The organism is Streptomyces sp. cf386, from assembly GCF_900103585.1.
In the GTDB taxonomy this organism is placed as follows: Bacteria; Actinomycetota; Actinomycetes; order Streptomycetales; family Streptomycetaceae; genus Streptomyces.
In genome coordinates, this window is the sequence record NZ_FNHV01000010.1 from 195,578 (window position 1) to 252,199 (window position 56,622).

At 71.0% G+C, this 56,622-nt stretch carries 47 protein-coding genes and 2 pseudogenes (2 of these 49 only partly in view); 23 read left to right on the forward strand and 26 right to left on the reverse strand.

The features are described from left to right. Positions 1–161, reverse strand: the 5' portion of a protein-coding gene (locus tag BLU79_RS25955) for a glycoside hydrolase family 3 protein (RefSeq protein WP_093908304.1). The gene continues 1,717 nt to the left of window position 1, outside the view; the window shows 161 of its 1,878 coding nt (coding positions 1–161); the start codon lies at positions 159–161; the stop codon falls past the left edge of the window. A 594-nt stretch (positions 162–755) separates the two neighbouring features. Between BLU79_RS25955 and aroA the strand changes: the two genes are divergently transcribed. Beyond that, a complete protein-coding gene (gene aroA, locus BLU79_RS25960) occupies positions 756–1,997 on the forward strand; it encodes a 3-phosphoshikimate 1-carboxyvinyltransferase (protein WP_093908305.1) in 1,242 nt (413 codons plus the stop codon). A gap of 5 nt (positions 1,998–2,002) precedes the next feature. Here the strand turns inward: aroA and BLU79_RS49225 are convergent. The 3 genes and pseudogenes from BLU79_RS49225 to BLU79_RS25975 all read right to left on the reverse strand — a co-directional run. Next, positions 2,003–2,551, reverse strand: a pseudogene (locus BLU79_RS49225) (DnaJ C-terminal domain-containing protein); the annotation flags it as partial. A gap of 982 nt (positions 2,552–3,533) precedes the next feature. Further along, positions 3,534–3,974 carry a hypothetical protein gene (locus tag BLU79_RS25970; RefSeq protein ID WP_177001177.1) on the reverse strand — a complete coding sequence of 147 codons (441 nt, stop codon included), beginning with the start codon at positions 3,972–3,974 and terminating at the stop codon, positions 3,534–3,536. 211 nt (positions 3,975–4,185) lie between these two features. Beyond that, complete coding sequence (locus tag BLU79_RS25975) at positions 4,186–5,139, reverse strand: LysR family transcriptional regulator (RefSeq protein ID WP_093908307.1); 954 nt, start codon at positions 5,137–5,139, stop codon at positions 4,186–4,188. A gap of 51 nt (positions 5,140–5,190) precedes the next feature. Here BLU79_RS25975 and BLU79_RS25980 point away from each other — a divergent pair, with 51 nt between their 5' ends. Next, on the forward strand, positions 5,191–5,775 hold the full coding sequence (locus BLU79_RS25980; protein WP_093908308.1) for an RBBP9/YdeN family alpha/beta hydrolase: 585 nt from the start codon (positions 5,191–5,193) through the stop codon (positions 5,773–5,775). Here the strand turns inward: BLU79_RS25980 and BLU79_RS25985 are convergent. Next, the gene (locus tag BLU79_RS25985; RefSeq protein WP_093908309.1) at positions 5,756–7,027 is read right to left on the reverse strand and encodes an MFS transporter; all 1,272 of its coding nucleotides are present in this window, start codon (positions 7,025–7,027) and stop codon (positions 5,756–5,758) included. The genes BLU79_RS25980 and BLU79_RS25985 overlap by 20 nt on opposite strands. Positions 7,028–7,149: 122 nt before the next feature. On the opposite strand from BLU79_RS25985, the gene BLU79_RS25990 reads away from it, so the two are divergent. After that, the gene (locus tag BLU79_RS25990) at positions 7,150–7,557 is read left to right on the forward strand and encodes a VOC family protein (protein WP_093908310.1); all 408 of its coding nucleotides are present in this window, start codon (positions 7,150–7,152) and stop codon (positions 7,555–7,557) included. A 49-nt stretch (positions 7,558–7,606) separates the two neighbouring features. Here BLU79_RS25990 and BLU79_RS25995 read toward each other — a convergent pair whose 3' ends face one another. The 3 genes from BLU79_RS25995 to BLU79_RS26005 all read right to left on the reverse strand — a co-directional run bounded on the left by BLU79_RS25995 (position 7,607) and on the right by BLU79_RS26005 (position 10,157). Continuing rightward, on the reverse strand, positions 7,607–8,407 hold the full coding sequence (locus BLU79_RS25995; RefSeq protein WP_093908311.1) for a sugar phosphate isomerase/epimerase family protein: 801 nt from the start codon (positions 8,405–8,407) through the stop codon (positions 7,607–7,609). A gap of 132 nt (positions 8,408–8,539) precedes the next feature. Further along, positions 8,540–9,472, reverse strand: coding sequence for a bifunctional helix-turn-helix transcriptional regulator/GNAT family N-acetyltransferase (locus BLU79_RS26000; RefSeq protein WP_093908312.1), 933 nt, complete (start codon positions 9,470–9,472; stop codon positions 8,540–8,542). Positions 9,473–9,560: 88 nt separating this feature from the next. Further along, positions 9,561–10,157, reverse strand: coding sequence for a dihydrofolate reductase family protein (locus tag BLU79_RS26005; RefSeq protein ID WP_093908313.1), 597 nt, complete (start codon positions 10,155–10,157; stop codon positions 9,561–9,563). 208 nt (positions 10,158–10,365) lie between these two features. Between BLU79_RS26005 and BLU79_RS26010 the strand changes: the two genes are divergently transcribed. Next, complete coding sequence (locus BLU79_RS26010; protein WP_093908314.1) at positions 10,366–10,965, forward strand: DinB family protein; 600 nt, start codon at positions 10,366–10,368, stop codon at positions 10,963–10,965. A gap of 290 nt (positions 10,966–11,255) precedes the next feature. Here BLU79_RS26010 and BLU79_RS26015 read toward each other — a convergent pair whose 3' ends face one another. From BLU79_RS26015 to BLU79_RS26025, 3 genes are read right to left on the reverse strand one after another with little or no spacing between them, the layout of a single operon-like run. Continuing rightward, the gene (locus tag BLU79_RS26015) at positions 11,256–12,056 is read right to left on the reverse strand and encodes a sugar phosphate isomerase/epimerase family protein (protein WP_093908478.1); all 801 of its coding nucleotides are present in this window, start codon (positions 12,054–12,056) and stop codon (positions 11,256–11,258) included. 44 nt (positions 12,057–12,100) lie between these two features. Further along, positions 12,101–13,255 carry a dihydrodipicolinate synthase family protein gene (locus BLU79_RS26020; RefSeq protein WP_093908315.1) on the reverse strand — a complete coding sequence of 385 codons (1,155 nt, stop codon included), beginning with the start codon at positions 13,253–13,255 and terminating at the stop codon, positions 12,101–12,103. Next, positions 13,252–14,409 (reverse strand): Gfo/Idh/MocA family protein, encoded by a 1,158-nt coding sequence (locus BLU79_RS26025; RefSeq protein WP_093908316.1) that lies wholly within the window; start codon positions 14,407–14,409, stop codon positions 13,252–13,254. The genes BLU79_RS26020 and BLU79_RS26025 overlap by 4 nt, the downstream gene beginning before the upstream one ends. A 343-nt stretch (positions 14,410–14,752) precedes the next feature. Here BLU79_RS26025 and BLU79_RS26030 point away from each other — a divergent pair, with 343 nt between their 5' ends. Then, the gene (locus BLU79_RS26030; RefSeq protein ID WP_093908317.1) at positions 14,753–15,799 is read left to right on the forward strand and encodes a LacI family DNA-binding transcriptional regulator; all 1,047 of its coding nucleotides are present in this window, start codon (positions 14,753–14,755) and stop codon (positions 15,797–15,799) included. Between the two features lie 95 nt (positions 15,800–15,894). Here the strand turns inward: BLU79_RS26030 and BLU79_RS26035 are convergent, their stop codons facing one another. The 6 genes from BLU79_RS26035 to BLU79_RS26060 all read right to left on the reverse strand — a co-directional run bounded on the left by BLU79_RS26035 (position 15,895) and on the right by BLU79_RS26060 (position 22,441). After that, complete coding sequence (locus tag BLU79_RS26035) at positions 15,895–16,293, reverse strand: DUF937 domain-containing protein (RefSeq protein WP_093908318.1); 399 nt, start codon at positions 16,291–16,293, stop codon at positions 15,895–15,897. A gap of 260 nt (positions 16,294–16,553) precedes the next feature. Then, positions 16,554–16,943: a D-ribose pyranase gene (gene rbsD, locus BLU79_RS26040; RefSeq protein WP_093908319.1), complete on the reverse strand. Its 390-nt coding sequence runs from the start codon at positions 16,941–16,943 to the stop codon at positions 16,554–16,556. Next, positions 16,940–17,842: a ribokinase gene (locus BLU79_RS26045; RefSeq protein WP_093908320.1), complete on the reverse strand. Its 903-nt coding sequence runs from the start codon at positions 17,840–17,842 to the stop codon at positions 16,940–16,942. The genes rbsD and BLU79_RS26045 overlap by 4 nt, the downstream gene beginning before the upstream one ends. Before the next feature lie 114 nt (positions 17,843–17,956). Then, positions 17,957–19,906 carry an ABC transporter permease/substrate-binding protein gene (locus BLU79_RS26050; protein WP_093908321.1) on the reverse strand — a complete coding sequence of 650 codons (1,950 nt, stop codon included), beginning with the start codon at positions 19,904–19,906 and terminating at the stop codon, positions 17,957–17,959. Beyond that, positions 19,896–21,416 (reverse strand): sugar ABC transporter ATP-binding protein, encoded by a 1,521-nt coding sequence (locus BLU79_RS26055; RefSeq protein WP_093908322.1) that lies wholly within the window; start codon positions 21,414–21,416, stop codon positions 19,896–19,898. The genes BLU79_RS26050 and BLU79_RS26055 overlap by 11 nt, the downstream gene beginning before the upstream one ends. Then, positions 21,413–22,441, reverse strand: coding sequence for a LacI family DNA-binding transcriptional regulator (locus tag BLU79_RS26060; protein ID WP_093908323.1), 1,029 nt, complete (start codon positions 22,439–22,441; stop codon positions 21,413–21,415). Before BLU79_RS26060 ends, BLU79_RS26055 begins: the two co-directional genes overlap by 4 nt. Positions 22,442–22,690: 249 nt before the next feature. Here BLU79_RS26060 and BLU79_RS26065 point away from each other — a divergent pair, with 249 nt between their 5' ends. The 3 genes from BLU79_RS26065 (at position 22,691) to BLU79_RS26075 (ending at position 26,932) form a co-directional block, all read left to right on the forward strand. Next, on the forward strand, positions 22,691–23,056 hold the full coding sequence (locus BLU79_RS26065; RefSeq protein ID WP_093908324.1) for a cupin domain-containing protein: 366 nt from the start codon (positions 22,691–22,693) through the stop codon (positions 23,054–23,056). A gap of 63 nt (positions 23,057–23,119) precedes the next feature. Next, on the forward strand, positions 23,120–25,378 hold the full coding sequence (locus BLU79_RS26070; RefSeq protein WP_093908325.1) for an SF1B family DNA helicase RecD2: 2,259 nt from the start codon (positions 23,120–23,122) through the stop codon (positions 25,376–25,378). A gap of 264 nt (positions 25,379–25,642) precedes the next feature. Further along, entirely contained in the window at positions 25,643–26,932 is a 1,290-nt protein-coding gene (locus BLU79_RS26075) for a citrate synthase (RefSeq protein WP_093908326.1), read from the forward strand. Between the two features lie 607 nt (positions 26,933–27,539). Here BLU79_RS26075 and BLU79_RS26080 read toward each other — a convergent pair. The 3 genes from BLU79_RS26080 to BLU79_RS26090 all read right to left on the reverse strand — a co-directional run bounded on the left by BLU79_RS26080 (position 27,540) and on the right by BLU79_RS26090 (position 30,916). After that, complete coding sequence (locus BLU79_RS26080) at positions 27,540–29,702, reverse strand: heavy metal translocating P-type ATPase (protein WP_256333480.1); 2,163 nt, start codon at positions 29,700–29,702, stop codon at positions 27,540–27,542. Positions 29,703–29,865: 163 nt separating this feature from the next. Continuing rightward, a complete protein-coding gene (locus BLU79_RS26085) occupies positions 29,866–30,105 on the reverse strand; it encodes a heavy-metal-associated domain-containing protein (protein WP_093908479.1) in 240 nt (79 codons plus the stop codon). Between the two features lie 163 nt (positions 30,106–30,268). Next, complete coding sequence (locus BLU79_RS26090; RefSeq protein ID WP_093908328.1) at positions 30,269–30,916, reverse strand: TetR/AcrR family transcriptional regulator; 648 nt, start codon at positions 30,914–30,916, stop codon at positions 30,269–30,271. 194 nt (positions 30,917–31,110) lie between these two features. Between BLU79_RS26090 and BLU79_RS26095 the strand changes: the two genes are divergently transcribed. Next, positions 31,111–33,366 carry an MMPL family transporter gene (locus BLU79_RS26095; RefSeq protein WP_093908329.1) on the forward strand — a complete coding sequence of 752 codons (2,256 nt, stop codon included), beginning with the start codon at positions 31,111–31,113 and terminating at the stop codon, positions 33,364–33,366. Positions 33,367–33,503: 137 nt separating this feature from the next. Continuing rightward, positions 33,504–34,547 (forward strand): zinc-dependent alcohol dehydrogenase family protein, encoded by a 1,044-nt coding sequence (locus tag BLU79_RS26100; protein ID WP_093908330.1) that lies wholly within the window; start codon positions 33,504–33,506, stop codon positions 34,545–34,547. Here the strand turns inward: BLU79_RS26100 and BLU79_RS26105 are convergent. The 4 genes from BLU79_RS26105 to BLU79_RS26120 form a co-directional block, all read right to left on the reverse strand. Beyond that, positions 34,528–35,130: a GNAT family N-acetyltransferase gene (locus tag BLU79_RS26105; RefSeq protein WP_093908331.1), complete on the reverse strand. Its 603-nt coding sequence runs from the start codon at positions 35,128–35,130 to the stop codon at positions 34,528–34,530. The genes BLU79_RS26100 and BLU79_RS26105 overlap by 20 nt on opposite strands. 52 nt (positions 35,131–35,182) lie before the next feature. After that, the gene (locus tag BLU79_RS26110) at positions 35,183–35,383 is read right to left on the reverse strand and encodes a helix-turn-helix transcriptional regulator (protein ID WP_093908480.1); all 201 of its coding nucleotides are present in this window, start codon (positions 35,381–35,383) and stop codon (positions 35,183–35,185) included. A gap of 387 nt (positions 35,384–35,770) precedes the next feature. Continuing rightward, the gene (locus BLU79_RS26115; RefSeq protein ID WP_256333463.1) at positions 35,771–36,706 is read right to left on the reverse strand and encodes a helix-turn-helix domain-containing protein; all 936 of its coding nucleotides are present in this window, start codon (positions 36,704–36,706) and stop codon (positions 35,771–35,773) included. A 104-nt stretch (positions 36,707–36,810) separates the two neighbouring features. Continuing rightward, the gene (locus BLU79_RS26120) at positions 36,811–37,728 is read right to left on the reverse strand and encodes a sugar phosphate isomerase/epimerase family protein (RefSeq protein WP_093908481.1); all 918 of its coding nucleotides are present in this window, start codon (positions 37,726–37,728) and stop codon (positions 36,811–36,813) included. A gap of 124 nt (positions 37,729–37,852) precedes the next feature. Between BLU79_RS26120 and iolC the strand changes: the two genes are divergently transcribed. From iolC to BLU79_RS26165, 9 genes and pseudogenes are all read left to right on the forward strand, one after another. Then, entirely contained in the window at positions 37,853–38,803 is a 951-nt protein-coding gene (gene iolC, locus BLU79_RS26125; protein ID WP_093908333.1) for a 5-dehydro-2-deoxygluconokinase, read from the forward strand. Continuing rightward, positions 38,800–39,681: a Cgl0159 family (beta/alpha)8-fold protein gene (locus BLU79_RS26130; protein WP_093908334.1), complete on the forward strand. Its 882-nt coding sequence runs from the start codon at positions 38,800–38,802 to the stop codon at positions 39,679–39,681. The genes iolC and BLU79_RS26130 overlap by 4 nt, the downstream gene beginning before the upstream one ends. 52 nt (positions 39,682–39,733) lie before the next feature. Continuing rightward, a pseudogene (locus BLU79_RS49235) lies at positions 39,734–39,844 on the forward strand (5-deoxy-glucuronate isomerase); the annotation flags it as partial. Positions 39,845–39,930: 86 nt separating this feature from the next. Further along, positions 39,931–41,814: a 3D-(3,5/4)-trihydroxycyclohexane-1,2-dione acylhydrolase (decyclizing) gene (iolD, locus tag BLU79_RS26140; RefSeq protein WP_093908336.1), complete on the forward strand. Its 1,884-nt coding sequence runs from the start codon at positions 39,931–39,933 to the stop codon at positions 41,812–41,814. Between the two features lie 14 nt (positions 41,815–41,828). Further along, positions 41,829–43,331, forward strand: a complete 1,503-nt coding sequence (gene mmsA / locus BLU79_RS26145) for a CoA-acylating methylmalonate-semialdehyde dehydrogenase (protein WP_093908337.1) — start codon at positions 41,829–41,831, stop codon at positions 43,329–43,331. A 206-nt stretch (positions 43,332–43,537) separates the two neighbouring features. Beyond that, positions 43,538–44,941 carry an APC family permease gene (locus BLU79_RS26150; protein WP_093908338.1) on the forward strand — a complete coding sequence of 468 codons (1,404 nt, stop codon included), beginning with the start codon at positions 43,538–43,540 and terminating at the stop codon, positions 44,939–44,941. Between the two features lie 186 nt (positions 44,942–45,127). Then, entirely contained in the window at positions 45,128–47,785 is a 2,658-nt protein-coding gene (locus tag BLU79_RS26155; protein WP_093908339.1) for a CocE/NonD family hydrolase, read from the forward strand. After that, positions 47,782–48,648: an ABC transporter permease gene (locus BLU79_RS26160; protein ID WP_093908340.1), complete on the forward strand. Its 867-nt coding sequence runs from the start codon at positions 47,782–47,784 to the stop codon at positions 48,646–48,648. The genes BLU79_RS26155 and BLU79_RS26160 overlap by 4 nt, the downstream gene beginning before the upstream one ends. Before the next feature lie 147 nt (positions 48,649–48,795). After that, positions 48,796–50,358: a vWA domain-containing protein gene (locus tag BLU79_RS26165; RefSeq protein WP_093908482.1), complete on the forward strand. Its 1,563-nt coding sequence runs from the start codon at positions 48,796–48,798 to the stop codon at positions 50,356–50,358. Here BLU79_RS26165 and BLU79_RS26170 read toward each other — a convergent pair. Next, entirely contained in the window at positions 50,349–50,969 is a 621-nt protein-coding gene (locus BLU79_RS26170) for a chorismate mutase (RefSeq protein ID WP_371131941.1), read from the reverse strand. The genes BLU79_RS26165 and BLU79_RS26170 overlap by 10 nt on opposite strands. Before the next feature lie 136 nt (positions 50,970–51,105). Between BLU79_RS26170 and BLU79_RS26175 the strand changes: the two genes are divergently transcribed. The 4 genes from BLU79_RS26175 (at position 51,106) to BLU79_RS26190 (ending at position 55,611) form a co-directional block, all read left to right on the forward strand. Further along, complete coding sequence (locus BLU79_RS26175; RefSeq protein ID WP_093908342.1) at positions 51,106–53,040, forward strand: AMP-dependent synthetase/ligase; 1,935 nt, start codon at positions 51,106–51,108, stop codon at positions 53,038–53,040. A 75-nt stretch (positions 53,041–53,115) separates the two neighbouring features. After that, on the forward strand, positions 53,116–53,727 hold the full coding sequence (locus BLU79_RS26180; RefSeq protein ID WP_093908343.1) for a TetR/AcrR family transcriptional regulator: 612 nt from the start codon (positions 53,116–53,118) through the stop codon (positions 53,725–53,727). Then, entirely contained in the window at positions 53,724–54,134 is a 411-nt protein-coding gene (locus tag BLU79_RS26185) for a DUF6069 family protein (protein ID WP_093908344.1), read from the forward strand. Before BLU79_RS26180 ends, BLU79_RS26185 begins: the two co-directional genes overlap by 4 nt. 142 nt (positions 54,135–54,276) lie before the next feature. Beyond that, positions 54,277–55,611, forward strand: a complete 1,335-nt coding sequence (locus BLU79_RS26190) for a glycoside hydrolase family 26 protein (protein ID WP_093908345.1) — start codon at positions 54,277–54,279, stop codon at positions 55,609–55,611. Here BLU79_RS26190 and BLU79_RS26195 read toward each other — a convergent pair. Next, positions 55,608–56,622, reverse strand: partial view of a GNAT family N-acetyltransferase gene (locus tag BLU79_RS26195; RefSeq protein WP_093908346.1) — the 3' portion only. It continues 125 nt past the right edge of the window; the window shows 1,015 of its 1,140 coding nt (coding positions 126–1,140); its start codon lies off the right edge, out of view; it ends in the stop codon at positions 55,608–55,610. The two genes, BLU79_RS26190 and BLU79_RS26195, sit on opposite strands and share 4 nt — an antisense overlap.

The window sequence follows — 56,622 nt, forward strand, 5'->3', positions numbered from 1 at the left end:
TTCCGGTCGTCGGGGGTGGGGGATCCGGCGTGGGCGGGGCCCGCGACGCCCAGGGCGGTGGTGACGCCGGCGGTGGCCGCGAGAACCGTACGTCTCGAAGGTGTTGCGGCGTTTCCCTTGCTTCTTTTGCTTCCCTTGCTTCCCGTGCTGGTGTCGGGCACGTGCGCTCCTTCCGGAGGTGGTGCGCTGAAGGAAACTTCCGAGAAGTCACCAATAACCGGGAAGTTTCTGCCAGTCAAGGGAACGAACCGTAACCAACAAGGGGCCGCCATCGGCGCAGTTGGAGGGGGGCGCGCCGATGACGGCGTGCTGCCGGCCGTGGCACGGCGGAGAGGGTGGTCAGCGATCGCAGCCAGCAGCGAGGGCCGACACCGCGCCACGGTGACTCTCCGGCAGCTTGCGGGTTGGACGGGCGGGGGTGGGGCTGGGTTCCCGGGATGGCCGGAATCCGCGAAGTTGGTGAGGTGGGGGTCTGGGGGGCGGGTGGGCAAGGTGGTGGGCGCCCGGGGCGGGTGGCGGGCGGGGCACCGGCCGGGTGGGGAGGGTAGGGGCGGCGAACGGGCGATGGGTGGGGAGCGGGGAGCGGGGAGCGGGCTGAGTGTCGAACGGGCTTTGGGCGGGGCGTCGAGCAGGTGGCGGGCAGGGCGCTGCACGGGCGGCGGGCTGAGCGTCGAACGCGCGGTGGCGCGGTCCGGGGCGGGTCCATCCCGTGGACGTACCGGCGCCGGAGTCGGTGGCCGGGCGATCATGAGGGCATGCCCGTAGTCGACATCCCCGGTTCCAAGTCCATCACCGCCCGCGCCCTCTTCCTCGCGGCGGCGGCCGACGGTGTCACCACCCTCGTACGGCCGCTCCGCTCCGACGACACGGAGGGCTTCGCCGAAGGGCTGACCCGGCTCGGCTACCGGGTCGGCCGGACCCCGGACACCTGGCAGGTCGACGGCCGCCCGCAGGGCCCCGCGGTCGACGAGGCGGACGTCTACTGCCGCGACGGCGCGACCACGGCCCGCTTCCTGCCGACGCTGGCCGCGGCCGGCCACGGCACGTTCCGCTTCGACGCCTCGCCCCAGATGCGCCGCCGCCCCCTGCTCCCGCTGACCCGCGCCTTGCGCGACCTCGGCGTGGACCTGCGGCACGAGCAGCAGGAGGGCCACCATCCGCTGACGGTCGCGGCGGCCGGAGTCGAGGGCGGGGAGGTGACGCTGGACGCGGGCCAGTCCTCGCAGTACCTGACGGCGCTGCTGCTGCTCGGGCCGCTGACCCGCACGGGCCTGCGGATCACGGTGACCGACCTGGTCTCGGTGCCGTACGTCGAGATCACGATCGCGATGATGCGGGCCTTCGGGGTGGAGGTACGGCGCGAGGGCGACGCCTTCGTCGTCCCGCCCGGCGGCTACCGCGCCACGACATACGCGGTCGAGCCCGACGCGTCGACCGCGAGCTACTTCTTCGCGGCGGCGGCCGTCACCGGCGGCGAGGTGACGGTCCCCGGCCTCGGCGAGGGCGCGCTCCAGGGCGACCTGGGCTTCGTCGACGTACTGCGCCGGATGGGCGCCGAGGTGTCGGTGGGCGCGGAGGCCACGACGGTCCGGGGAACCGGTGAACTGCGGGGCGTCACCGTCAACATGCGGGACATCTCCGACACCATGCCGACGCTCGCGGCGATCGCGCCGTTCGCCTCCGGGCCGGTGCGGATCGAGGACGTGGCGAACACGCGGGTGAAGGAGTGCGACCGGCTGGAGGCGTGCGCGGAGAATCTGCGACGGCTGGGGGCGGACGTGGCGACGGGGCCGGACTGGATCGAGATCCGGCCGGGTGTGGCTGTTGGGGACGGTGCGGAGATCAAGTCGTACGGGGATCACCGCATCGTGATGTCGTTCGCGGTGGCCGGGCTTCGGGTGCCGGGGGTCTCGTTCGACGACCCTGGGTGCGTGCGGAAGACGTTCCCCGGGTTTCATGAGGCGTTCGGACGGTTGCGGGCGGGTTTGCCGGGTTAGTCACTCACCTTGATGTGTACCAGGACGTCGCCTCGGCCGCCGACTCTGAGGTGCGTGGCGCCGAGCTGGGCGAGCCGCAGGGTCCGGCCGTCGGGGGTCCCTGGGGGGATGCGGATGGTCCTCTGGCCGTCCAGAGTCGGCAGAGGGGCCGTTCCGCCCGACTTCGCCGTGGCCGTCGGGACGGTCACGGTGCAGTGCAGGTCGTCGTCCATACGCTGGAAGACCTGGTGCGGGAGTTCCACGACCTCGACGTAAAGATCGCCTGCAGGGCCCCCGCCGGGCCCGACCTCACCCTCGCCGGCAAGCTGGATCCGCATGCCGTTCTTGACGCCGGCCGGGATCCTGACGGAGAGGGTGCGACGGCTGCGGACACGTCCGTCGCCCCTGCACTCACGGCAGTGGAGTCGCCATCCGCGCGTTGCCTCGCCGGAACCGCCGCACGTCGGACACACGACCGCCGTGTCGACCTCGAACTCCCTGACGGCGCCCAGCGCGGTCTCCTCCAGGTCGAGTTCGAGGCGGATCAGGGCATCCTGGCCCCGGCGTGTGCGCGACGTGGCATCGAGCTTCGCTCTCATCACCGCTTCCGCGGCAGTCATCGGGGTCTGGTTCGCGGTCCCCGGCCCGGCGGCGGGACCGTGCCGTGGATCGGGCCCCTCCTGGGGGAGAGTGCGCTGGAGGGGCGGCGTCTGGGGCCGGGGCGGGACAGGGGAGTTCTGCGGGGGCGGCGGCGCCATGCCGGTGCTTTCGGTGGCTGCGGCGCGCCGCTGCGCCCCCACCGCCCGCGCGATCGTGACCTGGTACTCCAATTCCGCCCACATCAGCGGCCGTTGCTTCGTCCCGGCGCGATGCAGGGACTCGTACACGTAGTCGTACAGCTCGGTGACGGTGATCCGGCCGTCCCGGTTGAGGTCGGCCGTGCCCGTGCGCAGCCCCTCGATCAGCGCGCCCGTGAACCGGGAGGGCTGCGGTTCCTGCGACGCGACGTGCTCACCCTCCCAGGCGTACTCGGCCCGGTTGGTCGCGGTGAGGACCGCGCGGCCGTGGCCGCCGAGTTCCTCGCGGACGTGGATCTGGTCGTCGCCCTTCGCACCGGGCAGAAAGGCACCGCTGTAGCAGCAGTCGAGGAGGACGACGACGGTGGCCCGGCAGCGTTCCATTCGGTCGCGAAGGAAGGCGGCGGGGACGGCCGTGGAGGCGGGCAGGGTGCGGTCGGTGTCGCGTGCTGCGAAGTACAGGTGGCCGTCGTGGAGGTCCTTGATGCCGTGGCAGGAGACGTGGACCAGGAGCAGGTCGTGGCGGCTGCGGTCGAGGAAGAAGCGCTCGATCGCCCGCATCACCTGGTGGGCCTGGGCGTCCTTCACCTGCTCGGTACGGAAGCCGCCGATGCTGGGGTCGGCGAGGACGGCGGCGAGGCCCGCGCAGTCCTGCTCGGGGGAGCGCAGGGTGCCGAGCGTGGTGTCGTCGTAGGTGCCGGTGGCGATGAGGAGGGCGTCCCTGCGGCCCGTGCCGAGGGGAAAGTCGGTCATGTGCGGTCTATTCCTGGGCGTCCGGGGCGACCTGTGGCTGCGAGCCGGCGGTCGACTCGTCGTCCGCGTCATTGGACCTCGCGTCCGCAGCTGACCGCACCGCCTCCGCATAAAGATCCAGCAGGTGCTGTTGCTGGTCCTTGGAAGCATGGCCGATTTCGAGGATGCGACCGTCGATGTCCACCGTCACCGTGCGGACGGGACGGTTCTGCATCCAGGTCTCGATCAGGCGCAGCGCGGGCCGCAGGATCACGGGCGCGAGGCTCACGGCGAGGGCGCCGACCGCGATGAGCTCACCCGGCTTGGCGCCCTCGGGCGCTGCCCCGTCGGAGCGGCCCAACCGTACGTCGTCGATGTCCAGTTCGAGAAGCCGCTGCCTCAACTGCGAAGTGAGCGCGTCGAGTTCAGCCTGGTCGACATCGGCATCACCGGACACAACCAGCCGCATACTCCTGACCGTTGCCATCCTGTCCCCCTGTTTCCTGTCCTTCCGCGGCTACCAGTGTGCCGGTCGGGTAGGGCTGCCATAACCGGTTGCGTGAAACCGGCACGCGGCGAACCTGGCGGTGGCGGCGGAGGAAGACCGGGGACCGTCCGCCTTCACCTGGGTGCCGACGGCGTGACGGGTGCCGCGAGCTGAACTGCACAACTGGCGGGAGCTACGAGCCTTGGCGCCTCTCGCCCAACTCTCTTGCTGACGCGGCCAGTTGGTCCCGTACCGTCGTCAGGACCGGATCCCCCTCCGCACCGGTCCGTACGGCCGCGAAGACATTGCGCGACGGAGGTGGTGTGCCCCCCGTCGCCAGCAGGGCGATACGGCGATGCGCGTACAGGGGCTGGACGAGCCGCGGGATCAGCGCCACGCCCTGCCCCGCCTCCACCAGCGCCGCCAGCGCGCCCCAGTCGTTCACCGCGTGCCGGATGTCCGGCGTGAACCCCGCCGCCGCGCACACCGACCGCGCCACCGCGCCGCAACAGCTGCGCGCGTCGCCCACGATCCAGGGCTCCGTGGCCAGCTCCCGCAGGGCGACGCGCTCGCGGTCGGCGAGGGGGTGGCCGGCCGGGACGGCGACCTCCAGGACGTCCGTGCACAGGTCGATCCGGTGGTAGCGCCGGTCCGCGTACGGCGGTGTCGCCGCGAAGTCCACCGCCACGGCGATGTCGACCTGGCCCGCGTCGAGCGCAGTGAACAGGTCCGGCGGCTCGGCCTCCAGGACATCGACGCGGAGATGCGGCATGCGCTCGCCCAAGGCCGTCAGCGCTCCCGGCAGCAGGCCCAGGATCGCGCTGGAGAAGCACCCGATCGTCACCGAGCCGCGCCCGCCCTCCCCGTACGCCGCCAGGTCGGCCCGCGCCCGCTCCAGTTGGGCCGCGATCAGGTCGGCGTGCGCGAGCAGGACCCGGGCCTGTCCGGTGAGGCGTACGCCTCGTCCGTCCCGCTCGGTCAGCGGTACGCCCGCCTCGCGGGCCAGCGCCGTGATCTGCTGTGAGACCGCCGACGGGGTCAGATGCAGCGCCTGGGCCGTGCGGGCCAGGCTGCCGCGGCGCTGGAGTTCGCGCAGCACGGTGAGGCGACGCAGATCGATGGTGAAGCTTTCACTTAACTGTTCCACCAGGAAAGATTAACTGGACCGGTAGGCCGACGATCGGAAACCATCGACGCCATGACCGCGTACCTCATCCTCCACGGCTGGCAGAACCACCGGCCCAAGGACCACTGGCAGCACTGGCTCGCCGACCGTCTCACCGAGCGGGGCCATCAGGTCGCCTATCCGCAGCTGCCCGACCCCGACGAGCCCGAACTGGAGGTCTGGCTGGGCGAGTTGGACCGGCATCTCGGTGGGCTGCACGACGCCGGGCCGGAGCTGGTCGTCGTCGCGCACAGTCTGTCCGCCGTGCTGTGGCTGCACGCCGTGGCGCGGGGGCTGCCGGGGCCGGCCGCCGTGGACCGGGTGCTGCTCGTCGCCCCGCCGTCCGGTGCCGTGCTCGCCCGCCACCCCGAGGTCGCCGAATTCGCCCCGCCGTCCCTGGAGTTCACGCTCCCCGGCCCGACCCGCCTGGTCGCCGGCGACGACGACCCGTACTGCGAGGAGGGAGCCGACACCGTTTACGGCGACCCGCTCGCCCTCCCGACCGATGTCCTCCCCGGCGCCGCTCACCTCGACCTGGATGCCGGGTACGGGCCGTGGCCGGCGGTACTGGACTGGTGCCTGGATCCGGCCGCACGGCTCACGGCACGTCAGGACTAGCCGCGTCCGCCCTATCCACCCCGTCCACCGCATCCGCCCCGCCCCGCAGTTCCGGTGTGCTCGTCCCGACGTAGGCCACCGCCAGTACACACAGCAGCCCACCGGTGACGAGGGCGGTCGCGCCGGACGACCAGCCGGCGATCAGGCCGCCGCGCACGTTGCCGAGGTGCGGGCCTCCCTGGCCGACGATCTGCTCGGCGGCCGTGACCCGGCCCAGCAGGGCGTCGGGAGTACGGGTCTGGACGATCGTGGTGCGCGACACCACCGCCATGCTGTCGGCGGCCCCCGCCACCACCAGCAGCCCGAGCCCGGCCCACGGGTCGGCCATCAGACCGAACAGCGCCAGCGCCACACCCCACGTCGCCGACCCGCACAGCATCACCAGGCCGGGGCGGCCCAGCCGGGTGACCGAACCCGACAGGGCCGTCGCCGTGACACCGCCCACCGCGAGGGCGGAGACGAACAGGCCGAGGGTGCGCGGGTTGCCGCCGAAGCGTTCGGCGTTGATCAGGGGGAAGAGGCTGACCGGCATGGCGAGGACGGTGGCGGCGAGGTCGGTGACCAGCGCGCCGCGCACCACCCGGTGGCCGGCCAGGAAGCGCAGTCCGTCCAGTACGCCGTGCAGCCCGGCCCGGGACGGCTCGCCCTCGGGCGGCAGCGCGGGCAGGCCGAAGGCGCCGTAGAAGGCGAGGCCGAAACTCAGGGCGTCCAGCAGGTAGCAGACGCCGATGCCGAACCAGCCGAGGAACAGCCCGCCCAGCGCCGGACCGAGCAGCATCATCGCCTGGCCGGTGACCTGGTTGAGGGCCAACCCCGCCGCCACCTGCTCCTTCGGCAGCAGCCGCGGCACGAACACGCCCGCCGCCGGGCCGCCGACCGCGCCGAAGCAGGAGCCGGCCGCCACGAGCGCGAGGATCCCGGCGACCGGCACACCTCCGGTGAAGCCCTGCGCTGCGAGCAGCAGCGCACACACCGCCTGTCCCACGGTGGCGACCAGATAGATCCGCCGCCGGTCCCCCCGGTCCACCCAGGCCCCGGCCAGCAGCCCCACCCCCACCATGGGCACCACCTGCGCCAGCCCGACCGCACCACTCCAGATCGCGCTGTGCGTCATCTCCCAGACCTGGTACATGACGGTCACCATGGTCATGAAGCCGCCGAGCACGGACACGGTCCGCCCGATCAGCAGCCGCCGGAAGACGGGGGAGCTGCGCAGCGGCCGTACGTCGATCAGCGCACGGGCGAGGGTCATGAGGGCATGGCGGGGGCTGGGGTGGGGGTGGGCATGAGGGGGGACGCTATACGGCGGTCCGCGCGCGGGCCAGCGAATTATGCTCCGCAGATCTGAGGAAGGTCAGCCGAGGAAGGTCACCTGTGTCCACCGAAGCGCCGGCGGGAACGCTGCACCATCTCGAGATCTGGGTGCCGGACCTGGAACGGGCCGTCGCACCGTGGCAGTGGCTCCTGCACGAGCTGGGCTACACGCCCTTCCAGAGCTGGGAGAACGGGCGCAGCTGGCGCCTCGGCCCCACCTACCTCGTCTTCGAGCAGTCGCCGGCGCTCACCGCGGCCCGCCACGACCGGTGCGCCCCCGGTCTGAACCACCTCGCCTTCCATGTCCGGGACCGGCAGACCGTCGACACCCTCGCGGAACGGGCGGTGGGCAACGGCTGGACGCTGATGTTTCCCGAGCGGCATCCGCATGCGGGCGGGGAGCAGCACTACGCGGCCTACCTGGAGAACAGCGACGGCTTCGAGGTGGAACTCGTGGCTCTCCCCTGACGGCGGAGGGTGCCCGACTTCTGCGGTCTCCGGCCGTCGGCGTGGGGGGCTAGGCCGACTCGTTCAGCAGGCGCGACAGATGGTCCCGCCCCGCGTCGAGCAGCCCTTCGAGCGGGGCGGCGTGCTTGTACCACCGCTTCTCGTACTCCCAGCACAGCCAGCCGTCCCAGCCGTGACGGGAGAGGATCTCCACGCACTCGACGAGGGGCAGTACTCCGGTGCCGAGCGCGATCGGGGTCGTGTCGTCGGCGGAGGCGATGTCCTTGACCTGGACGTAGCCGAGGTACGGGGAGAGGGCCGCGTAACTCTCCGAGGGCTGCTCGCCGCCCAGCCAGGTGTGCATGACGTCCCACAGCGAACCGACATGGCGGTGGCCGACCAGGCCGAGGACGCGGATCGAGTCGGCGGCGGTGCGGTGCGAGTCGTGGGTCTCCAGCAGGATCCGTACGCCCATGTCGGCGGCGTACTCCGCGGCCGTACCCAGCCGCCGCGCGGCGATGGCGTCCGCCGACTGCCGGCTCTGCTCGGGGTCGGCGCCGGGGAAGACGCGGACGAAGGGGGCGCCGAGGTCGTGGGCGAGGTCGACGAGCCTGCGCATCTCCTCGATCACGGGCCCGTCGTCACCGGGCGCGGCGACCCGGACGTACCCCGCCAGGCCCAGCAGCTCGACGCCGGCGGCCTTGAACTCGGCCGCCACCTCGGCCCGTTCAGCGGGCCCGAGGCCCAGGTGGACCGGTTCCTCCGGGTGCGTGCGCAGCTCCACGCCGTGATACCCGTGCGCCGTCGCGAGGCGCAGCACGTCGGGGATGGGGAGACCCGGGACGCCGAGGGTGGAGAACGCCAGTTTCATGCCACCCACCTTGCCAGGGAAACCGGGGGACGCCCATCCGGCGGGGGTGCGTCTGTGCGGCGGTCCCAGGCAGGGATACGGCTGAGCAGGCCCGCGGCGCCCCGCCCCGGACCCTGCCCCGGACCCCGCCCCTCACTCCGTCGTGCCGTGCAGGTCCAGGCGCCAGTCCTGGCCGTTCAGGTCCGTGCCGAAGGAGCGGTGGGGTTTCTCGGCGGTGAGGACGAAGCCGTGGCGCTGGTAGAGGCGGCGGGCGGCGGCCAGGACGTCGTTGGTCCACAGGACCAGGTCGCGGTAGCCGACCCCGCGTGCGAAGTCGACCACCGCGGTGACCAGCCGGTCGCCGATGCCGAGGCCGCGGGCGTCGGGCTCGACCAGCAGCAGGCGCAGCCGGGCCGTGGCGGGGGCCTCGTCCCGGACGCACATCACGCAGCCCACCGGGCGGCCGTCCAGCTCGGCGATCCACACCCGCTCCAGGTGCGGATCGTGGTCCTCGGCGAAGTCGGCGACGATCCTCGCCACCAGCCCCTCGTAGTCGGCGTTGAACCCGTACTCGGCGGCGTACAGCGCGGCGTTTCGCTGCACGATCCAGCCGAGGTCGCCGGGGCCGGGCTCGCGCAGCAGGACGTCCTCGCGGCGGGGTGGGCGGCGGTGGGACAGGATGGTGCGTACGGTCGTCATCGCCTCGGCGAGGCGCGGCCGTTCGGCCGTCGGCACGGTCGACAGCAGCGAGCCGACCGATTCGTTCGCCCGCTCCTCCAGCAGCTTGCCGGTCTCCCGGCCGCGCGCGGTGAGCGTGACGCGCCGGCGCCTCGGATCCTGCCGGGAGGCCGTGCGCTCGATGAGCCCGTCCTGCTCGAACTTGTTCAGGATCCGGCTCAGGTACCCCGCGTCCAGCGAGAGCTCGGCCCGCAGGTCGGCCGCGTCCGTACGCGGGGAGTGCGCGAGTTCGTACAGGACGCGGGACTCGGTGAGGGTGTACGGGGCGTAGAGGTGGCGGCTGTAGTCGAGGGCGCCGATGACGTTCGTGTAGAAGCGGTTGAAGGCGCGGATGTCATGGACGGTCATGGTCGTCGATCCCCGGATGCTTGACTCAGATGTTTGACTCAGTCAGAGATGTCGCCATGTCGAGCCTAGGACGCCCGCGCCTGCACGGCTACCCCTCGGTGGCGGGCCGGTAGACGCACACCTGGGCGCCCGTCTTGGCGGTGGTCGTGGAGACCAGCTCGAACGGCCGCTTCCCGCCATCCGCCGGGAAGACCGACTTCCCGCCACCGAGCAGCACCGGCATCACGATGAGCTGGAGCTCGTCGACCAGGCCCTCCTGGATGAGGGTCCGTACGAGGGTGGGGCTGCCCATCATCGCGAGGTCGCCGCCCGGCGTCTCCCGCAGCTCCCGCACCCGGGCGACGGCCTCGGCACCGGGGATGAGGCTGGTGTTCTCCCAGGTCAGATCGGCATCGGTGAGGGTGCTGGAGACGACGTACTTCTTGATCGAGTTCATCCGGTCGGCGAAGGGGTCCCCGGCCCGCTCCGGCCACGCCCCGGCCATGGTCTGCCAGGTACGCCGCCCGAAGAGCAGCGCCTCGGCGTTCCGCATCCCCGCGTCGAAGGCGCCGCCGAGCACCTCCTCGTCGAAGTACGGGTGCGACCAGCCACCGTGCGCGAAGCCGCCGGCGGTGTCCTCCTGGGGGCCACCGGGCGCCTGCACGACGCCGTCGAGGCTGATGAACTCGGTGATGACGATGCGCATGGGAGGCGCTCCTGTTTCTCGGTGAGGTGAACCGGGTGAGGACGGAGGGGAGACCGGGGCGGGGCCCGGAACTCATCGGTGGGGGAGTCCTATGCGCGGAACGAGGGATTCGGTAGGGGGCAGCTTCCTGCCAGTCCATCAGTCAGCGCACCCGTCACCCACCGAAAACCCCGGTGAACGAAGATCACGCACCTGGCAGAGTGCCCTGATGGCCCTCACCGACCCCAAAACAGACCTCCGCCGTTGCCTCCAGGACGCCCGGGACGCTCTCCTCTGGAAGCTCGACGGCCTCTCCGAGTACGACATCCGCCGCCCCATGACCCCCACCGGCACCAACCTGCTCGGCCTCGTCAAGCACCTGACGGGCGCGGAGGCGCTCTACCTGGGGGAAACCTTCGGCCGCCCCTGCGACGCGCCCCCGCTGTGGATCACCGGCGACGCCTCCGAGCCGAACGCGGACCTGTGGGCGACCGCGGACGAAACACGTGAGCAGATCGTCGAGCAGTACCGCCGGGTGTGCGCACACTCGGACGCGACGATCGAGGCCCTGCCCCTGGACGCGGTCGGCCGTCTCCCCGGGGACGAGCGCATCGACCTCACCCTCCACCGCACCTTGGTCCACATGATCGGCGAGACCCATCGCCACGCGGGCCACGCGGACATCGTGCGCGAACTGGTCGACGGGGCCACCGGACTGCGCACCGGGGACGGCAACATGGCGCCGGGCGACGCGGATTGGTGGGCGAAACACCGGGAGCGGGTGGAACGAGCGGCTCGCGCGGCTGCGGGAATCGAGCGGGACGCCTAGAGAGAGCACGCCAACATCCTGCTGTGGTGCGAAGTTTTTCCGCGGATCAGCAGACCGGAATCAACTGATCGCCAGTCAGCCGACAACAACCCCACCGACTTGGACACGGTCTTGCCGTCCTTGACGCGCAGCAGGCGCCGTCGGCGATGTGCACGGCGGAGAGCGCGGTGACGGTTGATGCACGCTTGTTCACAGGAAACTCCTTGAGTTGGAATCTCTCATCAAACCGAGCCGGACATGGAACTGCCCCGCACGGACGAAAACGCCGATGCGGGACAGATCGCACATAGTCACCGGATGACGTGCTCCACGAACCGGGCCGCAGTCTCCGCGAGCACCTCGCGCCCGTCCCGGGCCCACAGCCCGTCGTTGAACAGCTCGACCTCGATGGCGCCGGTGTACCCCGCCGCCTCCACGTACCCCTTCCACTCCCGCATGTCGATCGCACCGTCCCCGATCTGACCGCGCCCGGTGAGCACGCCCTCGGGCAAGGGGGTCGTCCAGTCGGCGAGCTGGAAGGTGTGGATACGGCCACCGGCCCCCGCCCGGGCGATCTGCTCGGGCGCCGTGTCGTCCCACCAGATGTGGTACGTGTCCACCGTGACGCCGACCTGCTGGGCCGGGAAGCGTTCCGCGAGGTCCAGGGCCTGGGCCAGGGTCGACACCACGCACCGGTCGGAGGCGTACATCGGGTGCAGCGGCTCGATGGCCAGCTTCACTCCGCGCTCCTCGGCGTACGGGCCCAGCTCGCCCAGCGCGTCGGCGATCCGCTCCCGCGCGCCGTGCAGGTCCCGGGAGCCGGCGGGCAGGCCGCCGGACACCAGCACCAGTACGTCCGTGCCCAGCGCCGCCGCCTCGTCGACGGCCCGGCGGTTGTCGTCCAGTGCCTTCGCCCGCTCGTCCGGATCGATCGCGGTGAAGAAGCCGCCGCGGCAGAGCGTGGTGACCGTCAGGCCCGCGTCGCGGACCAGCTTGGCCGTCGCCTCCAGGCCGTACGACTGGACGGGTTCGCGCCACAGGCCGACGTTGCCGATGCCCAACCGGCCGCACTCCTCGGCCAGTTCCGGCATCGACAGCTGCTTGACGGTCATCTGGTTGATGGAGAAACGGGCGAGATCCGTGGTGCTCGTGGTGCTCACTGGGCCACTCCGTACAGCGACAGCAGGTTCTTCATCCGCTCCTCGGCCAGCTTCGGGTCCGGGAACAGGCCCAGTCCGTCGGCGAGTTCGTAGGCGCGGGCGAAGTGCGGGAGGGAGCGGGCCGACTGGAGGCCGCCGACCATGGTGAAGTGCGACTGGTGGCCGGCCAGCCAGGCCAGGAAGACCACGCCCGTCTTGTAGAAACGGGTGGGCGTCTGGAAGAGGTGCCGGGACAGCTCGACCGTCGGGTCCAGCAGCTCCCGGAAGCCGGGCACGTTCCCCGTGTCCAGCACCCGGACCGCCTCCGCCGCCAGCGGCCCCAGCGGGTCGAAGATGCCGAGCAGGGCGTGGCTGAAACCCTTCTCGTCGCCGGCGATCAGCTCGGGGTAGTTGAAGTCGTCGCCCGTGTAGCAGCGCACGCCCTGCGGGAGGCGGCGGCGGATGTCGATCTCCCGCTGGGCCTCCAGCAGCGACACCTTGATGCCGTCCACCTTGTCCGGGTGGGCGGCGATGACCTCCAGGAAGGTGTCCGTGGCCGCGTCCAGGTCGGACGAGCCCCAGTACCCCTCCAGCGCCGGGTCGAACATCGGGCCCAGCCAGTGCAGGACCACCGGCTCGGTGGCCTGGCGCAGGAGGTGGCCGTAGACCTCCAGATAGTCCTCGGGACCGGAAGCGGCGGCAGCGAGGGCGCGGGAGGCCATCAGGATCGCCCGCGCGCCGGACTCCTCGACGAGCGCGAGCTGCTCCTCGTACGCCGCCCGGACCTCGTCCAGGGACGCCGGGCCGGTGAGCTGGTCGGTGCCGACACCGCAGGCGATCAGCCCGCCGACCGACTTGGCCTCGGCGGCGCTCCGCCGGATCAGCTCGGCCGCGCCCGCCCAGTCCAGGCCCATCCCGCGCTGGGCGGTGTCCATCGCCTCGGCGACGCCGAGCCCGTGGGACCACAGGTGGCGGCGGAAGGCGAGGGTGGCGTCCCAGTCGACGGCGGCGGGCGAGTCGGGCGACACGTCGGCGTAGGGGTCGGCGACGACGTGCGCCGCCGAGAAGACCGTACGGGAGCTGAAGGGCGCGCCCGGAGTGACGGCGAGGGGTTCCGGGCGGGGGTCGTACGCCCTCAACCCTCCCTCGAAGTCGGGGAGTTGGATGGTCACAGCGCGATCTCCGGTACGTCGAGACGGCGGCCCTCGGCCGAGGACTTCAGGCCCAGCTCGGCGAGCTGGACGCCGCGGGCGCCGGCGAGGAGGTCCCAGTGGTAGGGGGCGTCGGCGTAGACGTGCTTGAGGAACAGCTCCCACTGGGCCTTGAAGCCGTTGTCGAAGTCGGCGTTGTCCGGGACCTCCTGCCACTGGTCGCGGAAGGAGTAGGTGGCCGGGATGTCCGGGTTCCAGACCGGCTTGGGGGTGAGGGAACGGTGCTGGACGCGGCAGTTGCGCAGACCGGCGACCGCCGAACCCTCGGTCCCGTCGACCTGGAACTCCACGAGCTCGTCGCGGTTGACGCGCACGGCCCAGCTGGAGTTGATCTGGGCGATGGCACCGCCGTCGAGCTCGAAGATGCCGTAGGCGGCGTCGTCGGCGGTGGCGTCGTAGGGCTTGTCGTTCTCGTCCCAGCGCTGCGGGATGTGGGTGGTGGCGATGGCCTGGACGGACTTCACGCGGCCGAACAGCTCGTGCAGGACGTACTCCCAGTGCGGGAACATGTCGACGACGATGCCGCCGCCGTCCTCGGCTCGGTAGTTCCAGGACGGGCGCTGCGCGGTCTGCCAGTCGCCCTCGAAGACCCAGTAGCCGAACTCGCCGCGGATGGAGAGGATCCGGCCGAAGAAGCCGCCGTCGATGAGCCGCTTCAGCTTCAGCAGGCCCGGCAGGAAGAGCTTGTCCTGCACGACGCCGTGCTTGATTCCGGCCTCGTTGGCCAGGCGCGCGAGCTCCAGGGCGCCCTCCAGACCGGTGGCCGTCGGCTTCTCGGTGTAGATGTGCTTGCCGGCGGCGATCGCCTTCTTGATCGCCTCCTCGCGGGCGGAGGTGACCTGCGCGTCGAAGTAGATCTCGACGGTGGGGTCGGCGAGGACCGCGTCGACGTCGGTCGAGATGTTCTCCGGGTCCAGGCCGTGCTGCTCGGCGAGCGCCTTCAGCGCGTGCTCGCGGCGGCCGACCAGGATCGGCTCGGGCCACAGCACGGTGCCGTCGCCGAGGTCGAGTCCGCCCTGCTCGCGGAGGGCCAGGATGGAGCGGACCAGGTGCTGGCGGTAGCCCATGCGCCCCGTCACACCGTTCATGGCGATACGCACCGTCTTGCGTGTCACGTCGTTCCCTTCGTACGCGGGGTCTGCGCCGCGTACGCCCTGTCTTTCAACTGGCGAGCGTCACAGCAAGCGCTTTCTATGTCATTAGAAGCTAGCCTCTGAGCAGCGGTCTGGACAAGACCGTGACCAGCCTGAGTTGTTCGAGGGGACGAACAACGGGGGTTGTTGGCCGTATGGTCTGCTCGGCACACACGGAACCGTGGACGTGGGCGGCCTGTCTACGTGGGCGTAAGCCTGCCTGTGAGGAGGCGGGCGTAAGCCTGTCTGTGAGTACGTGGGCGCAAGCCTGTCCGTGAGCACGTAACGAGGTGTACGACGAGATGCACGACCGGAGGACGACGAGATGACGGTGACCCTGGCGGACGTGGCGGCCCGCGCCCAGGTCTCCCCCGCGACGGTGTCGCGCGTGCTGAACGGGAACTACCCCGTGGCCGCCACCACCCGGGAGCGGGTGCTGCGGGCGGTGGACGAGCTGGACTACGTCCTGAACGGGCCGGCGAGCGCACTCGCCGCTGCCACGTCCGACCTGGTCGGCATCCTGGTCAACGACATCGCCGACCCCTTCTTCGGGATCATGGCAAGCGCCATCCAGTCGGAGATCGGCGGGCCGGGCGGCCGGGCGGGCGGTGAGCGGCTGGCGGTGGTCTGCAACACGGGCGGCTCGCCGGAGCGCGAGCTGACCTATCTCACCCTGCTGCAGCGGCAGCGGGCCGCGGCGGTCGTGCTGACCGGCGGCGCCGTGGAGGACGCACCGCACGCGGCGGCGGTGGCCGCGAAGCTGCGGAAGCTGGCGGACGCCGGGACGCGCGTGGTGCTGTGCGGGCGACCGCCGGCGCCGGACACCGGCGCGATCGCCCTGACCTTCGACAACCGCGGGGGCGGGCGGGAGCTGACCGAGCACCTGATCGGGCTCGGGCATCGGCGGCTCGGCTACATCGCGGGCCCCGAGGAGCGGACGACGACCCGGCACCGGCTGGAGGGCCATCGGGCGGCGCTGGAAGCGCACGGGATCTCGGAGGACCCCCGATGGACGGTGTACGGCCGCTATGACCGCCAGTCCGGCTACGAGGCCACGCTGGAGCTGCTGCGCCGGGACCCGTCCCTGACGGCCGTGGTCGCGGCGAACGACTCCGTCGCGCTCGGCGCGTGCGCTGCGCTGCGCGACTCCGGGCTGCGGATTCCGGACGACGTGTCGGTGGCCGGCTTCGACGACCTGCCCTTCAGCATCGACGCGGTGCCTTCTCTGACGACGGTGAGGTTGCCGTTGGCGGAGGCGGGGGCGCGGGCCGGGCGGATCGCGATGGGGCGGGAGGATGCGCCGCCCGGGGGGATCGCGACGATTCGGGGGGAGTTGATGGTTCGGGGGTCTTCTGGGGGGCCTCGGGCGTAGGGGTTGTTCGGTTGTGGGGGTGGCGTCCGCCGCGGGGGTGGACGCCGCCCGGTGGGGCTGACTCTGACCGCCGCCGCTGTAGCTGGTCCAGTTCCTCACATGCCCTCTCGGTGACGTCCCGCCCGCTTCGTGAGCACCGCCAACTCCACCGGAATCACCATCCCCACGACCCGGGACACCGCCTCCGGCGCCAGCCCCGTGTGCCGGGCCACCGCGTCCGCCACCGAGTCGGCCTCCTCGGCCAGCACACCGGCCATCAGGCCACCCGTCGCGAAGCCCCCCAGTGTGGCCACGCCCGTGAGCGGGGCCTCGTGTGGTGTCGCGACCGCCTCGGCCTCGCCGGACAGTGCCGCCACCGTCGTACCGACCATCTGCCGGGCGCCCGCCTCGTCGGTGCCCAGCAGCCCCGCGATGTCCCCGATCCGGTCGTCGCCGAGCTCTTCGAGTACGGCGTCCTGGAGGGACGTGAGGGGGTTTTCGTCTACCTCTGACATGTCTGAAACGCTACGTCTGCGGGGGTTTCTCGGCACGCTGAGCGGCCGAGCGCGCCCGTCGGGGGACCTGGAAAAAAATCTGCGGAGGCCGTACAACCCTCCGCCCACCTCGCCGGTCGTACTTGGCATCAGGACTTCTGGAGGGGGATCCGGGGGGATCGCGGGGTCCTGACTGGAGGGGAAAACCCGAGGGGCTCGGTCGACGGACCGGGCCCCTCGAAGCTTTCCTGCAGCCGGGGTCCTCACCTGCGGCCAGGACCTCAGAAGAAGACGCCGCAGCGCAACAGCACATTCGCGTACGGCCGCGCCTCCCCGGTCCGTACGATCAGCCGCGCCCCGGCCGACAGCTCCTTCAGCCGCTCGTGCGTGACCAGCTCCAGCTCGGGAAACTCCCCGTCCAGCAGCGCCGCCGCCGCGGGGTTGGCATCCCGTGTCTCCTTCGCCGCCGTCGCGCCCTCCACCACGAGCTCGGCCAGCAGGCCGTCCAGCACCACGGCGAACGACGGCACCCCGGCCCGGAAGGCCAGGTCCACGACCCGGGGGCCGTCGGGTATCGGCATGCCCACGTCGCACACGAGCACGCCGTCGCCGTGGCCCAGCTCGGCGAGGGCGCCGGAGAGGTGACGGTTCAGGATTCCGGCCTTCTTCACGAGGCCTCGACCTCCGCCGCCGTGGGGAAGGACTCCTGCGCGCCCTCCTTCGTGACCGCGGCCGCCCCGACCCGGGCCGCGTACGCCGCCGCCTCGGCCAGGGACGAGCCCGTCCCCAGCTTCCAGGCCAGGGCGGCCGTGAACGCATCGCCCGCGCCCGTCGTGTCCACGGCGTCCACCTTCACGGACGGAACCCGTGTCACGCCCTCCGCCGAGGCGACCAGCGCGCCCTCCGCGCCCAGGGTCACCACCACCGAGCGGGGCCCCTTGGCGAGCAGGATCCGCGCCCACTCCTCCGGCGTCTCGCCCACCGTGGAGTCGCCGAGGATCACCTTCGCCTCGTGCTCGTTCACGATCAGCGGGTCGCAGGCCGCCAGCACCTCGCTCGGCAGCGGGCGCGGCGGGGAGGGGTTGAGGACGAAGCGGCTGTCGTCGGCCAGGTTCCGTACGACCTCCACGACCGTCTCCAGCGGGATCTCCAGCTGGGCCGACACCACGCGCGACGCCTGGAAGAGGCTCGCGGCGGCCTGGACGTCGGCCGGGGCGAGCCGTCCGTTCGCCCCCGGCGACACCACGATGCTGTTGTCCCCGGACGGGTCCACCGTGATCAGCGCGACGCCGGTCGGCGCACCGCCGACCAGAACGCCCACCGTGTCGACACCGGCCGCCCGCTGCGAGTCGAGCAGCAGTCGGCCGTGCGCGTCGTCGCCGACCCGGGCCAGCAGCGCCGTACGGGCCCCGAGCCGGGCGGCAGCGACCGCCTGGTTCGCGCCCTTGCCGCCCGGGTGGACGGCCAGGTCGGAGCCGAGCACGGTCTCGCCCGCTCCAGGCCTGCGCTCTACACCGATCACCAGGTCGGCGTTGGCCGACCCTACGACCAGGAGGTCGTAGTCATACATGAGCTTGCTCCCCTGATTGGTCCCCGTTGTGACGCCCGGTCCACGCAATGACGTACGGCGGGCGGATCCCCAGTGGACCCGCCCGCCCGCCGGTCTGTCAGTCTGTCTACGGCCTCAGCCCGCGAAGCCGGCCACGTTCTCCTTCGTGACCACCTTCACCGGCACCATCACCGACTTCTCGACCTCGTCGCCCTTGGCGGCCTTCACCGCGTTCTGCACGGCGATCCTGCCGAGCTCCGTCGGCTGCTGAGCCACGGACGCGAACAGCGTGCCCGCCTTGACGGCCGTCAGACCGTCCGCGGTTCCGTCGAAGCCGATGACCTGGACGGACGTGCCGGCCTTGGAGCCGAGTGCCTTGATCGCGCCGAGCGCCATCTCGTCGTTCTCCGCGAAGACGCCGGTGATGTCCGGGTTGGCCTGCAGCAGGTTGGTCATGACGTCCAGGCCCTTGGTGCGGTCCCAGTCGGCGGGCTGCTTGGCGACGACCTTGATGCCCGGGTAGGCCTTCAGTCCCTCGGCGAAGCCGGCGCCGCGCTCGCGGCTGGCGGAGGTGCCGGCCTGGCCCTGGAGGATCACGATCGTGCCCTTGCCGCCCAGCTTGTCGGCGAGCGCCTTGGCGGCGAGCTTGCCGCCGGTGACGTTGTCGGAGGCGACGAGTGCGGCGGTGGTGGCGTTGTTGACCGCCCGGTCGACGGCGACCAGCGGGATGTCCGACTTGTTCACGCCCTTCGCCGCCGGGGTCACCGCGTCGGAGTCCACCGGGTTGACGATGATCGTGCCGAGGCCCTCGCTGGTGAAGTTCTGCAGCTGGTTGGCCTGCTGAGAGGCGTCGTTCTGCGCGTCCGTGACCGTCAGGTCGACGCCCAGCTTCTTCGCCTCCTCCTGCGCCCCGGCGCGGATCGACACGAAGAACGGGTTGTTGAGGGTCGACAGGGACAGGCCGATCTTCTGGCTCTTCGCCTCCGAGGAGCCGCTGTGCAGGAGGGACGTCGCCCCGACGATCGCCGCCGCGACCACGGCCGCGAGGAGATACGTCGCCGCCTGCTTGCCCTTGCCGCCCTGGGAGGTGCCCGCGGCCACCGGGGTCGCCCCGGCCTTGCGCCGCACGGTGTCCAGCAGGACCGCGAGCGCGATCACGACGCCGATGACGACCTGCTGCCAGAAGGCGGACACGGACAGCAGGTTGAGCCCGTTGCGCAGCACCGCCAGGATCAGCGCGCCGATCAGCGTGCCGGACGCCTTGCCCGTACCACCGGCCAGCGAGGCGCCGCCGATGACGACCGCCGCGATGGCGTCGAGCTCGTAGCCCTGTGCGGCCTGCGGCTGCGCGGAGGAGAGACGGGCGGCGAGCACGATGCCCGCGGCGGCGGCGAACAGGCCGGAGAACGCGTAGATGGCGAGCTTCTGCTTCTTCACGCGGAGACCGGAGAGGCGGGCCGCCTCCTCGTTGCCGCCGATCGCGTACATCGAGCGGCCGATGTACGTCCGGCCGAGGACGAACGCCGTGATCAGGCCCATGGCGATCATCACGAGCACCGGCACCGGCAGCCAGCCGCCGAGCGTGTCGCCGAGATGCGAGACCGAGTCGGGGAAGGCGATGGGGGAGCCCTGCGAGATCACCAGGGACAGACCGCGGGCCACCGACAGCATGGCCAGCGTCGCGATGAACGGCGGGAGTTTGCCGTACGACACCAGGAAGCCGTTGACCAGGCCGCACGCTATGCCGGTGGCGATCGCGAGCAGTACGGCGAGGAAGACCGGGACGCCCTCCGACGTGGCGCTCCACGCGAGGACGGTGGCCGACAGGGCGGCGACCGAGCCGACCGACAGGTCGATGCCCGCCGAGACGATCACGAAGGTCACGCCGAAGGCGAGGATGGCGGTGACGGCCGCCTGGACGCCGACGTTGAGGAGGTTGTCCGCGGTCATGAAGTCGCCGGACAGCGCCGACATCGCGATGACCAGGGCGATCAGTGCGGTGAGCGCGCCGTTGTCGAGCAGGAGGCGGCGCAGCCCCGAGGCGCCACTCGCGCCCGTCGTGCTCTTGAGCGTGTCAGTGGCCACGGGGGGCCTCCTTCTCAGTGGTGGGGGTGCTGACGGCGAGGGCCATCACGGCGTCCTGGGTGGCCTCGTCGGCCGCGAGTTCGCCCGCGATCCGGCCCTGGGCCATCACCAGGACCCGGTCGCTCATGCCGAGGACCTCGGGCAGATCGCTGGAGATCATGAGGACGGCGGCACCGGCTGCCGTCAGTTCGTTGATGAGCTGGTAGATCTCGACCTTGGCGCCGACGTCGATCCCGCGCGTGGGCTCGTCGAGGATCAGCACCTTGGTGTCGGCGAGCAGCCACTTGCCGATGACGACCTTCTGCTGGTTGCCGCCGGACAGGGTGCGGACGTGCTGTCCGAGGCCCGCCATCCGCACGCCGAGCTGCTTCGCGATCCGCGCGGCGGCCTCGCGCTGGCCCTTGAGGTCGACGAGCCCCGCGCGCGTGGCCGAACGCAGCGTCACCAGGCCGAGGTTCTCCTCGACGGACGCGTCCAGCACCAGGCCCTGGCCCTTGCGGTCCTCGGGGATCAGCCCGATGCCGGCGGTCATGGCGGCGCCCACGTCATGACCCTTCAGGGCGGCCCCGGAGACCTTCACGGCTCCCTTGTCGTACGGATCGGCCCCGAAGAGCGCCCGCACGACCTCGGTACGGCCGGCGCCCACGAGCCCGGCGATCCCGACGACCTCACCGGCGTGCACCTGGAAGCTGACGTCATGGAAGACCCCGTCGCGGGTGAGCCCCTCGACGGAGAGCAACGCGGCTCCCGCCTCGGCCCGTTCACGCGGGTACTGCTGCTCGATCGAGCGCCCCACCATGAGCCGTACCAGCTCGTCCTCGGGCGTATGGGCGGGGACCTGCCCGACCGACTTGCCGTCGCGGATGACGGTGACGCGATCACCGAGGGCGGCGATCTCCTCCAGGTGGTGGGTGATGAAGACGATCCCGACGCCGTCCTCGCGCAGCTTGCGCACGATGGCGAAGAGCTTCTCCACCTCCTCGGAGGTGAGCACGGCGGTCGGCTCGTCCATGATCAGCACGCGCGCGTTCAGGCTCAGCGCCTTGGCGATCTCGACCATCTGCAGGCGCGCGATGCCGAGTTCACGCACACGCGCGCGTGGCGACACGTTCACGCCGACCCGCTTCAGTAGGACCTCGGCGTCGGCCTCCATCCGCCCCCGGTCGATCATCCCGAAACGGCGCGGCTGGCGCCCCAGGAAGATGTTCTCGGCGACCGTGAGGTCGGGAACGAGGTTGAACTCCTGGTAGATGGTGGCGATCCCGAGGCGCTCGGAGTCCTGGGCACCGTGGATGCGCGTCTCCTCACCGCCGACCAGGATCCGCCCGGCGTCGGGCGTGTAGGCACCGGAGAGCATCTTGATGAGGGTGCTCTTGCCCGCGCCGTTCTCACCGAGCAGCACATGCACCTCGCCCCGGCGCAGATCGAAGTCGACGCTGTCCAGCGCGACCACGCCCGGGAAGGTCTTCCTTATGCCCTCGATGCGCAGCAACTCGTCCGCGTTGCTCACGACTGGCTCCTGTTCGTTACGGGGTTCTCGGCGGGGTTCTCACCGCAGGAGCGGCGTACGACGAGACGGGCGGGGAGGGTGACGGACTCGCCGGGCCGTCCCTCGATGCGGTCGACCAGGGCCCGTACGGCGGCCCGGCCCAGGTCGCCCGTCGGCTGGGCGATGGCGGTGATCGGCGGATCGGTGTGCACGAACCACGGGATGTCGTCGAACGCGGCGAGTGCGATGTCGTCCGGTACGCGCAGCCCACGCGCGCGTACGGCGTCCAGCGCGCCGAGCGCCATCAGGTTGTCGGCCGCGAACACGACCTCGGGCGGCTCGGGCAGGTCGAGGAAGCCCTCGGTGACCCGCCGCCCGCTCTCGGCCTGGAAGTCGCCCTGCCCTATGTAGGCGTCGGGGAGTTCGAGGCCGTACGCGGCGAGCGCCTCCCGGAAGGCCTCCACGCGCTCGCGTCCGGTCGTGGTCGCCGCCGGCCCCGCGATGATCGCGAGCCGCCGGTGCCCGAGCCCATGCAGATGCGCCACGAGATCCCGTACGGCGGCCCGTCCGTCCGAGCGCACCACCGGCACGTCCACGCCCGGGATCCACCGGTCCACGAAGACCATCGGCGTCCCCGAGCGCGCGGCGCCCAGCATCAGCGGCGAGCCGCCGTCGGTGGGGGAGACGAGCAGACCGTCGATACGGCGGTCCAGCAGGTTCCGTACATGGTGGTCCTGGAGGTCGGGCCGCTCGTCGGCGTTGCCGATGATGACGCTGTAGCCGAGCGCGCGGGCCTCCTCCTCGACGGAGCGGGCCAGTTCGGTGAAGTAGGGGTTCATCACGTCGCTGATGACCAGGCCGAGGGTGTGGGTCTGGTCGGTGCGCAGGGAGCGGGCGACGACGTTCGGGCGGTAGCCCAGGGTCTCGACGGCGGCGAGCACGCGCGTGCGTGCCTCGGCGCTGACCGACGGATGGTCGTTCAGGACACGCGAGACCGTGGCGACGGAAACCCCCGCCTCGGCAGCGACATCCTTGATGCTCGCCATCGCCGCTCCACCTCCTTGTGGATCGTTCGTGGAGTCGATGCGGATCGTTCGCGGCTCGGTCGAGGACCGTTCCTGGAATCGATTACATCGACGTCTACGGAGGATTGGAATCGATTACACGAGGGTTAATCAAGCCCTCAACCACATCCCGAAACCGGATCGTGATGTCGCGGGGCGCACCGGGGCGGTCCAGCCTGGAAGGGCAGGAGGTCGTTTCCGCAGGCCCTTGCGGGCTGGAGTGGAGAAGTCATGACGGCAGCGACTCGCGACGACGTGCCCGTCGCCCTCGCCGGCGACGGCGTGGAGGTGCGCACCAAGCCCATGGGTGGCGGCATGTCCGTCGGCTACATCAGCCTGCCGGAGGGCACGGACATGGGCCCCGCCTTCAAGGGCCTCGACGGCGACGCCTGCCAGTGCCCGCACTGGGGCTTCCTGCTGAAGGGCCGGCTACGGATGCTGACGGCCGAGGGTGAGGAGTACTACGAGGCGGGTCAGGCGTACTACTGGGCGCCCGGTCATGTCCCCGTGGCCTTGGAGGACTGCGCACTCGTGGAGTTCTCGCCGACCGAGGACTTCCAGAAGGTGATCGACCACGTGACGTCACCGACGGGGTGAGGCCGACGGCCGCTGTGTGCACAGGCCGCCCGCGTTGTCGGACCCGGCCGGTACCGTCGGATCATGTCCAATCAGGCGGGGAGTGCCACGGGCGAACGGCGGCTCGCCGTGCTCGAAGGCGTGCTGGAGCGGATCACGTATGCCAACGAGGAGAACGGCTACACGGTCGCCCGAGTCGACACCGGCAGGGGCGGCGGCGACCTCCTCACGGTCGTCGGCGCGCTGCTCGGCGCCCAGGTCGGTGAGTCGCTGCGGATGGAGGGGCGTTGGGGCTCCCACCCGCAGTACGGCAAGCAGTTCACCGTCGAGAACTACACGACCGTGCTGCCGGCCACCGTCCAGGGCATTCGCCGCTATCTCGGCTCCGGCCTGGTCAAGGGCATCGGCCCGGTCTTCGCCGACCGCATCACGCAGCACTTCGGCATGGACACCCTGAAGATCATCGAGGAGGAGCCCAAGCGCCTCATCGAGGTGCCCGGGCTCGGCCCCAAGCGCACCAAGAAGATCGCCGACGCCTGGGAGGAGCAGAAGGCGATCAAGGAGGTCATGCTCTTCCTTCAGACGGTCGAGGTGTCCACGTCCATCGCCGTCCGCATCTACAAGAAGTACGGCGACGCCTCGATCTCCGTCGTCAAGAACCAGCCCTACCGGCTGGCCGCCGACGTCTGGGGCATCGGGTTCCTCACCGCCGACAAGATCGCCCAGTCCGTCGGCATCCCGCACGACAGCCCGGAGCGCGTCAAGGCGGGCCTGCAGTACGCGCTGTCGCAGGCCACCGACCAGGGCAACTGCTACCTCCCCGAGGAGCGGCTGATCGCGGACGCGGTGAAGCTCCTCCAGGTCGACACCGGCCTCGTCATCGAGTGCCTCGCGGAGCTGGCCCAGGTCCCGGAGGACGGCGGCGACCCGGGTGTCGTACGGGAGAAGGTCCCCGGTCCCGACGGCGCCTCGGACGAGCCCGTCACCGCCGTCTACCTCGTCCCCTTCCACCGGGCCGAACTCTCCCTCTCCGCCCAGCTGTTGCGCCTGCTGCGCACGGATGAGGACCGGATGCCGGGCTTCCGTGACGTGGCCTGGGACAAGGCGCTGGGCTGGCTGAAGGGGCGTACGGGCGCGGAGCTCGCTCCGGAGCAGGAAGCCGCCGTGAAGCTGGCGCTCACGGAGAGGGTCGCCGTCCTCACCGGCGGCCCGGGCTGCGGCAAGTCCTTCACGGTGCGCTCGATCGTGGAGCTGGCCCGCGCCAGGAAGGCCAGGGTCGTGCTCGCCGCCCCCACCGGCCGCGCCGCCAAGCGCCTCGCCGAGCTCACCGGCGCCGAGGCCTCCACCGTCCACCGCCTCCTGGAGCTCAAGCCCGGGGGCGACGCGGCCTACGACAAGGACCGCCCGCTCCAGGCCGACCTGGTGGTGGTCGACGAGGCGTCCATGCTGGACCTGCTGCTGGCCAACAAGCTGGCCAAGGCCGTACCGCCGGGCGCCCATCTGCTGTTCGTCGGGGACGTCGACCAACTGCCCAGCGTCGGCGCGGGGGAGGTCCTGCGGGACCTGCTCGCCGACGGCAGCCCCATCCCGGCCGTGCGCCTCACGCGCGTGTTCCGCCAGGCCCAGCAGTCGGGCGTGGTGACCAACGCCCACCGGATCAACGCCGGGCAGCACCCCGTCACCGACGGCATGAAGGACTTCTTCCTCTTCGTCGAGGACGACACGGAGGAGGCCGGACGGCTCACGGTGGACGTGGTGGCCCGTCGGATTCCGGCCAAATTCGGCCTCGATCCGCGCCGGGACGTCCAGGTGCTGGCCCCCATGCACCGCGGACCGGCCGGCGCGGGCACGCTGAACGGCCTGCTCCAGCAGGCCATCACGCCCGGGCGGCCCGATCTGGCGGAAAAGCGGTTCGGCGGCCGGGTCTTCCGTGTCGGCGACAAGGTCACCCAGATTCGCAACAATTACGAGAAGGGGGAGAACGGTGTCTTCAACGGCACCGTGGGCGTGGTCACCTCGCTCGACCCGGTCGACCAGCGCCTCACGGTGCTGACGGACGAGGACGAGGAGGTGCCGTACGAATTCGATGAACTGGACGAGCTTGCGCATGCGTACGCGGTGACCATTCACCGCTCGCAGGGAAGTGAATATCCCGCCGTGGTGATCCCCGTCACGACGGGAGCATGGATGATGCTCCAGCGGAACCTGCTCTACACCGCGGTGACCCGCGCCAAGCGGCTGGTCGTCCTCGTGGGATCACGCAAGGCGATCGGACAGGCGGTGCGCACGGTGTCGGCGGGACGGCGCTGCACGGCGCTCGACTTCCGGCTCGCGGGCTCCTGACCCTGCCTTCGGCCCGCCGTGGGACCCCCTCCTGACCTGGCGATTCGTGAGGCATCGAAAAAAATGATCGATCAAACGAGTCGTGAAGGTCACAGAGCACTTCCAGATGGGGAAAACAGGGGGCAGGATGGCAGGTTGGCGGCACTCAGTGCCGCCAATAGGCCCAATGGTCGACCCCGAGTGCACTCTCCTGAGCCGAATGGGGGAGGGTAGAGACAGTCAGGGCAACCTCGAAGATGAGGCACAACGTCGGTGAGGGAAGACGTGAGCGACAACTCTGTAGTACTGCGGTACGGCGACGGCGAGTACACCTACCCGGTGATTGACAGCACCGTCGGCGACAAGGGCTTTGACATCGGCAAGCTCCGCGCCCAGACCGGTCTGGTGACGCTGGACAGCGGCTACGGCAACACCGCCGCCTATAAATCCGCCGTCACCTACCTCGACGGCGAGGCGGGCATCCTCCGCTACCGCGGCTACCCGATCGAGCAGCTGGCCGAGCGCTCCACCTTCCTGGAGGTGGCCTACCTGCTGATCAACGGTGAGCTGCCCACCGTCGACGAGCTCTCGACCTTCCAGAACGACATCACGCAGCACACCCTGCTGCACGAGGACGTCAAGAACTTCTACAAGGGCTTCCCGCGCGACGCCCACCCGATGGCCATGCTGTCGTCGGTCGTCTCCGCGCTGTCCACGTTCTACCAGGACAGCCACAACCCGTTCGACGAGAAGCAGCGCAACCTCTCGACGATCCGGCTGCTCGCCAAGCTTCCGACGATCGCGGCGTACGCGTACAAGAAGTCGATCGGCCACCCGTTCGTCTACCCGCGCAACGACCTCGGTTACGTCGAGAACTTCCTGCGCATGACCTTCTCGGTTCCGGCGCAGGAGTACGAGCTCGACCCGGTCGTCGTCGCCGCCCTCGACAAGCTGCTGATCCTGCACGCGGACCACGAGCAGAACTGTTCGACCTCGACGGTCCGCCTGGTCGGCTCGTCGCAGGCCAACATGTTCGCCTCGATCTCGGCCGGCATCTCGGCGCTGTGGGGCCCGCTGCACGGCGGTGCCAACCAGTCCGTCCTGGAGATGCTGGAGGGCATCCAGGAGAGCGGTGGTGACGTCGACTCCTTCATCCGCAAGGTGAAGAACAAGGAGGACGGCGTCCGCCTGATGGGCTTCGGCCACCGGGTCTACAAGAACTTCGACCCGCGCGCCAAGATCATCAAGGCCGCCGCGCACGACGTCCTCTCGGCCCTCGGCAAGTCCGACGAGCTGCTGGACATCGCGCTGAAGCTGGAGGAGCACGCGCTCTCCGACGACTACTTCGTCTCGCGCAGCCTCTACCCGAACGTCGACTTCTACACCGGCCTGATCTACCGGGCCATGGGCTTCCCGACCGAGATGTTCACGGTCCTGTTCGCCCTCGGCCGTCTCCCGGGCTGGATCGCCCAGTGGCACGAGATGATCAAGGAGCCGGGGTCCCGCATCGGCCGCCCGCGCCAGATCTACACGGGCGTCGTCGAGCGCGACTTCGTTCCCGTCGAGGCGCGCTGAGCCTCGCTGCTGGAGCCTCGTACCTGACTTCGGTCGGGTGCGGGGCTCTTGTGCGTATGCGGCGCCCGGATGTGCACGGATAGAAGAAGGCGCCCTGGCGGCGGTCCCCCCACGGGCCGACGTCCAGGGCGCCTTCCCATGTCCCGGTGCGGATTCCCCCCACGGGATCCGGCCGGGCGTCTGAGAGAGCAGCGCCTGAATCGCTGTCTTTCTGTGTTGCCGTTTGAGCAGAACGAGCAAAACTCGTCGTACTCATGGTTGAGTGCGGTCTGCCGGGACAGCGCACGGTCGGGAGGGCCGCTCAAAGCTTCCCGATGTACGTGCCCCGGCAACGCAACTCTGAGGAAGTCCCCCAAGACATCCTCAGATGCCAGTTGGCGCCCCCCAAGACGCCGTCTGACATCGTCAACTTAGACCTTCGAACCCCTTCGATGGTTACGTTCACATCACTGTGATCTGCGTCTCTTGCGTATGTCCGTTAGATACGCAAGAGCCCCGATATGGCGATCGGGACCCAAGCGTAAGGATGATGCGTGAGCCTTGTGAAGAGCTTATGTGAGCTGGGCGTCGGACTCCAGAGGGGCCTAGCGGGGTTCTTACTACGAATTCACCGGAACGTCCGCAGTCGCAGGCTGTTCGTCACCACGAACACGGACGAAAAGGCCATCGCCGCCCCCGCGATCATCGGGTTCAGCAACCCCGCCGCGGCCAGCGGCAACGCGGCGACGTTGTAACCGAAGGCCCACACGAGGTTGCCCTTGATCGTGGCCAGCGTCCTGCGGGACAGCCGGATCGCGTCCGCGGCCACCCGCAGATCCCCGCGCACCAGCGTCAGATCGCTCGCCTCGATCGCCGCGTCCGTGCCCGTCCCCATGGCGAGACCCAGATCGGCGGTGGCGAGCGCGGCCGCGTCGTTGACGCCGTCGCCCACCATGGCGACGCACCGCCCCTCACGCCGCAGCCGCCGTACGGCCTCGACCTTGTCCTCGGGCAGGACCTCCGCAATCACCTGATCGATACCGACCGCCTGCGCCACCGCCTCGGCGACCGTCCGGTTGTCCCCGGTCAGCAGCACCGGGGTGAGCCCCAGCGCCCGCAGCTCGCGCACCGCCTCGGCGCTGGTCTCCTTCACCGTGTCCGCGACGGCGACGACACCCCGCGCTTCCCCGTCCCACCCGACGACCACGGCCGTACGACCGTCTCTCTCGGCCTCCTCCCGGGCCCGGGCAAGCTCCGTGGGCAGCGCCTCGAAAAGGCGCCCCACGGCCACGTCACGGCCCTCCACGCGCGCGCGTACGCCGCGCCCGGGGACGTTCTCGAACCCCTCGACCTCCGGCAGCCGTCCGACCCGCTCCTCGGCACCCGCGGCCACGGCCCGGGCCACGGGATGCTCGGAGGCGTGCTCCACGGCGCCCGCGAGCCGCAGCACCTGCTCCTCGTCGGCGCCCTCGGCGACGTACACCTTCTGGAGGGTCATACGGCCCGTGGTGACCGTGCCGGTCTTGTCCAGGACGACGGTGTCGACCCGGCGCGTGGACTCCAGCACCTCGGGGCCCTTGATGAGGATGCCGAGCTGCGCCCCGCGTCCCGTGCCGACCATGAGGGCCGTGGGCGTGGCGAGGCCCAGAGCGCACGGGCAGGCGATGATCAGCACCGCCACGGCCGCGGTGAAGGCGGCGACCGTGTCGTCGGTGATGCCGAGCCAGGCCCCGAAGGTGGCGACCGCGAGCACGATGACCGCGGGCACGAACACCCCGGAGATCCGGTCGGCGAGCCGCTGCACCTCGGCCTTGCCGTTCTGCGCGTCCTCCACCAGCCTCGCCATCCGCGCGAGCCGGGTGTCGGCGCCGACCCGGGTCGCCTCGACGACGAGCCGCCCGCCCGCGTTGACCGTCGCGCCGGTGACCGCGTCCCCGACCGTCACGTCCACCGGCACGGACTCGCCGGTCAGCAGGGCGGCGTCCACCGCCGAGGAGCCCTCGACGACGGTGCCGTCGGTGGCGATCTTCTCGCCCGGCCGTACGACGAACCGGTCCCCGACGGCCAGCCGGCCGACCGGGATACGGACCTCACGCCCGTCCCGCAGCACGGACACGTCCTTGGCGCCCAGCTCCATCAGGGCCCGCAGTGCCGCTCCCGCGCGCCGCTTGGCGCGGGCCTCCAGATAGCGGCCGAGGAGGATGAAGGTGACGACCCCGGAGGCCACTTCGAGGTAGATCTGCGAGGCGCCGTCCACGCGCGAGACGGTGAACTCGAAGTCGTCGCGCATCCCGGCCATGCCCGCGTCGCCGAGGAACAGCGCCCACAGCGACCAGCCGAACGCCGCCAGCGTGCCCATCGAGATCAGCGTGTCCATGGTCGCCGCACCGTGCCGGGCGTTCGTGAACGCGGCGCGGTGGAAGGGCAGTCCGCCCCAGACGACGACCGGCGAAGCCAGGGTGAGCGCGAGCCACTGCCAGTTGTCGAACTGCAGGGCCGGGATCATCGACAGCAGGATGACGGGGGCGGTGAGGAGGGCGGAGACGGTGAAGCGGTGGCGGTAGGCGGTCGGTTCGGGGTCTTCCGGGGCCTGCTCCGGCGCGGGCTGCGGGGGAGCAGGCTCCTCGGCGGTGTACCCCGTCTTCTCCACCACGGCGATGAGGTCGGCGACCTCTGTGCCCGCGGGGTAGCTGACCTTCGCCTTCTCCGTCGCGTAGTTCACCGTGGCGGTGACGCCGTCCATGCGGTTGAGCTTCTTCTCGACGCGGGCCGCGCAGGAGGCGCAGGTCATTCCGCCGATCAGCAGCTCTACTTGGGAGGTGGGGGCGGGCGTGCCGGGGGCGCTGGGGGTGCGGCCGGGCGTGCCTGGCGTACCGGCGGCCGTGCCCTTCGTGTCGGCGGGGCCGGCCGGTCCCGGTATCGGCGGTTGGTCGGTGGTGCGGGGCATGTCCGGCTCAGATCTTGGCGACCAGCTCGAAGCCCGCCTCGTCGACGGCCGCGCGGACGGCCTCCTCGTCCAGCGGGGCTCCGGAGACGACGGTGACCTCGCCGGTCGAGGCGACGGCCTTCACCGAGCTGACGCCGGGGAGTTCGGAGATCTCGCCGGATACGGCACCCTCGCAGTGCCCGCAGCTCATACCGCTCACCTTGTAGACGGCGGTGATGGAACCCGGGGTGCCGGTCTGGGCGGTCATGTCGTTCTCCTCGTCGAGGCATGTGGGGCTGAGGGGGTCCATGAGGGCCCTCTGTTACTCCACGCTATACCCCTAAGGGGTATTTCCCCAAGAGGGGTCCAGGATGAGACGGGGCCTGCGCTCCGGGGGCGCGGAGCCGCTTCAGGAGGGGATCGGGGTGCCTTCAGGAGGGGTCGGGGTGCCCGAGTCTCGCGCCGACCAGCGGGTCCAGGTAGCGGATCAGGGCGTTCTTGAGCTCCTGGACATAGGCGTCGCGCTCGGCGCCCTCGTGAGCGAGGACCAGCTCCAGGCCCGCCTTGTACATGCCCAGGCACATGTGCGAGGTCCGGGCGAGGTCGGCCGGCGGGGTGTCCGGCAGGATCGAGGAGAGCAGGTCCTCGATCCGGGAGAGCAGGGTCGCGTGCAGGGCGTCGTGCTCCTCGGTGATGCGGCCGGGGATGTCGGGGCCGTGCATCAGCGCGAAGAACACCGGGTGCTCGCAGTTGAAGGCGATGAACCGGTCGACGGCCGAGCCGACCGCCTCCTCCAAGGGTGTCGTGGGGTCGACCGGCGCGAGCGCCTCGCCGTATGTCTCGCGCATCTCGTGCATGAGCCGGTCACCCAGCTCGATCGCGATCGCTTCCTTGTTCGGGAAGAACTGGTACAGCGTGCCCGGTGAGACGCCCGCCTCGCGGGCGATGGCGTTGGTGCTGGCCGCCGTGTAGCCGGTGGTGGTGAAGACGGTGGCCGCGGCTTCCAGCAGTTGGGCGATGCGGCGCTCGCCGCGGGCCTGGCGGCGGCGCGGCTGGTCCTTCTCCTCGGTGGTGGGCACGCGTTATCCCCAGTTCTCCGAACGCGATTGACAAACGCGAGTGGTCGCTCGCATTCTGGAGAAACGCGAGCGATCTCTCGTGTTTGCCAGTCTATGGCAGTGACGACTCCATGCTGCCTGGCTGTGCCCCACGTGGATCGGGCGCTTGCATCAGGCGTGAGCAGCATGGATCAGGGTGAAGGGGACACCGCACAATGACCGAAGTCAACAGGCCACCCCGCATCGGAGGCTGGACCCGCTTCGTGACGGCCCGCCCCCGGTTGTCGCTGCTCGTGGCCCTGGTGCTGACCGCGCTCGCGGTGGTGGCCGGCAGCGGCGTCGCCGACCGGCTGGGCAGCGGCGGCTGGGAAGACCCGAACGCCGGGTCGACGTATGCCACCAAGGCACTGGAGCGCGAGTTCCCCGCCTCCCAGCCCAACCTCCTGCTCCTCGTGGACGCGGGCAGCGCCTCCGTGGACGACCCCGCGGTGGCCGCCGAGGCCCGGCGGCTCACGGAGCGACTGGCCGCCGAGAAGGGCGTCATAGGGGTCGGCTCCTACTGGCAGGCGGACGCCGCGTCGGCTCCCGCCCTGCGCGCCGAGGACGGCCGTGAGGCGCTGATCGCCGCCCGCATCACGGGCGAGGAGGAGGAGATGGGGGAGACCCTGGACCGCCTCGCGCCCGAGTTCCGGGGTGCGCACGGTCCGGTGGAGGTCAGCGTCGGCGGCCCGGTCGCCGTGCGGCACGAGATGCAGACGATCATCCAGGAGGACCTGACCCGGGCCGAGATGATCGCCCTGCCGGTCACCCTGGTGCTGCTGGTGATGGTCTTCGGCAGCGCGGTCGCGGCCCTGCTGCCGCTCGGCATCGGCATCGTCGCCATCCTCGGCACGAACGCGGTGCTGCGCGGCCTGACCGAGATCACGGATGTGTCGGTCTTCGCGATGAACCTCACCACGGCCCTGGGCCTGGGCCTCGCCATCGACTACGCCCTGTTCATCGTCCGCCGCTTCCGCGAGGAACTCGCCACCGGCGCCGAGCCGTTGACGGCCGTCGGCACGACCCTGCGCACGGCCGGCCGGACGGTTCTCTTCTCGGCCCTGACGGTCGCGGTCTCGCTCGCGGCGATGCTGCTCTTCCCGCAGTACTTCCTGCGCTCCTTCGCCTACGCCGGAATAGCGGTGGTGCTGCTCGCCGCGGCTGCCGCGCTGATCCTGCTCCCGGCGGCACTGGTCCTGCTCGGCCACCGGGTCAACTCCCTGGACCTGCGCCGTCTGTTCCGGCGCGGGCGGCCGAAGGCGTCGAGTGAGGCATCCGATCAGGGGGCCGGTTCGACAGGGGGCAGGGCCTGGACCCGCACGGCGAACATCGTCATGCGCCGCGCCCCGTTCTTCGCCCTCGGCACCACCGCCGTCCTGGTCCTGCTCGGACTGCCCTTCCTGGGCGTGAAGTTCGGCACCGCCGACGACCGCCAGCTGCCGTCGAGCGCCGAGTCGCACGTGGTCCAGCAGCACATCCGCGACGGCTTCCCGGGCAGCCCCGGCGGCGGCCTGGAGGTCTTCGCCGAAGGACGGGCCACGCCAGCGCAGTACGCCGACTACAAGGAGCGGATCGCCGCTCTCCCGGAGGTGCTCCGGGTCGACGGACCGCTGGTGAAGGGCGACTCGGCGTACTTCACGGTGCTGCCGAAGGGCGAGGCGGTGGACGACCCTGCCCAGAACCTGGTGGGCGAACTGCGCGCCACACAGGCGCCGTTCGACACCGAGGTGACCGGCGCGGCGGCGGTCCTGGTCGACTCCAAGGACGCGATAGCCGAGCAACTGCCGCTGGCCGCGGCCTTCATCGTGATCGTCACCCTGCTGCTGGTGTTCCTGCTGACCGGCAGTGTGCTGATCCCGATCCAGGCGGTCGTGCTCAACGCGCTGAGCCTGACGGCGATGTTCGGCGCGGTGGTCTGGGTCTTCCAGGACGGCCATCTGTCCGGCCTGCTCGGCTTCACCAGCCCCGGCTCGATCGAGACGACCCTCCCGGTGCTGATGTTCTGCGTCGCCTTCGGCCTGTCCATGGACTACGGCGTGTTCCTGCTCTCCCGCATCAAGGAGGAGTACGACGCGACCGGCGACCACGACCAGGCGGTCCGCCATGGCCTGCAACGCACCGGCGGTCTGATAACCGCCGCCGCCGTGATCCTCGCGGTGGTGATGGTCGCCATAGGCACCTCCAGGGTGACCAACACCAAGATGCTCGGCCTCGGCATCGCGCTGGCGGTGCTGATGGACGCGATGATCGTCCGCAGCCTCCTGGTCCCGGCGGTCATGCGTCTGACGGGGCGGGCGACCTGGTGGGCGCCGGGGCCGCTGCGGCGGTTCCATGACCGGTTCGGGGTGAGCGAGGGGGAGCCGACGGGGTCGGCGGAAGCCCCGGCACCGGAGCCCGCGGAGGAGCGGGACAAGGTGAGCTCGCGCGGCTGACCGCCCTGGAGGACGGCCGACCGAGCGGGCGTCGAGGCCTGGTATCGCAAACCTGGTGGAGCGTCTAGCGTTCCCGATGATCTCTGCTGATCTTCATTGCTCTCCGTGCAAGGGGACGCGGCCGAAAGGAGACCGGGATGCGGGCTGTGGTGTTCGAGCGGTACGGCGAAGCGGCCGAGGTGCGTGAGGTGCCCGACCCGCACCCCGCCCCCCACGGAGTGACCGTGCGCGTCGAGGCCACGGGGCTGTGCCGCAGTGACTGGCACGGCTGGCAGGGCCACGACCCGGACATCGCGCTGCCGCATGTGCCGGGCCATGAACTCGCCGGAGTCGTCGAGGAGGTGGGCGAGCGGGTGACCGGCTGGCACCCCGGCGACCGGGTCACCGTGCCGTTCGTGTGCGCCTGCGGCAGATGCGGGGCGTGTGCGGCGGGCGACCAGCAGGTGTGCGAGCGCCAGACGCAGCCCGGCTTCACCCACTGGGGTTCCTTCGCGCAGTACGTGGCGCTGGATCACGCCGACGTCAACCTCGTCGCCGTGCCCGACGGGATGTCCTTCGCGACGGCTGCCTCGCTCGGCTGCCGGTTCGCCACGGCGTTCCGCGCGGTCGTGCAGCAGGGCCGGGTGGCGGCGGGGGAGTGGGTCGCGGTGCACGGCTGCGGCGGGGTGGGCCTGTCGGCGGTGATGATCGCGGCGGCGTCGGGCGCGCGGGTCGTCGCGGTGGACGTCTCACCGAAGGCCCTGGACCTGGCGCGGAAGTTCGGGGCGGTGGAGTGTGTGGACGCCTCGGGCGTGCCCGACACGGCGGCGGCGATCCACGCCCTGACCGGCGGCGGCGCCCATCTCTCCCTGGACGCCCTCGGCTCACCCGTCACCTGCGCCGCGTCCGTCAACAGCCTGCGCCGCAGGGGCCGGCATATCCAGGTCGGCCTGCTGCCCTCGGAGTCCGGCACGACTCCGGTCCCCATGGCCCGCGCCATCGCCCTGGAGCTCGAGATCCTGGGCAGCCACGGGATGGCGGCGCACACCTACCCGTCGATGCTGGAGCTGGTCGGGGCGGGGGTGCTGCGGCCGGATCTGCTGGTGACGTCGACGATCCCGTTGGACGCGGTGCCGTCGGCGCTGGCGGCGCTCGGGACGGCGCCGGGGGCGGGGGTGACGGTCATCGCGCCGTGGAGCTGAGGTCGGTGAGGGCGGTGCGGTCAGCGTGGCCGCGGTGGGACGCCCACTCGTGTTCGAGGACGGCCATCATCACCCAGTCGGCCCACCGGCCGTCCTTCAGATCGGCCTCCCGGCGCACTCCCTCCACCACGAACCCGACCTTCTCGTAGACCCTCAGGGCACGGTGGTTGTGGCCGTAGGCCTCCAACTGGACTCGGTGCAGCCCGAGTTGCTCGAAACCGTGGCCGACGATGAGCCGGGTGGCCTCGGTGCCGAGTCCCCGGCCGCGCCCCCGGGGCCCGATGAGCGTGCGGAACGTACAGCTGCGGGCGTTGGCGTCCCACTCGTACAGGACGACCTCACCGACGAGTTCGCCGGTGGCGCGGTCGGTGACGGCGAGGTCGAGGCGGTCGGGCTGGTCGGAGCGGGAGCCGTACCAGGAACGCAGCCGGTCCAGGGTGAGCTCGTCGGGGGCCTCGCCGGTGAAGCGGAGGACCTCGGGGTCCTCGATGATCTCCCGCATGACAGCGGCGTCGGCCTCGGTGAACGGACGCAGCACGGTCAGGTCGCCGGTCAGTACGGGCTTGGTCGAGAAGTCGCTCATGGCACGACTGTGCCCCACGCGTGGGGTGGGGCACAGCTGCTTTTCCGGGAGGTCAGTCCGTTCTGCGCCCACGGTTGCCCGGCCGGGACTCCACCCAGGCCCGGACGGTGTCGGGGTACCAGAAGGGCTTGCCACCCTCCACGTGGTCGGGCGGGGGCAGCAGTCCGTGCTTGCGATAGGACCGCACGGTGTCCGGCTGCACCTTGATGTGTGCGGCGATCTCCTTGTACGACCAGAGGATTCGGTCGGTCATCATTTGCACCTCCTCGCGCGCGCCGCGGCGGCGACCTGGGGCGGTCGTCGGGGGGACCGTGCGCTGCGCCGGCGATCACAAAGCCTGTGTCCGGTCAACGACCCACAGTGCGGAGGAGGCAGGGCCTGTGCTCGGGGTGTGACGCAGGGCCCGCGTACTTGCGACATGCGTGACAGGAAAGATGCGCTTGTGACACAGGTGCCGCAAAGGCGCACGCCGGTGCCGGGGCGCGGCGCGTTGACAGACGCCGTTTCCGCCGCGGGCCCAACGCCCGCAGGCCCAAGGCTCGCAGGCCCAACGCAACGGTGGGCCGGACCCGCTGCGCCGGGCCCGACCCACCAGCTCCCCCGCCTCTGTGGCTCGGTCGCCGAGGGTCACAGCCTGCATTCAGCCAAGCTCGTGGGTATTGGAAAAATGCGCACCGCGGTCGGATGCGAGGACAAGACTCGTCGCCTCGCCCGCCAGCCGGTCCGGCCCGGGCGCCCCGACCGGCACCCCCCGCGCCGCCGTGAACTCGCGCGGTGTGCATCCCGTCATCGCCTTGAACTCGCCGCTCAGATGCGCCTGGTCATAGAACCCGCAGGCCGCCGCCGTCTCCGCCTGCCCGCGCCCCGCCGCCAGCAGCCGGCGTGCCCGTTGCAGCCGCAGCACCCGGGCCGCGGCTTTCGGGCCCAGCCCGATCTGCTCCCGGAAGCGGTTCTCCAGGTGCCGTACGCTCCACCCCACCCCCTCGGCGAGCCGCCCCACCGGCACCGACCCACCCGTGCGCACCAGCTCCGCCCAGGCCCGCACCACCCGCGCCGAACACGGCGTACCGGCGTCCGACCAGCGCGCGAACACATCGTCGAGCAGCCCGAACCGGTCCGCCCAGGTCGGCAACGCGGCCAGTGCGGCGGCGAGTTCACCGATGCGGGTGGGCAGGGCGTGCGGCAGGTCGTCGGGGTCGACGGTGCGATTGGCGAGCTCGTACTGCGGCGTCCCGAACAACGTGAACGCGGCCCACGGCATCAACAGCACCTCGATACCGGCCAGTCGCCCACTGTGCTCACCGACGGCGGGGGTGGTGGTGGGCCCGCAGTAGACGGAGACGAGGGTGTCGGTGGGGCGGCCCGCGCGGGAGATCCGCACCGGCTGCTCGAACCCCAGCAGCAGCGTCGCCGCCCCGATGGGCGCTTCAAGCCGCCGCCGGGGCCGCTCCAGAGCGAGCCGGATCCCGCGATAACTCATCACGCCGGGCCGGAGACGCGGACGGGGCAACGCGAGAGCCATCTCCCAGGAGCCCCAGGGGCCTTGCCCCGACCGCACACGCACGGCACTAGTCATCGCCCCATGCTGCAGCACCCCCAGGGGCGCGGGGAACTGCGCGACCAGCCCCCACCAACCCGCAGACGCCCCACCACAGAACCCGGCAGATCAGTAGGCGCCTTCTACGCCCCGCACGACCTCAGAAACGCCCGCGTACGCCGCGCGATAGGCAGCGGAGCGTCCGGCGCACACGGATACATGTCCTGCTCGACAATCGCGAACAGATCGACATCCAACTTCTGCGCAGCCTCCAGCACCGGCCCCAACGCAGGCACCCCACCCGGCGGTTCACACATCACACCCTGGGCGACGGCAGGCCCGAACGGCGTCCCCTTCGCCCGCACGTCCGCCAGGATCTCCGGATCCACCTGCTTCAGATGCAGATACCCGATCCGTGACCCGTACGTCTCGATCAGCTTGACGCTGTCCCCGCCGCAGTACGCGTAGTGCCCGGTGTCCAGGCACAGCGACACCAGGTCGGAGTCCGTCCCGTCCAGGAACCGGACGACGTTCTCCTCGCTGTCGATATGCGTGTCGGCATGCGGGTGGACGACGATCTGCAGCCCGTACCGCTCGCGCACCTCCCGCCCCAGCCGCTCGGTCAGCGAGGTCAGGTTCCGCCACTGCTCGGGCGTCAGCGTGTCCGGCTCCAGCACCTCACCGGTCTTGTCGTCCCGCCAGAAGGACGGGATGACGACCAGGTGCTTCGCCCCCATCGCCTGCGCGAGCACCGCGTTGTCCGCGACATGCGCCCACGTCTTCTCCCACACGGCCTCGCCGTGATGCAGGCCGGTGAACACGGTCCCGGCCGACACCTTCAGGCCACGCTTCGCCGTCTCCTCGGCGAGGAGGGCGGGATCGGTCGGCAGATACCCGTACGGCCCCAGCTCGATCCACTCGTAGCCGGACTCGGCGACCTCGTCGAGGAAGCGCAGCCAGGGGACCTGCTGGGGGTCGTCGGGGAACCACACACCCCAAGAGTCGGGAGCCGAGCCGATCCGGATGCGGGACAGTGAGGACTGAGGTGACAACGACGTCATGGCGGTCAGCTTCAGCGCGTACGGCAAGCGCTGTCAAGGCCTGGTCCGAATGTCTGGACAAAACATTGACAGGGTCGCGTTCGGCGGACTACAAAGCCGGGAGAGCCGATACGAAGGGAACGCGATGGCGTACGACCTGATCACCATGGGGCGGATCGGAGTGGACCTCTACCCGCTGCAGACCGGCGTCCCGCTGCCGCAGGTCACCTCCTTCGGCAAGTTCCTCGGCGGCTCGGCGACGAACGTCGCGGTCGCCGCGGCCCGGCTGGGACGGCAGACCGCGGTGATCACCCGCACCGGCGACGACCCCTTCGGCACCTATCTGCACGAGGCCCTCCAGGGCTTCGGCGTGGACGACCGCTGGGTCACCCCGGTCCCCGGCCTGTCCACCCCGGTCACCTTCTGCGAGGTCTTCCCGCCGGACGACTTCCCGCTGTACTTCTACCGTCGGCCCAAGGCCCCGGACCTGGAGATCGACGCGCACGAGCTGGACCTCGACGCCATCCGCGACGCCCGCATCTTCTGGATCACCGGCACCGGCCTGAGCGAGGAGCCCAGCCGTACGGCGACGCTCGCGGCCCTCGCCCACCGCGCCAAGGCCGGCATCACGGTCTTCGACCTCGACTGGCGCCCCATGTTCTGGCAGGACCCGGCCGAGGCCCGCCCCTTCTACGCCGAGGCCCTCAAGCACACCACCGTCGCCGTCGGCAACCTCGACGAGGTGGAGGTCGCGACCGGCGTACGCGAACCGCAGGCCGCCGCCCAGGCACTCCTGGACGCCGGTGTCGAGATCGCGGTCGTCAAGCAGGGCCCCAAGGGCGTCCTCGCCGTCAACAGCAAGGGCGACCAGGCCGAGGTGCCGCCCCTCCCGGTGAACGTCCTCAACGGACTCGGCGCCGGTGACGCCTTCGGCGGCTCCCTCTGCCACGGGCTGCTCGAAGGCTGGGACCTGGAGAAGATCATGCGGCACGCCAATGCGGCCGGCGCCATCGTCGCCTCCCGCCTGGAGTGCTCCTCCGCCATGCCGACGCCGGACGAGATCGAGGCCGCCATCGCCGCGGGGGCCGTCAAGTGACCGTCGACATCGCGGAACTGGTCCGCCTGCGCACCCAGCGCCCCGAAGCGGTCGCGGAGGCGGCGGCCGGCCGTACCCGCCGGCCCCTCCTCGGCGAGAGCGGCCGGCTGATGATCGTCGCCGCCGACCACCCGGCCCGCGGTGCGCTCGGTGTCGGCGACCGCAAGTTCGCCATGGCCAACCGCGCCGACCTGCTCGAACGCCTCTGCCTGGCGCTGTCCCGGCCCGGCGTCGACGGCGTCCTCGCGACCGCCGACATCCTCGACGACCTGCTCCTCCTCGGTGCGCTCGACGGCAAGGTCGTCATGGGCTCCATGAACCGCGGCGGCCTCCAGGGCGCCAGCTTCGAGCTCGACGACCGCTTCACCGGCCACCGCCCCGAGGACATCCAGCGGCTGGGCTTCGACGCCGGCAAGCTGCTCCTGCGGATCGACTACGACGACCCGGGCTCCCTCACCACCCTGGAGTCCACCGCGCGTGCCATCGACGACATGGCGGCACGCCGGCTCCCGGTGTTCGTCGAGCCGTTCATCAGCACCCGCACCCCCGAGGGCAAGGTCAGGAACGACCTGTCCGCCGAGGCCGTCACCAAGTCCATCGCGATCGCCTCCGGTCTCGGCGGCACCTCGGCCTACACCTGGCTGAAGGTGCCGGTCACCGACAACCCCGACGACATGGCCGAGGTCATGGCGGCCTCCACGCTGCCCGCTGTACTGCTCGGCGGCGAGGTCGGGGACGACCAGGACGGGGCATATGAGAAGTGGCGGGGTGCTCTCCAACTGCCCACCGTGCGGGGCCTGGTGGTGGGCCGCTCGTTGCTCTACCCGGCCGACGGCGACGTGGCCGGCGCGGTGGACACTGCCGTAGGACTGCTGTGAGGTCCCCATGACCGGCCCCGCACGACCCGCAACACCCCGTCGGCGCTCCCAGCGGAGCGTCGGCGCACCGATCGCCTCCGGCGCGGGTAGCCGCTTTGCTTTGGCAGGAGCGAAGTGCGAGCGAAGACTCCCCGCCCGCTACGGCCCCGCGCCGGAGGTCCCCCACCCGCACCATCGAGTCGGACGGGGCGGCGGAGCCGTACGTAGGTGGCGGATCTGCTTCCATCGGGACTGCACGGAGGGATACCGATGACCTCAACGACGAGGCTCACGGTCGCACAGGCGCTCGTCCGCTTTCTGTCCGCCCAGTACACCGAGCGTGACGGGAAACGCCGACGCCTGATCGGCGCCACCTGGGGCATCTTCGGCCACGGCAACGTCGCCGGGATCGGCCAGGCGCTCATCGAGCACACCGATGCCATGCCGTACCACCAGGGCCGCAACGAACAGTCGATGGTGCACGCGGCGGTCGGTTACGCCCGCCAGTCGAACCGCCTCTCCACCCACGCGGTCACCACGTCCATCGGCCCCGGCGCGACCAACCTCGTCACCGGCGCCGCCCTCGCGACCATCAACCACCTCCCGGTCCTGCTCCTCCCCGGCGACGTCTTCGCCACCCGCCCCGCCGATCCGGTCCTCCAGCAGCTCGAAGTGCCGTACGCGGGCGATGTGTCGGTCAACGACTGTCTGCGCCCGGTGTCGAGGTACTTCGACCGGATCACGCGGCCGGAAGCCTTGATTCCGTCGGCTCTCCAGGCCATGCGCGTGCTCACCGACCCCGTCGAGACCGGCGCGGTCACGCTGGCCCTGCCGCAGGACGTGCAGGCCGAGGCCCACGACTGGCCGGACGACTTCTTCGCCGAGCGCGTCTGGGTGGTACGCCGCCCGGGCGCCGACCCGACCGAACTCGCCGAGGCCGTACGGGCGATCAGGTCCGCCCGCAGGCCGCTGGTCGTCGCGGGCGGCGGCGTCCACCACAGCCGCGCCGAGGAAGCCCTCGCCGAGTTCGCGGAGGTCACCCGCATCCCGGTCGCCTCCACCCAGGCCGGCAAGGGCTCCCTGCGCTACGACCATCCCCAGGACGTCGGCGGCGTCGGCCACACCGGCACCGCCACCGCCGACGAACTCGCCCGCACCGCCGACCTGGTGATCGGCGTCGGTACCCGCTACACCGACTTCACGACGGCCTCCGGCACCCTCTTCGCCGGCGAGGGCGTCCGCTTCCTCAACCTCAACATCGCGCCCTTCGACGGCCACAAACTCGCCGGTATGCCGCTGATCGCGGACGCCCGCAGCGGCCTGCAGGAGCTGACCGAGGCCCTGGACATGCACGCGTACCGGGTCGCCGACAGCTACATCGCCGAGTACACCGAGGACAAGGAGCGCTGGGAGCAGCGCGTCGACGCCTGCTACGAGGCCGACGAGCCCGACGTACGGCCGACGCAGCCGCAGGTGCTGGGCGCGCTGGACGCGATCGTCGACGAGTCGGACGTGATCATCAACGCGGCCGGCTCCCTCCCCGGCGACCTGCACAAGATGTGGCGGGCACGCTCACGTGACCAGTACCACCTGGAGTACGGCTACTCGTGCATGGGCTACGAGATCCCCGCCGCGCTCGGCGTGAAGCTGGCCGCTCCCGAGCGCAACGTCTGGGCGCTGGTCGGCGACGGCACGTATCTGATGATGCCGACGGAGATCGTGACCGCCGTGCAGGAGGGCGTCGCGATCAAGGTGTTGCTGGTGCAGAACCACGGGTACGCGTCCATCGGCGGCCTGTCGGAGGAGACGGGTGCCGAGCGCTTCGGCACCGCCTACCGCTACCGCGCGGACGACGGTACGTTCACGGGTGCCCCGCTCCCCGTCGACCTGGCCGCCAACGCCGCGAGCCTCGGCATGCGGGTGCTGCGCGCGAAGACCGTGAGCGATCTGCGCGAGGCGCTCGTCGAGGCCCGCGCCGCGGACACTCCCACATGTGTCTACGTCGAGACCCAAACGGCAGACACAGTGTCGGGCCCGCCGCCCGCGCAGGCCTGGTGGGATGTTCCCGTGGCCGAGACCGCGACGCGACCGTCGGCGGTCAAGGCACGCGAGCTGTACGAACGGCACGTCTCGACCCGACGCCGCCATCTGTGAAGGAGTAACCGGTCATGACGAAGATCGTCAACCACTGGATCGGCGGCAAGACCGCCGAAGGCGCGTCGGGCACGTACGGGCCGGTCACCGACCCGGCGACCGGCGCCGTCACCACGAAGGTCGCCTTCGCCTCGGTCGACGAGGTGGACGCCGCGGTCGCCGCCGCGAAGGAGGCCTACCTGACCTGGGGCCAGTCCTCGCTGGCCCAGCGCACCTCGATCCTGTTCAAGTTCCGTGCGCTGCTGGACGCCAACCGGGACGCGATCGCCGAGCTGATCACCGCCGAGCACGGCAAGGTGCACTCCGACGCCCTCGGTGAGGTGGCCCGCGGCCTGGAGATCGTCGACCTGGCCTGTGGCATCAGCGTGCAGCTGAAGGGCGAGCTGTCGACGCAGGTCGCCAGCCGCGTGGACGTCTCCTCGATCCGGCAGCCGCTGGGTGTCGTCGCGGGCATCACGCCGTTCAACTTCCCGGCGATGGTGCCGATGTGGATGTTCCCGATGGCCATCGCGTGCGGCAACACCTTCGTGCTGAAGCCGTCCGAGAAGGACCCGTCGGCATCGATCAAGATCGCCGAGCTGCTGGCGGAGGCGGGCCTGCCGGACGGCGTCTTCAACGTCGTGCACGGCGACAAGGTGGCCGTCGACCGCCTCCTGGAGCACCCCGACGTCAAGGCGGTCTCCTTCGTCGGCTCGACCCCGATCGCCCGCCACATCCACACCACCGCCTCCGCCAACCACAAGCGCGTCCAGGCCCTGGGTGGCGCCAAGAACCACATGCTGGTGCTCCCGGACGCCGACCTGGACGCGGCGGCCGACGCCGCCGTGTCGGCCGCCTACGGCTCCGCGGGCGAGCGTTGCATGGCCATCTCCGCCGTCGTCGCCGTCGGCGCGATCGGCGACGAGCTGGTGGAGAAGATCCGTGAGCGCGCCGAGAAGATCAAGATCGGCCCCGGCAACGACCCGACGTCCGAGATGGGCCCGCTGATCACGGCCGTCCACCGCGACAAGGTGGCCTCCTACGTCGAGGGCGCGGCGGCCGAGGGCTGCGAGGTCGTGCTCGACGGCACCGGCTACACGGTCGACGGCTTCGAGGACGGCCACTGGATCGGCATCTCCCTGCTCGACAAGGTGCCGACCACTGCCAAGGCCTACCAGGACGAGATCTTCGGCCCGGTCCTGTGCGTGCTGCGCGCCGAGACCTACGAGGACGGCGTGGCCCTGATCAACAGCTCGCCGTTCGGCAACGGCACCGCGATCTTCACCCGGGACGGCGGCGCCGCACGCCGCTTCCAGCTGGAGATCGAGGCCGGCATGGTCGGCGTGAACGTCCCGATCCCGGTCCCCGTCGGCTACCACTCCTTCGGCGGCTGGAAGGACTCCCTCTTCGGCGACCACCACATCTACGGCAACGACGGCACGCACTTCTACACCCGCGGCAAGGTCGTCACCACCCGCTGGCCCGACCCCGCCGACGCCCCCACCGGCGTCGACCTCGGGTTCCCGCGCAACCACTGACGCGCTCACCTGAGCGTCTGGGGCCGTCCGGATCGCGGACGGCCCCATTTTTTTGCGGGCCCGCGCTGCGGTTCCCGTACGCCTGGAAGCCGCGCTGTACGCGGCTTTGACACAACGTTAACGCGCGCCAATGCGGTCTTCGGCAACGAATTCCGTAGGTGAACACCCATTGACGTGACGGTTTCCGTCGATGTTGCATCCCCCTCGTGACCGACACCCTCACCCCCGCCGAGGGCGCCGTCGTCGAGGCGTCGGACGGCCCCCAGAAGCTCAAGCGCTCGATCGGCGTGGTCGGCGGCACCCTGCTCACGCTCTCCTGCGTGACCCCCGCCTCCACCCTCTTCGTGGTCGTCCCCGACCTGTTCGGTTCGCTCGGCACCGCCACCGCCCTGACGATCGCCATCGGCTCCCTGCTCTGCATCGCCGTGGCGTTCTGCTACTCGGAGCTGGGCACCCTCATCCCCAGCGCGGGCGGCGAGTACGCGATGGTGTCGACGCTGTCCGGGCGGCTGGCGGGCTGGCTCGTCTTCGTGCTGTCCCTGCTGGTCGTCATGGTCGTCCCGCCGGTGATCGCGATGGGCACGGCCGACTACCTGGCCCCGATCGCCGACCTCGACCCCTCCATGACCGGCGCCGCCGTCATGCTGCTCGCCACCCTCGCCGGCCTCCTCGACCTGCGCGCCAACGCCTGGATCACCGGCGTCTTCCTGGTCCTGGAGGTCATCGCCGCGGCCGTCGTGGCGGTGCTGGGCTTCGCCCACGCCGAGCGCGGCCCGGGCAGCCTGCTGTCGATGGAAGTAGCAGGCACGAACGGCGGTACCGACCCCGTGACGGCCCTGCTGATCGTCTCCGGACTCGCCATCGCCCTCTTCGTCACCCAGGGCTTCTCGACCGCCGTCTACCTCTCCGAGGAACTGGAGAACCCGCGCCGCAACGTGGCCCGCACGGTCCTGGCGACCCTCGCCATCTCCGCCGTGATCATCCTGGTCCCCGTCGTCGCCATCACCCTGGGCGCGTCGGACCTCGGCGAACTGACCGGCGGCGACATCGGCACCATGGTCACCGCCTGGTCCAACTCCGCGGTCGGCACCTTCGTCAGCCTCTGCGTGGCCCTCGCGATCATCAACGCGGGCATCGTCATGGTCATCCAGAACTCCCGCGTCCTGTTCGCCTCCGCCCGCGACAAGGCCTGGCCCGAGCCGGTCAACAACGTCCTCGCCAAGCTGGGCCGTTTCGGCTCCCCGTGGGTGTCGACGCTGGCGGTGGGCGTACCCGGCGCGGTCCTGTGCTTCGTGAACCTGGACACCCTGTACGGCGTCACAGGCGTCTCGGTGACCGGCATGTACCTGCTCGTCGCGGTCGCGGCACTGTCGTCCCGCCGCGGCCCCCACAAGCACACGCGCGCGTGGCGCATGCCGCTGTGGCCGGCGATGCCGGTCCTGCTGATCGCGGTCCTGCTGTACGTCCTGAGCCAACAGGAGACGACGTACCTGCTGTGGACGGGCGGGATAGTGGCGGTGGCCACTGTGTACTGGGCGCTGTACCTGCGCCCGCGGCGAGACACAAGGTGGCTGGTCTCGATACCGACGGACGAGCAAGCGCCCCTCTAGGGGCGCGGGGAACTGCGCGACAAGCCACGACGCAGCCGCACTCGGCAGACCACAGAACGGACCGAGCTCTTAGCCGCCGTACCACGGATGCGGTAGACAAAATCCCCGGCGTACCCCCACGGGAGGTCCCGTGATTCAGCCCTCGGTCGATAACTTGCCGACAGGTTGGCCCCGTACCGTTGAACCATGGATCTTCGACTGCCCGCACTGCGAGGGCGAGTACGGAGGCCGCGCCGGTGGCTCGCCGCCGCGGCCTCCGTCGTCGTCATAGCCGGTGCCGGGACATGGACGGCCGTCGCCTCGGACGACGCGCCCGCGGTGCGGCGCGCCGACCGCGTCATGGACATGGGAGACGGGGTCCGCATCGACACCTCGTACTTCACCTCGGGCCCCTCGGGCCGCCGCCCGGCCGTCCTGCTGGGCCACGGCTTCGGCGGCAGCAAGGACGACGTACGGCAGCAGGCCGAGGACCTCGCCCGGGACGGGTACGCCGTCCTCACCTGGTCCGCCCGCGGCTTCGGGAAGTCGACCGGCAAGGTCGGGCTGAACGACCCCAAGGGCGAGGTCGCCGACGTCTCCAAGCTGCTGGACTGGCTGGCCGAGCAGCCCCAGGTCGAGCTGGACAAGGCCGGCGACCCACGGGTCGGCATGGCGGGTGCCTCCTACGGCGGAGCCATCTCGCTGCTGGGCGCCGGGCACGACGACCGGGTGGACGCCATCGCCCCGGCGATCACGTACTGGAACCTCGCGGACGCCCTGTTCCCGAACAACGTCTTCAAGAAGCTCTGGGCGGGCATCTTCGTCAACTCGGCAGGCGGCTGCGACAAGTTCGAGACGCAGATCTGCGAGATGTACGACCGCGTCGCCGAGTCCGGCACCCCGGACGCCCAGGCCCGCGCCATGCTGGAGGAGCGCTCGCCGTCGGCCGTCGGTGACCGCATCAAGGTGCCCACCCTGCTCATGCAGGGCCAGACCGACTCCCTCTTCCCGCTCGGCCAGGCCGACCAGGCGGCGAAGGCCATCCGGGCCAACGGCGCCCCCGTCGACGTCGACTGGATCTCCGGCGGCCATGACGGCGGCGACATGGAGACGAGCCGGATCCAGGGCCGCGTGAAGTCCTGGTTCGACCGCTATCTCAAGGACGACAAGGGCGTCGACACGGGCCCCGCCTTCCGCGTCACCCGCACCCTCGGCACCGGCACCGGTGACGGCGAGCCCCGGCTCAGCGGCGTCAGCGCGGACAAGTACCCCGGCCTGGCGGGCAAGGAACGTGAGATCGCCCTCACCGGGCGGGAGCAGAGCTTCGCGAACCCGGCCGGCGCCAGCCCGCCCGCCGTATCGGCCCTGCCCGGGTTCGGCAGTTCCGGCGGACTCGCCCAGCTGTCCTCGCTCGGCGTCGGGGTGTCCCTCGACTTCCCGGGCCAGTTCGCCGCGTTCGAGTCGGCGCCCGTCCGCGAGGACCTGCAGATCACCGGGTCGCCGACGGTCACCGTCCACGTGAAGTCCACCAGCGACGACGCCGTGCTCTTCGCCAAGGTGTACGACGTCGGCCCGGGCGGCCAGGGCCAGCAGGTGCTCCCCTCCCAGCTGGTCGAACCCGTCCGCGTCGAGGGCGCGAAGGCCGGCAAGGACGTCACCCTCACCCTCCCGGCGATCGACCACGAGGTCGACGACGGGCACCGCCTGCGCCTGGTCCTCGCCTCCACCGACCTCGGCTACGCCTCCCCGACGGCCCCGGCGACGTACACGGTCTCCCTGAAGGGCGAGCTGTCCATCCCGACGGCGCTCGGCGACACCGACACCGCGGCGACACTGTCCGCCTGGGTGTGGTGGCTGCCCCTCGCGGGCGCCGGGATCGCGCTGGCCCTGCTGGCGACCGGACGGCGCCGCACCAAGGCACCCGCCGCCCCCGACCCGGCACTGGCCGAAGTGCCGCTCCAGATCACGGACTTGAGCAAGCGCTACGCGAAGTCGACCGACCGTTACGCGGTCAGGGACCTGTCCTTCCGCGTGGAGAAGGGCCAGGTACTCGGCCTGCTCGGCCCCAACGGCGCCGGAAAGACAACAACCCTCCGCATGCTGATGGGCCTGATCAAGCCGGACGGCGGAGAGATCCGCGTCTTCGGCCACGCGATCGCGCCCGGCGCCCCCGTGCTCTCCCGCGTCGGCGCCTTCGTCGAGGGCGCGGGCTTCCTTCCGCATCTGTCCGGCCGCGAGAACCTGGAGCTGTACTGGCAGGCCACCGGCCGCCCGCCGCAGGACGCCCACCTGGACGAGGCCCTGGAGATCGCGGGCCTCGGCGACGCGCTCGCCCGAGCCGTCCGCACCTACTCCCAGGGCATGCGTCAGCGCCTCGCCATCGCCCAGGCCATGCTCGGCCTGCCGGACCTGCTGATCCTCGACGAGCCGACGAACGGCCTCGACCCGCCACAGATCCGCGAGATGCGCGAGGTCATGATCCGGTACGCGGCGGCCGGCCGCACGGTCATCGTCTCCAGCCACCTGCTGGCGGAGGTCGAGCAGACCTGCACCCACCTCGTGGTGATGGACCACGGCCGGCTCGTCCAGGCGGGCCCGGTCGGCGAGATCGTCGGCTCGGGCGACACCCTGCTGGTCGGCACCGGCACGCCGGTGGACGAGCCCGTCGTCGAGAAGGTCGCCGCCCTGCCGGGCGTGGCCTCGGCGGTGAACACCGACGGCGGCCTGGTCATCCAGCTCGGCGCGGACGGCAGCGCCCAGCGCCTGATCGCCGAACTCGTCCGGCTGGAGGTCCCGGTGGAGTCGGTGGGCCCGCACCGCCGCCTCGAAGACGCCTTCCTCACCCTGATCGGAGACTCCGCATGAGCGGCACGCTGACGGACCGCGCGGAGGTCGCCGACGGCTACCGCGCGGGCCGCACCCTGCCCATCCGGGTCGAGCTGGTCCGGCAGCTGAAGCGGCGGCGCACGCTCGTCATGGGCGGCATCCTGTTCGCCCTGCCGTTCGTCCTGCTCATCGCCTTCCAGGTGGGCGGCGCACCGGATTCGCGCAACGGCGGGGCCGGCCTGATGGACACGGCCACGCTGTCCGGGGCGAACTTCGCCGCGGTCAACCTGTTCGCCTCCGCGGGCTTCCTGCTCGTCGTCCCCGTCGCCCTGTTCTGCGGGGACACGGTCGCTTCGGAGGCCAGCTGGTCCTCCCTGCGCTATCTGCTGGCCGCGCCCGTGCCCCGGGCCCGTCTGCTGTGGTCCAAGCTCGTCGTCGGGCTGAGCCTCAGCCTGGCCGCGATGATCCTGCTGCCGGTCACCGCGCTCGCCGTCGGCACGGCGGCGTACGGCTGGGGCCCGCTGGAGCTGCCCACCGGCGGCTCACTGGCCGCCGGCACCGCGGCCCAGCGCCTCGTGATCACCGTGGCGTACATCTTCGTGTCCCAACTGGTCACAGCCGCCCTGGCGTTCTGGCTGTCCACACGGACGGACGCACCCCTGGGCGCGGTCGGCGGCGCGGTCGGCCTGACCATCATCGGCAACGTCCTCGACGAGGTGACGGCCCTCGGCGACTGGCGGGAGTTCCTGCCCTCGCACTGGCAGTACGCCTGGCTGGACGCCGTACGACCCCAGCTCGACTGGACGGACATGATCCAGGGCACGTCGCTGTCGATAACGTACGCCCTGGTGCTGTTCGCGCTGGCCTTCCGGGGTTTCGCCCGCAAGGACGTGGTGTCGTAGGTCAACGGAGGATCACCCACCGGTCTCGAAGGGCCTGCCCCGTGCCCTCTTCGAGACTCATCCGCAACGCTCCGTAACGCACGTTCCGGCCCCCTGGCCCGTCACAGTCACAGAAGTCGACGGCAACGGACCAAGGGGGCACGGATGATGGAGCGGTACCGAGCACAACGAACACGAGGCCTCCTGGCACTCACCGCGGCGGCGGGCCTGCTGCTCACCGGCTGCGGCGCGAGTGACAGCGGGGACTCCTCGGCGGATGACAGCAGCTACGCCAGCGGCTTTCCGGCCCCGGACTACACCCACGGCAGCGGCGGTACGGGCGAGCAGAAGAACAACGACACCGACGGCAACGACGACTCGGAGTCCCGCGAGTTCGCGCCCGCCCCCGACTACCTCTCCACCTTCGCCCTCGACGTCGACACCGCCTCCTACGGCTACGCGCGCCGGTCCCTCGCCGACGGCCGGCTGCCCGACCCGTCGACGGTCCGCCCCGAGGAGTTCGTCAACAGCTTCCGCCAGGACTACGACCGCCCCGACGGCAACGGCTTCACGGTCACCGTCGACGGCGCGCGCACCGACCGCGAGGACTGGTCGCTGGTCCGCGTGGGCCTGGCCACCCGTCCCGCCGCCGACTCCGGCGAACGCCCGCCCGCCGCCCTCACCTTCGTCATCGACATCTCCGGTTCGATGGCCGAACCGGGCCGCCTGGACCTCGCCAAGGACTCCCTGGAAGTCATGACGAACCGGCTCCGCGACGACGACTCGGTCGCGATCGTCACCTTCAGCGACGAGGCGGAGACGGTCCTGCCGATGACCCGCCTCGACGGCAACCGCGACGACGTCCACGACGCGATCGACAGCCTGGAACCCACGGACTCCACCAACCTGGGCGCAGGTGTGGAGACCGGCTACGAGACAGCCGTGGAAGGCCTCCGGGAGGGCGCCACGAACCGCGTCGTCCTCGTCTCCGACGCCCTGGCCAACACCGGCGACACCGACGCGGACACCATCCTCGAACGCATCGCCTCCGAGCGCCGCGAACACGGCATCACCCTGTTCGGCGTGGGCGTCGGCAGTGACTACGGCGACGCCCTGATGGAACGCCTGGCGGACAAGGGCGACGGCCACACGACCTACGTCTCCTCCGAGGACGAGGCGCGTGAGGTCTTCTGCGAGGAACTCCCGAAGAACATCGACCTCACGGCCCGCGACGCCAAGGCCCAGGTCGCCTTCGACGAAACGACGGTCTCCGAGTTCCGTCTCATCGGCTACGACAACCGGCAGGTTGCCGACGAGGACTTCCGTGACGACAGCGTCGACGGCGGCGAGGTCGGCCCCGGCCACACGGTGACGGCCCTCTACGCCGTCCGCACCCGCCCCGGCACGGAGGGCCACCTCGCCACGGCGACCGTCCGCTGGCTGGACCCCGACTCCCGCGCCCCGCACGAGGAGTCGGGCCGGCTGGAGACCGCCTCCCTCGCGTCCTCCGTCTGGAGCGCGAGCCCCCGCTTCCAGGTCACGGCCACGGCCGCCTACTTCGCCGACGCCCTCCGCCTCGGCGACGACCGCCGGCCGGCCCTGCCGGGCTCCGCGCACCTCGGCGAACTGGCCGACCGCGCCGACAGGTTGGCGACCACGACCGAGGACCAGGACGTACGCCATCTGGCCGACGCCATCGACAGGGCGAGCGACCTCACCGGTCAGGACTGAGTGCCGCCCACGCACACCGAGGGCACGGCCCGCCCAAGCCCCTTCAGATGCAGGACGTCCAGCTCATGGCCGTACGCCGACCCGACGGCCGCGATGTACAGCCGCGGTTCGCAGGACGGTGAGGTGCGTGTGCGCTGCGTGTCCTTCAGCGCGTCCAGCAACTGGGTGGTGATGCGGTCGAGCACCGGGCGCACCTCCTTGACCAGGTCGGGGCGCTCGGTGGGCCGCTCCTCGGGGTGGGCGTCCCAGCGCGCGTACAGGCCGCGCTGTACGAGCTTGTTCGCCTCGATCTGGTCCCGGAAGACGGCTTGCGTGGCTGCCGGGTCCAGCCCGAGTCCGGACGCCCGCGTGGCGACGTCGTCCAGGATCTGCTGTTCGCGCACCGGGTCGTCGATCGGCTTGTCGGTGCCGTACTTGGCGGCGGCCACCTTGTCGGCGACCAGCAGCCGTTCGGCGAACAGGTCGGTCAGCGGGGTGAGTCCGTGGCGGGGCACGGATGCGGCCGCCGGTGCCGGGGCATCGCTCCCGGCCACGGCGGGCGCGGCGGCGGAGAGCAGCACCGCCGTGGAGACGGCGGCCACCATCAGGGTCCGCGTACGTCGGATTCGCACAGGGCCCGTCCTTTCACTTGGGGGGTGCGATCAACGTACCGACGCACAGGTGCCGAGTAAGGGCAGACCCATTGACCTTCCGTTACGCATGAGTAAGTTGACTCCCCGGTAAGTCCGACGGGCACCGGGAGCCGACATGGGCGTACGCAAGGATCTGAAGCGGGCCAAACAGCGCACCGACCTGATGGAGCGCGCCAAGGTCGAGATCACCAAGGACGACCACGGCGTCGTCCGAGAGGCCCGCACCCCGCCCCTCGCACCACCGTCCCTCACCGGCACCACCGCGGACCTCCCCTACACCAACGCGGCCGAGGCCCCCGACGCCGTAGCCCTCCGCCGCAAGCACGGCGCCACCTGGCACCCCGTGACCGCCATCGCCTTCGCCCGCGAAGTCACCGGTGTGGCCAAGGGGTTGATCGCGGCGGGACTCGAACCGGGTGGCCGGGTCGCCGTGATGTCCCGCACCCGCTACGAGTGGACGGTCCTGGACTTCGCCATATGGGCCGCGGGCGGCCAGACCGTCCCCGTATACGCCACCTCCTCCGCCGACCAGGTGGAGTGGATCGTCCGCGACTCGGGCGCCCGGTACGTCATCACCGAGACGGAGGAGAACACCGAGACGGTGAAGACGGGCACGGCCGGTCATCAACGGCCCCCGCGCCTATGGCAGTTGGACGTGGCAGCGCAGGAGGTCGACGCCCTCACCGCTCTCACCACCCTCGGTCAGGGCCTCTCCGACGACGAAGTCCCCAAGCGCCGCGCCGCCCTCACCCCCGACACCATCGCCACCGTCTGCTACACCTCCGGCACCACAGGCCGGCCGAAGGGCTGCGTCCTCACCCACGGCAACCTCCACGCCGAGGCCGCCAACACCGTCGAGCTGCTCCACCCGATCTTCAAGGAGGTCACCGGCCAGGAGGCCTCCACCCTGCTCTTCCTCCCGCTCGCCCACATCCTCGGCCGCACCCTCCAGATCGCCTGTCTGATGGCCCGCATCGAGATCGGCCACTGCCCGAGCATCAAGCCCGACGAACTCCGCCCGGCGTTCAGGGAGTTCCGGCCGACCTTCCTCGTCGGTGTCCCGTATCTCTTCGAGAAGATCCACGACACCGGCCGCGCGACGGCGGAGAAGCTCGGCCGCGGCGCCTCCTTCGACCGCGCCGACCGCATCGGCGTCCGCTTCGGTGAGGCGTATCTGAACAAGTTCCTGGGGACCGGCAAGGGCCCCGGCCCCGGCCTCTACGCCGCCTGGGCCCTGTACGACCTGCTGGTCTACCGCCGTATCCGCAAGGAACTCGGCGGCCGTATGCGCTACGCCATCAGCGGCGGCTCTCCGCTGGACCGCAACCTCAACCTGTTCTTCTACGCCGCCGGCATCCTCGTCTACGAGGGCTACGGCCTGACGGAGACTACGGCCGCCGCCACCATCGTCCCGCCCCTCAAGCCCCGCCCGGGCACGGTCGGCCAACCCGTCCCCGGCACGGCCGTGCGGATCGCCGAGGACGGCGAGGTGCTCATCAAGGGCGGCATCGTCTTCGGGTCGTACTGGAACAACCCGGCGGCCACCGACGCCGTGCTCCAGGGCGACTGGTTCGCCACCGGCGACCTCGGGTCCCTCGACGAGGACGGCTACCTCACCATCACCGGCCGCAAGAAGGACATCCTCGTCACCTCCGGCGGCAAGAACGTCTCCCCGGCCGTCCTGGAGGACCGGCTGCGCAGCCGGTCGCCGATCGGCCAGTGCCTTGTCGTCGGCGACAACCGCCCCTTCGTGGGCGCGCTGATCACCCTCGACCCGGAGGCGGTCGTCCACTGGCTCGCCGTACGGAAGATGGCCGCCGACACCCCGATGGCCGAGGTGATCCGGGATCCCCGGATGCGGGCCGCCGTCCAGAAGGCCGTCGACTACACCAACGAGGCGGTCTCCCGGGCCGAGTCGATCCGCGCCTTCGTCCTCGTCGAGGGCGAGTTCAACGAGGACAACGGCATGCTCACGCCGTCCCTGAAGGTCAGGCGGCACGCGGTGACGGCGGCGTACGCGGACGAGATCGAGGCGCTGTACGGCAAGTGAGGGGCAGCGGGAATGTGGGCGGAGTGAGTACTCACTCATTGACGGAGTGAGTACTCACTCCGTACTCTTGTGGTCATGACGGCTTCCGAGGAGAACCAGACCACCCGCCGCCGCGCCCCCGGCATGTCGCCGGAGCAGCGCCGCGAAATGATCATCCAGACCGCGATCCCGCTGATCGCCGAGTACGGCGCCGCGGTGACGACGGCGAAGATCGCCCGTGCCGCGGGCATCGGAGAGGGCACGATCTTCCGGGTCTTCGCCGACAAGGACGAGCTGCTGCAGGCCTGCGTGGCCGAGGCGCTCTCCCCCGAGCACGCGATCCGCGAGCTCGACGCGATCGACGTGTCCCAGCCGCTGCCCGACCGGCTCGCGGAGGCGGCCGAGGCGCTGCAGGCGCACATGGCCAGGATGGGCGCGATCATGGGCTCGCTGGGCCACCGCGGCGGCAAGCACCCCGGCACGGTGCGCGGCGCGGGCCGTACCGAGTCGACGACCCGTATCCGTGCGGCCCTCGCGGAGCTGCTGGAGCCTGAAAGGGCCGCCCTGCGCCGACCGCCGGAGCAGATCGCGGCCCTCTTCTTCGGGCTGCTCTTCACTCAGCCACGCACGGAGGACGAGCCCGACCTGACCCCACAGGAGCTGGTGGAGGTCTTCCTGCACGGGGCACTCTCGGGGGGCGCCAAGTGAGCGCGCGGAGACGCCGCCCGGGGGTTGTGGCCCTGGCCGTTCTGGCCCCCGTCCTGGTGTGGCTGGTCGCGGACCCGCTGCTGGGGAACCGGCTGCGGATGGCCGACGGCGAGCGGACGCTCGACATCGGCGCCGCGCCCGTGGTGGTCGTCGCACTGCTCGCGTCGCTCTCCGGCTGGGGACTGCTGGCCGCCCTGGAGCGGTTCGGGGTGCGGCGCGCCCGTGCCATCTGGACCGGGGTGGCCGGCGTCGTACTGGCCGTGTCCTTCCTGCCGTTCATCGGCGACGGCATGGACGGCGGCACCCGGGTCTCCCTCGCCGTGATGCACCTGGCGGTGGCGGCGGTGCTGATCCCGGGGCTGGGCGGCAGGTCGCACGGGGCGGGAGCCGGTGCCGCCAGGGGGTGACCGCCGGCACCAAGTGCGGAGGGACCGTTCGCGGTCACTCTTCAGGGCGATCCACACCCGGTCGGCGCACTCGATTGGTGTATTGGGAGCATATATGACCATGTGTCACTAGATGGGAGGGAGCTGCCCAGAAGGAGGATGCATGGCCCCTGAACACCGCCGGACCGGCCTGAGGTGCCTCAGGCGGCTGGCGTTCATCACTGCCGGAGTCGTGGCGTCCACGGCTCTGGCACCGGGCCCGGCCTTCACGGCCGACGCCGCATCCCGTCCCGACCCGCCGAGTCGCCCCAGCATCGTGACGGCCCCGTCCCCCGCACCCCCGCGCGCCACTCACGCCCCGCCGGCAGCGGCCGAGCGCGACCCCGCGTTCGGGGCGTACCTCCACTACGGGCCCGTAGGGCTGCAGCGCATGAAGCAGCTCAGCCGCTGGCTCGGCGGGCACGAACTGCGCGTGGGGCACACCTATCTGCCGGGGGACGCCTGGAACAACATCGAGGGCGCCCACGGCTTCCTCGACAGCTGGGCCAAGTGGCGCAAGGAAAAGGCCGACCGGCTGCTCGTGCTCAACGTGCCGATGATGGAACGAAACGAGGAGAACGTCCCCGACTGGACCGTCAGAAAGCTGCTGCGCAGCGCCGCGTCCGGCGCCTTCGACGACCACTTCGAGGTGCTGGCCGAGCGGCTGGTCGACCTGGGTGTGCCGGACACCGTCATCGTGCTCGGCTGGGAGATGAACGGCGTCACCTACACCCACCGCTGCGCCCCCGACCCGGACACCTGGAAGCGGTACTGGCAGCGCATCGTCACCGTCATGCGCTCGGTCCCCGGGCAGAAGTTCAAGTTCGACTTCGCCCCGAGCCGGGGCATGGACGCGGTTCCCTGGCCGGAGTGCTATCCGGGCGACGACTACGTCGACATCCTCGGCATGGACGCCTACGACCAGCCCAGCGGGCTCGACTTCGACGAGCAGGTGTCCGAGCCCTACGGCCTCCAGCACCACGTCGACTTCGCGCGCAAGCACCGCAAGCCGATCTCGTATCCGGAATGGGGCCTGTTCCGCAACGGCGACAACATCACGTACATGCTGCGCATGCTCGCCTGGATGGACGAGCACAAGCCGCTGTACAACACCATCACCGACTACTGCCCGCACGGCATCTGGCTGTGCTCCGACAACCCCCGCGCCTCCGCCCTGTACCGCGTCCTGCTGTCCAGCCCCCATCTGCCGCGGCCGGAACCGGGGCCGTCGGCCCCCGCCCCGACCGCGTCCACGGTTCCCGCCAAGCCGAAGCCGACATCGACATCGACGTCGACATGGAAGCCGACATCGAAGCCGACACCGGAGTCGGCCAAGCCGTCGACGCCGACGGCCCAGCCCTCCAAGCTGCCCCAGTGCACCCCGCTGGACCTCGCGAAGTGGCTCGAGGACCGGATCGGCGGCACGCTCACCGTCTGCCTCCAGCGGGCGAAGCGCTAGGACCTGTCCTGACGGTGATCCGCGGCACCGGGGTTTCCGCGCAGGACCTGCTTGGCCCGGTGACGCGCCGCCGCCTCGCCGGCCGCGAGGGCCAGCAGCGGGAGGGTGCGGCGCCGGGCGAGCAGGAAACGCTGGTTGGTGACCGACTCGGGGTGCCAGCGGTACTTGTACGGTTCGTCGCCGCGCAGCAGGCTCAGGACCCGGTGCGGCCGCCCGTCGCCCTCGGCCCCGGACGCGAGGTGCTCGGTGGAGGCGTGCAGCAGCATCGCCGCCACATCCACCTTCCGCTCCCGCAACCCCGGGTGGAAGCCGTACAGATACGTGCCCGCCATCTCTCCCGACAGCAGATTCAGATTCACCGCCACCACCGCCCCGTCGAGCAGGAACTCCGTCACCGCCGCTTGGCCGGACCGGGCCATCGGGACCACCGACCGGACCAGGTGCTCCAGGAACCGCGGCCGCTCGTGCTCCGCCGACATGTTCCTGCCCTGCCACTGGAGCCGGTGCAGTTCGAGGAGCCGGCGCAGGGCGCCCTCGGTCTCGTCATGGCGTACGACACGCCACTCGACGCCGAGCCGGACGAGCCGCTTCACCTTGTTGCGGACCCGCTGGGCGTGCCGCGACGACAGCCGCCCGACCAACTCGTCCACGGGTACGGCGGGCAACTCCAGGCACACGGAGTCACGCGTCCGGTGCCGCGGGCCGCGCCAGCAGAGGTAGACCCGCTCCATGGCGCCGCCCGGCCGCACCTCACGGAAGTCGATGAGGGCCGTGCGGGCCAGTTCGGCCAGGGCCTCCGCCAGCGCCCAGGCGCCCTCGGTGGCCGCTGTGCCGTCGACGAGCACATCGCAGAAGTCGGTGATGGCGCCGCCGATCGGCACCAGCGCCGGCAGCGGGCGGTGTTCGCGCATCAGCGGTGCCGCCGCCACCAGTTCACCGCTCCGGCGCACCAGGACCAGCCGCAGCCTGCCGGGCCTGCCGTACGACAGCCACCACGAGTGCAGCCAGGCA

Excerpts from the sequence above, each read along its gene's own strand:
- aroA (WP_093908305.1), top strand. The coding sequence starts at position 756 with ATGCCCGTAGTCGACATCCCCGGTTCCAAGTCCATCACCGCCCGCGCC.
- BLU79_RS26110 (WP_093908480.1), bottom strand. The coding sequence starts at position 35,383 with ATGACCGACCGAATCCTCTGGTCGTACAAGGAGATCGCCGCACACATC.
- BLU79_RS26160 (WP_093908340.1), top strand. The coding sequence starts at position 47,782 with ATGAGCGGCACGCTGACGGACCGCGCGGAGGTCGCCGACGGCTACCGC.
- BLU79_RS26045 (WP_093908320.1), bottom strand. The coding sequence starts at position 17,842 with ATGTATGACTACGACCTCCTGGTCGTAGGGTCGGCCAACGCCGACCTG.
- BLU79_RS26080 (WP_256333480.1), bottom strand. The coding sequence starts at position 29,702 with ATGACCTGCGCCTCCTGCGCGGCCCGCGTCGAGAAGAAGCTCAACCGC.
- BLU79_RS25995 (WP_093908311.1), bottom strand. The coding sequence starts at position 8,407 with ATGAAACTGGCGTTCTCCACCCTCGGCGTCCCGGGTCTCCCCATCCCC.
- BLU79_RS26175 (WP_093908342.1), top strand. The coding sequence starts at position 51,106 with ATGGGCGTACGCAAGGATCTGAAGCGGGCCAAACAGCGCACCGACCTG.
- BLU79_RS26115 (WP_256333463.1), bottom strand. The coding sequence starts at position 36,706 with ATGACTAGTGCCGTGCGTGTGCGGTCGGGGCAAGGCCCCTGGGGCTCC.
- BLU79_RS26120 (WP_093908481.1), bottom strand. The coding sequence starts at position 37,728 with ATGACGTCGTTGTCACCTCAGTCCTCACTGTCCCGCATCCGGATCGGC.
- BLU79_RS26030 (WP_093908317.1), top strand. The coding sequence starts at position 14,753 with ATGACGGTGACCCTGGCGGACGTGGCGGCCCGCGCCCAGGTCTCCCCC.
- BLU79_RS26085 (WP_093908479.1), bottom strand. The coding sequence starts at position 30,105 with ATGACCGCCCAGACCGGCACCCCGGGTTCCATCACCGCCGTCTACAAG.
- BLU79_RS26065 (WP_093908324.1), top strand. The coding sequence starts at position 22,691 with ATGACGGCAGCGACTCGCGACGACGTGCCCGTCGCCCTCGCCGGCGAC.
- BLU79_RS25970 (WP_177001177.1), bottom strand. The coding sequence starts at position 3,974 with ATGCGGCTGGTTGTGTCCGGTGATGCCGATGTCGACCAGGCTGAACTC.
- mmsA (WP_093908337.1), top strand. The coding sequence starts at position 41,829 with ATGACGAAGATCGTCAACCACTGGATCGGCGGCAAGACCGCCGAAGGC.
- BLU79_RS26000 (WP_093908312.1), bottom strand. The coding sequence starts at position 9,472 with ATGACCGTCCATGACATCCGCGCCTTCAACCGCTTCTACACGAACGTC.
- BLU79_RS25980 (WP_093908308.1), top strand. The coding sequence starts at position 5,191 with ATGACCGCGTACCTCATCCTCCACGGCTGGCAGAACCACCGGCCCAAG.
- BLU79_RS26095 (WP_093908329.1), top strand. The coding sequence starts at position 31,111 with ATGACCGAAGTCAACAGGCCACCCCGCATCGGAGGCTGGACCCGCTTC.
- BLU79_RS26060 (WP_093908323.1), bottom strand. The coding sequence starts at position 22,441 with ATGGCGAGCATCAAGGATGTCGCTGCCGAGGCGGGGGTTTCCGTCGCC.
- BLU79_RS26190 (WP_093908345.1), top strand. The coding sequence starts at position 54,277 with ATGGCCCCTGAACACCGCCGGACCGGCCTGAGGTGCCTCAGGCGGCTG.
- BLU79_RS26165 (WP_093908482.1), top strand. The coding sequence starts at position 48,796 with ATGGAGCGGTACCGAGCACAACGAACACGAGGCCTCCTGGCACTCACC.
- BLU79_RS26100 (WP_093908330.1), top strand. The coding sequence starts at position 33,504 with ATGCGGGCTGTGGTGTTCGAGCGGTACGGCGAAGCGGCCGAGGTGCGT.
- BLU79_RS26180 (WP_093908343.1), top strand. The coding sequence starts at position 53,116 with ATGACGGCTTCCGAGGAGAACCAGACCACCCGCCGCCGCGCCCCCGGC.
- BLU79_RS25985 (WP_093908309.1), bottom strand. The coding sequence starts at position 7,027 with ATGACCCTCGCCCGTGCGCTGATCGACGTACGGCCGCTGCGCAGCTCC.
- iolC (WP_093908333.1), top strand. The coding sequence starts at position 37,853 with ATGGCGTACGACCTGATCACCATGGGGCGGATCGGAGTGGACCTCTAC.
- BLU79_RS26010 (WP_093908314.1), top strand. The coding sequence starts at position 10,366 with ATGGCCCTCACCGACCCCAAAACAGACCTCCGCCGTTGCCTCCAGGAC.
- iolD (WP_093908336.1), top strand. The coding sequence starts at position 39,931 with ATGACCTCAACGACGAGGCTCACGGTCGCACAGGCGCTCGTCCGCTTT.
- BLU79_RS26015 (WP_093908478.1), bottom strand. The coding sequence starts at position 12,056 with ATGACCGTCAAGCAGCTGTCGATGCCGGAACTGGCCGAGGAGTGCGGC.
- BLU79_RS26005 (WP_093908313.1), bottom strand. The coding sequence starts at position 10,157 with ATGCGCATCGTCATCACCGAGTTCATCAGCCTCGACGGCGTCGTGCAG.
- BLU79_RS26035 (WP_093908318.1), bottom strand. The coding sequence starts at position 16,293 with ATGTCAGAGGTAGACGAAAACCCCCTCACGTCCCTCCAGGACGCCGTA.
- BLU79_RS26070 (WP_093908325.1), top strand. The coding sequence starts at position 23,120 with ATGTCCAATCAGGCGGGGAGTGCCACGGGCGAACGGCGGCTCGCCGTG.
- BLU79_RS26105 (WP_093908331.1), bottom strand. The coding sequence starts at position 35,130 with ATGAGCGACTTCTCGACCAAGCCCGTACTGACCGGCGACCTGACCGTG.
- BLU79_RS26155 (WP_093908339.1), top strand. The coding sequence starts at position 45,128 with ATGGATCTTCGACTGCCCGCACTGCGAGGGCGAGTACGGAGGCCGCGC.